Annotated in this window: 56 protein-coding genes, 1 tRNA gene, 1 rRNA gene, 1 pseudogene and 1 riboswitch (2 of these 60 running past the window's edge); of the genes and pseudogenes, 58 read left to right on the top strand and 1 reads right to left on the bottom strand. The window is 56.4% G+C overall.

The genetic code is table 11. The features are described from left to right. From holB to rsmI, 5 genes are all read left to right on the top strand, one after another. On the top strand, positions 1–839 hold the 3' portion of the coding sequence (holB, locus tag ACP26L_RS34270; RefSeq protein WP_426450031.1) for a DNA polymerase III subunit delta'. The gene continues 139 nt to the left of window position 1, outside the view; only the last 839 of its 978 coding nucleotides appear in the window; the start codon falls outside the window, past its left edge; it ends in the stop codon at positions 837–839. Positions 840–841: 2 nt separating this feature from the next. Beyond that, positions 842–1,645, top strand: a complete 804-nt coding sequence (locus tag ACP26L_RS34265) for a PSP1 domain-containing protein (RefSeq protein WP_426450030.1) — start codon at positions 842–844, stop codon at positions 1,643–1,645. A 44-nt stretch (positions 1,646–1,689) separates the two neighbouring features. Further along, entirely contained in the window at positions 1,690–2,049 is a 360-nt protein-coding gene (yabA, locus tag ACP26L_RS34260) for a DNA replication initiation control protein YabA (protein WP_426450029.1), read from the top strand. A 91-nt stretch (positions 2,050–2,140) separates the two neighbouring features. Next, positions 2,141–2,947: a tRNA1(Val) (adenine(37)-N6)-methyltransferase gene (locus tag ACP26L_RS34255; protein WP_426450027.1), complete on the top strand. Its 807-nt coding sequence runs from the start codon at positions 2,141–2,143 to the stop codon at positions 2,945–2,947. An 18-nt stretch (positions 2,948–2,965) separates the two neighbouring features. Then, a complete protein-coding gene (gene rsmI / locus ACP26L_RS34250) occupies positions 2,966–3,847 on the top strand; it encodes a 16S rRNA (cytidine(1402)-2'-O)-methyltransferase (RefSeq protein ID WP_426450025.1) in 882 nt (293 codons plus the stop codon). A 436-nt stretch (positions 3,848–4,283) separates the two neighbouring features. Here rsmI and ACP26L_RS34245 read toward each other — a convergent pair whose 3' ends face one another. After that, entirely contained in the window at positions 4,284–4,538 is a 255-nt protein-coding gene (locus ACP26L_RS34245; RefSeq protein ID WP_013921256.1) for an AbrB/MazE/SpoVT family DNA-binding domain-containing protein, read from the bottom strand. Between the two features lie 399 nt (positions 4,539–4,937). On the opposite strand from ACP26L_RS34245, the gene ACP26L_RS34240 reads away from it, so the two are divergent. The 53 genes and pseudogenes from ACP26L_RS34240 to ACP26L_RS33980 all read left to right on the top strand — a co-directional run. Continuing rightward, positions 4,938–6,221 (top strand): HD domain-containing protein, encoded by a 1,284-nt coding sequence (locus ACP26L_RS34240; RefSeq protein WP_426450024.1) that lies wholly within the window; start codon positions 4,938–4,940, stop codon positions 6,219–6,221. Positions 6,222–6,296: 75 nt separating this feature from the next. Then, positions 6,297–7,064 (top strand): TatD family hydrolase, encoded by a 768-nt coding sequence (locus ACP26L_RS34235; RefSeq protein ID WP_426450023.1) that lies wholly within the window; start codon positions 6,297–6,299, stop codon positions 7,062–7,064. A gap of 224 nt (positions 7,065–7,288) precedes the next feature. Continuing rightward, positions 7,289–7,511: riboswitch (cyclic di-AMP (ydaO/yuaA leader) on the top strand. Positions 7,512–7,877: 366 nt separating this feature from the next. Then, a complete protein-coding gene (locus ACP26L_RS34230; RefSeq protein WP_426450021.1) occupies positions 7,878–9,017 on the top strand; it encodes a ubiquitin-like domain-containing protein in 1,140 nt (379 codons plus the stop codon). A 100-nt stretch (positions 9,018–9,117) separates the two neighbouring features. Further along, positions 9,118–9,675: a ribonuclease M5 gene (rnmV, locus tag ACP26L_RS34225; RefSeq protein WP_426450019.1), complete on the top strand. Its 558-nt coding sequence runs from the start codon at positions 9,118–9,120 to the stop codon at positions 9,673–9,675. Next, positions 9,668–10,579, top strand: coding sequence for a 16S rRNA (adenine(1518)-N(6)/adenine(1519)-N(6))-dimethyltransferase RsmA (rsmA, locus tag ACP26L_RS34220; RefSeq protein WP_426450017.1), 912 nt, complete (start codon positions 9,668–9,670; stop codon positions 10,577–10,579). Before rnmV ends, rsmA begins: the two co-directional genes overlap by 8 nt. Positions 10,580–10,687: 108 nt before the next feature. Further along, a complete protein-coding gene (yabG, locus tag ACP26L_RS34215) occupies positions 10,688–11,560 on the top strand; it encodes a sporulation peptidase YabG (RefSeq protein ID WP_426455212.1) in 873 nt (290 codons plus the stop codon). A gap of 157 nt (positions 11,561–11,717) precedes the next feature. Further along, positions 11,718–11,990 carry a biofilm formation stimulator Veg gene (gene veg / locus ACP26L_RS34210; protein WP_013921246.1) on the top strand — a complete coding sequence of 91 codons (273 nt, stop codon included), beginning with the start codon at positions 11,718–11,720 and terminating at the stop codon, positions 11,988–11,990. Between the two features lie 241 nt (positions 11,991–12,231). Further along, positions 12,232–12,408: pseudogene (locus tag ACP26L_RS34205) on the top strand (small, acid-soluble spore protein, alpha/beta type); the annotation flags it as partial. A gap of 362 nt (positions 12,409–12,770) precedes the next feature. Then, positions 12,771–13,625: a 4-(cytidine 5'-diphospho)-2-C-methyl-D-erythritol kinase gene (ispE, locus tag ACP26L_RS34200; RefSeq protein WP_426455211.1), complete on the top strand. Its 855-nt coding sequence runs from the start codon at positions 12,771–12,773 to the stop codon at positions 13,623–13,625. Between the two features lie 145 nt (positions 13,626–13,770). Next, the gene (gene purR / locus ACP26L_RS34195) at positions 13,771–14,610 is read left to right on the top strand and encodes a pur operon repressor (protein ID WP_426450016.1); all 840 of its coding nucleotides are present in this window, start codon (positions 13,771–13,773) and stop codon (positions 14,608–14,610) included. Between the two features lies 1 nt (position 14,611). Further along, the gene (locus tag ACP26L_RS34190) at positions 14,612–15,004 is read left to right on the top strand and encodes a RidA family protein (protein ID WP_426450015.1); all 393 of its coding nucleotides are present in this window, start codon (positions 14,612–14,614) and stop codon (positions 15,002–15,004) included. 122 nt (positions 15,005–15,126) lie between these two features. Next, positions 15,127–15,414 (top strand): septation regulator SpoVG, encoded by a 288-nt coding sequence (gene spoVG, locus ACP26L_RS34185; protein WP_014653027.1) that lies wholly within the window; start codon positions 15,127–15,129, stop codon positions 15,412–15,414. A 206-nt stretch (positions 15,415–15,620) separates the two neighbouring features. After that, complete coding sequence (glmU, locus tag ACP26L_RS34180; protein WP_426455209.1) at positions 15,621–17,015, top strand: bifunctional UDP-N-acetylglucosamine diphosphorylase/glucosamine-1-phosphate N-acetyltransferase GlmU; 1,395 nt, start codon at positions 15,621–15,623, stop codon at positions 17,013–17,015. A gap of 132 nt (positions 17,016–17,147) precedes the next feature. Beyond that, positions 17,148–17,801 carry a 50S ribosomal protein L25 gene (locus ACP26L_RS34175; RefSeq protein WP_426450014.1) on the top strand — a complete coding sequence of 218 codons (654 nt, stop codon included), beginning with the start codon at positions 17,148–17,150 and terminating at the stop codon, positions 17,799–17,801. Positions 17,802–18,058: 257 nt separating this feature from the next. Beyond that, positions 18,059–18,619 carry an aminoacyl-tRNA hydrolase gene (gene pth, locus ACP26L_RS34170; RefSeq protein ID WP_426450013.1) on the top strand — a complete coding sequence of 187 codons (561 nt, stop codon included), beginning with the start codon at positions 18,059–18,061 and terminating at the stop codon, positions 18,617–18,619. Positions 18,620–18,728: 109 nt separating this feature from the next. Further along, positions 18,729–18,959, top strand: coding sequence for an anti-sigma-F factor Fin (locus ACP26L_RS34165; RefSeq protein ID WP_426450012.1), 231 nt, complete (start codon positions 18,729–18,731; stop codon positions 18,957–18,959). Between the two features lie 173 nt (positions 18,960–19,132). Beyond that, positions 19,133–22,657, top strand: a complete 3,525-nt coding sequence (mfd, locus tag ACP26L_RS34160) for a transcription-repair coupling factor (RefSeq protein ID WP_426450010.1) — start codon at positions 19,133–19,135, stop codon at positions 22,655–22,657. Continuing rightward, entirely contained in the window at positions 22,644–23,780 is a 1,137-nt protein-coding gene (locus tag ACP26L_RS34155) for a foldase protein PrsA (protein ID WP_426450009.1), read from the top strand. Before mfd ends, ACP26L_RS34155 begins: the two co-directional genes overlap by 14 nt. A gap of 251 nt (positions 23,781–24,031) precedes the next feature. Continuing rightward, positions 24,032–24,574, top strand: coding sequence for a stage V sporulation protein T (gene spoVT, locus ACP26L_RS34150; protein ID WP_426450008.1), 543 nt, complete (start codon positions 24,032–24,034; stop codon positions 24,572–24,574). Between the two features lie 181 nt (positions 24,575–24,755). Further along, positions 24,756–26,480, top strand: coding sequence for a putative polysaccharide biosynthesis protein (locus ACP26L_RS34145; protein ID WP_426450006.1), 1,725 nt, complete (start codon positions 24,756–24,758; stop codon positions 26,478–26,480). Between the two features lie 88 nt (positions 26,481–26,568). Then, positions 26,569–28,089, top strand: coding sequence for a nucleoside triphosphate pyrophosphohydrolase (mazG, locus tag ACP26L_RS34140; RefSeq protein ID WP_426450005.1), 1,521 nt, complete (start codon positions 26,569–26,571; stop codon positions 28,087–28,089). Between the two features lie 67 nt (positions 28,090–28,156). After that, the gene (locus ACP26L_RS34135) at positions 28,157–28,429 is read left to right on the top strand and encodes an HU family DNA-binding protein (protein ID WP_426450003.1); all 273 of its coding nucleotides are present in this window, start codon (positions 28,157–28,159) and stop codon (positions 28,427–28,429) included. A gap of 3 nt (positions 28,430–28,432) precedes the next feature. After that, positions 28,433–28,711: an RNA-binding S4 domain-containing protein gene (locus ACP26L_RS34130; protein WP_269869815.1), complete on the top strand. Its 279-nt coding sequence runs from the start codon at positions 28,433–28,435 to the stop codon at positions 28,709–28,711. 354 nt (positions 28,712–29,065) lie between these two features. After that, positions 29,066–29,350, top strand: coding sequence for a sporulation protein YabP (yabP, locus tag ACP26L_RS34125; protein WP_013921225.1), 285 nt, complete (start codon positions 29,066–29,068; stop codon positions 29,348–29,350). Continuing rightward, positions 29,347–29,925 carry a spore cortex biosynthesis protein YabQ gene (gene yabQ, locus ACP26L_RS34120; protein WP_426450001.1) on the top strand — a complete coding sequence of 193 codons (579 nt, stop codon included), beginning with the start codon at positions 29,347–29,349 and terminating at the stop codon, positions 29,923–29,925. Before yabP ends, yabQ begins: the two co-directional genes overlap by 4 nt. Before the next feature lie 25 nt (positions 29,926–29,950). Then, positions 29,951–30,283, top strand: coding sequence for an FtsB family cell division protein (locus ACP26L_RS34115; RefSeq protein ID WP_426450000.1), 333 nt, complete (start codon positions 29,951–29,953; stop codon positions 30,281–30,283). A gap of 114 nt (positions 30,284–30,397) precedes the next feature. Continuing rightward, the gene (locus tag ACP26L_RS34110) at positions 30,398–30,901 is read left to right on the top strand and encodes a S1 domain-containing RNA-binding protein (protein WP_013921222.1); all 504 of its coding nucleotides are present in this window, start codon (positions 30,398–30,400) and stop codon (positions 30,899–30,901) included. Positions 30,902–31,143: 242 nt separating this feature from the next. Next, positions 31,144–31,217: transfer RNA gene (locus tag ACP26L_RS34105), tRNA-Met, on the top strand. A 402-nt stretch (positions 31,218–31,619) separates the two neighbouring features. After that, complete coding sequence (gene spoIIE, locus ACP26L_RS34100; RefSeq protein ID WP_426449998.1) at positions 31,620–34,115, top strand: stage II sporulation protein E; 2,496 nt, start codon at positions 31,620–31,622, stop codon at positions 34,113–34,115. A gap of 29 nt (positions 34,116–34,144) precedes the next feature. Further along, on the top strand, positions 34,145–35,104 hold the full coding sequence (locus tag ACP26L_RS34095) for a hypothetical protein (protein ID WP_426449997.1): 960 nt from the start codon (positions 34,145–34,147) through the stop codon (positions 35,102–35,104). Positions 35,105–35,389: 285 nt separating this feature from the next. After that, a complete protein-coding gene (locus ACP26L_RS34090) occupies positions 35,390–36,169 on the top strand; it encodes a hypothetical protein (protein ID WP_426449995.1) in 780 nt (259 codons plus the stop codon). Beyond that, on the top strand, positions 36,159–37,064 hold the full coding sequence (locus ACP26L_RS34085) for a protein kinase domain-containing protein (RefSeq protein ID WP_426455207.1): 906 nt from the start codon (positions 36,159–36,161) through the stop codon (positions 37,062–37,064). The genes ACP26L_RS34090 and ACP26L_RS34085 overlap by 11 nt, the downstream gene beginning before the upstream one ends. A gap of 60 nt (positions 37,065–37,124) precedes the next feature. Then, positions 37,125–38,546 carry a tRNA lysidine(34) synthetase TilS gene (gene tilS, locus ACP26L_RS34080; RefSeq protein ID WP_426449994.1) on the top strand — a complete coding sequence of 474 codons (1,422 nt, stop codon included), beginning with the start codon at positions 37,125–37,127 and terminating at the stop codon, positions 38,544–38,546. Between the two features lie 24 nt (positions 38,547–38,570). Next, a complete protein-coding gene (hpt, locus tag ACP26L_RS34075; protein WP_426449992.1) occupies positions 38,571–39,110 on the top strand; it encodes a hypoxanthine phosphoribosyltransferase in 540 nt (179 codons plus the stop codon). A gap of 78 nt (positions 39,111–39,188) precedes the next feature. After that, positions 39,189–41,150, top strand: coding sequence for an ATP-dependent zinc metalloprotease FtsH (gene ftsH, locus ACP26L_RS34070; RefSeq protein ID WP_426449991.1), 1,962 nt, complete (start codon positions 39,189–39,191; stop codon positions 41,148–41,150). 325 nt (positions 41,151–41,475) lie between these two features. Continuing rightward, positions 41,476–42,414 (top strand): quinolinate synthase NadA, encoded by a 939-nt coding sequence (nadA, locus tag ACP26L_RS34065; RefSeq protein ID WP_426449990.1) that lies wholly within the window; start codon positions 41,476–41,478, stop codon positions 42,412–42,414. 99 nt (positions 42,415–42,513) lie between these two features. Next, entirely contained in the window at positions 42,514–44,127 is a 1,614-nt protein-coding gene (nadB, locus tag ACP26L_RS34060) for an L-aspartate oxidase (RefSeq protein ID WP_426449989.1), read from the top strand. Beyond that, positions 44,120–44,989, top strand: a complete 870-nt coding sequence (gene nadC, locus ACP26L_RS34055) for a carboxylating nicotinate-nucleotide diphosphorylase (RefSeq protein WP_426449988.1) — start codon at positions 44,120–44,122, stop codon at positions 44,987–44,989. Before nadB ends, nadC begins: the two co-directional genes overlap by 8 nt. Further along, the gene (locus ACP26L_RS34050) at positions 44,986–45,753 is read left to right on the top strand and encodes a type III pantothenate kinase (protein WP_426449987.1); all 768 of its coding nucleotides are present in this window, start codon (positions 44,986–44,988) and stop codon (positions 45,751–45,753) included. Before nadC ends, ACP26L_RS34050 begins: the two co-directional genes overlap by 4 nt. Positions 45,754–45,799: 46 nt before the next feature. Further along, the gene (gene hslO / locus ACP26L_RS34045) at positions 45,800–46,672 is read left to right on the top strand and encodes an Hsp33 family molecular chaperone HslO (RefSeq protein WP_426449986.1); all 873 of its coding nucleotides are present in this window, start codon (positions 45,800–45,802) and stop codon (positions 46,670–46,672) included. 110 nt (positions 46,673–46,782) lie between these two features. Next, a complete protein-coding gene (locus ACP26L_RS34040; protein WP_426449985.1) occupies positions 46,783–47,694 on the top strand; it encodes a peptidyl-prolyl cis-trans isomerase in 912 nt (303 codons plus the stop codon). Positions 47,695–47,815: 121 nt separating this feature from the next. Beyond that, positions 47,816–48,757: a cysteine synthase A gene (cysK, locus tag ACP26L_RS34035; protein WP_426449983.1), complete on the top strand. Its 942-nt coding sequence runs from the start codon at positions 47,816–47,818 to the stop codon at positions 48,755–48,757. 112 nt (positions 48,758–48,869) lie between these two features. Then, on the top strand, positions 48,870–50,426 hold the full coding sequence (locus ACP26L_RS34030) for an anthranilate synthase component I family protein (RefSeq protein WP_426449982.1): 1,557 nt from the start codon (positions 48,870–48,872) through the stop codon (positions 50,424–50,426). A gap of 3 nt (positions 50,427–50,429) precedes the next feature. After that, on the top strand, positions 50,430–51,011 hold the full coding sequence (gene pabA / locus ACP26L_RS34025) for an aminodeoxychorismate/anthranilate synthase component II (protein ID WP_426449981.1): 582 nt from the start codon (positions 50,430–50,432) through the stop codon (positions 51,009–51,011). Then, complete coding sequence (locus tag ACP26L_RS34020; protein WP_426449980.1) at positions 51,008–51,910, top strand: aminotransferase class IV; 903 nt, start codon at positions 51,008–51,010, stop codon at positions 51,908–51,910. The genes pabA and ACP26L_RS34020 overlap by 4 nt, the downstream gene beginning before the upstream one ends. Before the next feature lie 9 nt (positions 51,911–51,919). After that, positions 51,920–52,768, top strand: a complete 849-nt coding sequence (gene folP / locus ACP26L_RS34015) for a dihydropteroate synthase (protein WP_426449979.1) — start codon at positions 51,920–51,922, stop codon at positions 52,766–52,768. Between the two features lie 37 nt (positions 52,769–52,805). Beyond that, on the top strand, positions 52,806–53,168 hold the full coding sequence (gene folB, locus ACP26L_RS34010) for a dihydroneopterin aldolase (protein WP_426449978.1): 363 nt from the start codon (positions 52,806–52,808) through the stop codon (positions 53,166–53,168). Continuing rightward, complete coding sequence (folK, locus tag ACP26L_RS34005; RefSeq protein WP_426449976.1) at positions 53,169–53,702, top strand: 2-amino-4-hydroxy-6-hydroxymethyldihydropteridine diphosphokinase; 534 nt, start codon at positions 53,169–53,171, stop codon at positions 53,700–53,702. Then, positions 53,684–53,914, top strand: a complete 231-nt coding sequence (locus ACP26L_RS34000; RefSeq protein ID WP_426449974.1) for a helix-turn-helix domain-containing protein — start codon at positions 53,684–53,686, stop codon at positions 53,912–53,914. Before folK ends, ACP26L_RS34000 begins: the two co-directional genes overlap by 19 nt. A gap of 35 nt (positions 53,915–53,949) precedes the next feature. Beyond that, the gene (gene dusB, locus ACP26L_RS33995; RefSeq protein WP_426449973.1) at positions 53,950–54,942 is read left to right on the top strand and encodes a tRNA dihydrouridine synthase DusB; all 993 of its coding nucleotides are present in this window, start codon (positions 53,950–53,952) and stop codon (positions 54,940–54,942) included. Between the two features lie 199 nt (positions 54,943–55,141). Next, positions 55,142–55,618, top strand: a complete 477-nt coding sequence (greA, locus tag ACP26L_RS33990) for a transcription elongation factor GreA (protein ID WP_013921199.1) — start codon at positions 55,142–55,144, stop codon at positions 55,616–55,618. Between the two features lie 75 nt (positions 55,619–55,693). Continuing rightward, positions 55,694–57,190 (top strand): lysine--tRNA ligase, encoded by a 1,497-nt coding sequence (gene lysS / locus ACP26L_RS33985; protein WP_426449972.1) that lies wholly within the window; start codon positions 55,694–55,696, stop codon positions 57,188–57,190. A 367-nt stretch (positions 57,191–57,557) separates the two neighbouring features. After that, positions 57,558–57,671, top strand: a 16S ribosomal RNA gene (locus ACP26L_RS33980); it runs 1,423 nt beyond the window's last position.

Here is a 57,671-nt window from a genome sequence, read left to right as displayed (position 1 = left end):
CTCAGGCGATCTACTGCAAAGTGCTGCCGGACGACGCCTGTGGCGAATGCCTCGACTGCCGGAAGGTGGAGCACGGGAACCATCCGGATCTTCACTGGATTATCCCCGAGGGAAGCTCGATCAAGATTGAGCAGATCCGGGACCTGCAGAAGCAGTTCGCCTACCGGGCATCGGCATCAGGAACCAAGATGTATGTGCTGGAACAAGCCGACAAGATGACCGTACAGGCGTCGAACTCGCTTCTGAAGTTTCTTGAGGAGCCTACGTCTCAAGTGGTCGCGGTTCTTATCACCGATAACGGACAAGCCCTGCTTCCGACGATCCGTTCCCGTTCGCAGTGGATTTCGTTCCTGCCTATGGGGAGAGGACAGATGAAGGAGAAGCTTCTGGCGGAAGGTCACTCTCCGGTGTTGGTTCAAATCGCGGTGCATATGGCCGCCGGAACCGAGGCTGCAAGAGCACTCATTCAAACAAATGGGTTTGCAGAACTGCGAAACCTAGTGATACAATTAGCTAAAGAAAGCTTGACCCGTCTGCCTTCCGCTTTGTTAACCGCTCAGCAGAAGCTGGCGAAGGGAGAGTTTTCCGAACAGCTTCCGCAGTTTATGGACATGCTCATCCTATGGCTGAAGGACATGGTACAGCTGTGTCTGGGCGGCAGGGATGATATCATATACACGGACGGTATGGATTGGATGACGCAGCAGGCGCTGTCGTATCCGATAGATCATTGGATCGCTTGTCTTGAACAGGCGATAGAGACGCAAAAGCGTCTGCGGTTTCATGCCAATCCCCAGTTAGCGCTTGAAAATATACTACTGCGTCTCAAGGGGGTGTAGGTTTGTTTTCTGTAGTGGGTGTCCGCTTTAAGAAAGCGGGCAAGATTTATTACTTCGATCCGAGTGAGCTTCCGGTCGAGCAGGACAGCGCGGTTATCGTCGAAACCGCAAGAGGCGTCGAATACGGCAAAGTCGTCATCGGACGGCGGACTGTCGGCGAATCGGACGTTGTGCTGCCGCTGAAGAAGGTCATTCGAGTAGCGGATCAGCAGGATGCACAGCTTGTAGAGGATAACAAGCAGGCGGCTAAGAATGCGTTTGCGATTTGTCAGGATAAGATTAAGGATCATCAGCTTCGCATGAAGCTCGTTGACGTTGAGTATACATTTGACCGCAACAAAATCATTTTTTATTTTACGGCGGAAGGCCGGGTCGATTTTCGCGAGCTTGTCAAGGACCTGGCGAGCATCTTCCGGACAAGGATCGAGCTTCGGCAGATCGGGGTCCGGGATGAAGCCAAGATGCTTGGCGGGATCGGACCTTGCGGACGGATTCTGTGCTGTTCGTCCTTCCTCGGGGATTTTGAGCCCGTATCCATCAAGATGGCGAAGGATCAGAACCTGTCGCTCAACCCGACTAAGATCTCCGGTCTCTGCGGCCGGTTGATGTGCTGTTTGAAATATGAGCATGATAACTACGAAAGTGCCAAGGACGATCTACCGCGCGTCGGCAGTGAGGTCGTGACTTCGTTCGGCAACGGGCGGCTGATCTCCCTCAATGTGTCGGACCGTACGGCCAAAGTGCAGGTGTTCGATTTGAAGAAAGTGATGGATCTTCCTTTGGACGATGTGGTGGAGCAGCACTAAAGGAACGGGGCTTGATGCTTCTGCGGCTTGAGGTGATGGAAAGCGTGGATAAACGAGATATCTTTGTTCAGATTGAGCAGATGGAAGAACAGATGGGAACGCTCTATGTGGAGCTCGGCCAGATCAAGCAGCAGATTATCGAGCTGATTGAAGAGAACAAGCGGCTCAGCATCGAGAACGGACAGCTGCGTAAACTGCTCAAGAAAGATGCGGAGCCGCTGCATCCGGTTCTTCAGCCCGTGGGCAGCGGCAGTATAACGCTTCCCGGCAAAGAGCCGACAGGGGAAGGCTATGACAACCTGGCGCGGATCTATCATGAAGGCTTTCATATCTGCAACGTATATTACGGACATCTGCGCACGGAAGGCGACTGCCTGTTCTGTATGTCATTCTTGAATAAATAAAGGAAGGCCGTAGGGAGGGAAACTTCTCTACGGTTTTTTTGGAATAGAACCGAAGCAAAGAAACCCAGAGATAAAGAAAGAGGGAAGACCCTTGAACGACGCTTCACTACATGCTGTACCCCTCCATGAGCAGGAGAGGATTGACGATCTGCTGACACATGACCTTCGAATTATCCAAAGTGATGAAGTCTTCAGCTTCTCGCTGGATGCGGTGCTTCTGGCCCGCTTCTGCTCTGCTCCCGTACGCGGGCTCGTGGCAGATCTGTGCTCGGGTAACGGAGTCATCCCGCTGCTGCTGACCACGCGGACGAAGGCTCACATCACGGGTATCGAAATTCAGGAACGATTGGCCGACATGGCTCAAAGAAATGTGAAGCTCAATGGGCTGGGGGAACGGATCACCATGCTCCGGGGGGATCTTCGCGAACCGCAGAGCCTGCTTCCCGGCGGGCAGTTCGATCTTGTGACGGTAAACCCGCCATACCTGCCGATTCCGAACGGTGAACAAAATATCAACGAGCATGTAGCGGCTGCAAGACATGAGGTCCACTGTACGCTGGAGGATGTGGTCCGTGCAGGAGCCCGGCTGCTGAAGAGCGGGGGGAAGCTCAGTATGGTACACCGGCCGAGCCGGCTGGTTGACATTTGCACGCTGATGAGGCAGTATCGGGTGGAACCCAAACGAATTCGTTTCGTTCATCCCCGGGCTGAGGCGGAGTCCAACATGGTGCTAATCGAGGGGATGCGGGACGGCAAGCCGGAAGTACGAATGCTGCCTCCGCTTATCGTTTATAAAAGCAGTACCGAGTATACGGAAGAACTCATGGACGTCTATTATGCACGACGTGATGCCCTGGCCGATGTCACAAGGACAAGAGCGGAAGAGCCTCTATTATAATAGAAGGAACCGGTGAAGATGAACATCCAAAAAAGCTATGGAGACCCTGGGAGCAGCAGGGGAAAGCTGTATCTGGTCGGTACGCCGATCGGAAACCTCGAGGATATGACCTACCGGGCGGTAAGGATCCTGGGTGAGGTGCAGTGGATCGCAGCAGAAGATACCCGGCAGACCCGCAAGCTGCTGACCCACTTCGAGATCAGCACGAGGCTCGTCTCCTATCACGAGCATAACAAGCAGGCCAGCGGACCGGAGCTGATCCGGCTCATACAGGGTGGGGATTCCATCGCGCTGGTCAGCGATGCAGGCCTGCCGGCGATCTGCGATCCGGGAGCGGATCTGGTCCGGCTGGCCATTGAGGCCGGCATCGACGTCGTGCCGGTTCCCGGGGCGAACGCGGCGCTGTCCGCGCTCATCATGTCGGGCCTGCCTACGGATCGCTTCCTCTTCGGCGGCTTTCTGCCGAGAGACCGCAAGCCGCTGGAGCGGGAGCTTGGAGCACTGAAGGGCGAACCGGCCACCTTCATCTGCTATGAATCCCCGCATCGCGTGATCAAGACCCTAACCGCTATGGCCGAGGTGCTGGGCGAAGAGCGGCAGATCGCTCTGGTGCGCGAGCTGACCAAGCGCTACGAGGAAGCCGTGCGCGGTACCCTGCGCGAGTGCCTGGACTATCTGGAGGAGCATCCGCCACAGGGAGAGTACGTGTTGGTGCTGCACGGCGCCTCGGCTTCCGAAACAGCGGCGCTGGAAGGAGCCTGGTGGGCGGATCTGGCGCCCGCGGACCATGTGGCCCGCTATGAAGCGGAAGGATTCGATCATAAAGAGGCCCTTCGCCGTGCGGCGCAGGACCGGGGGGTTCCCAAACGGGAGCTGTACAATCTGCTGCATCAAGGCTAGTCCTTCCCGATTGTTCGGCTCAACGAACGATCGGGTCTTTTTTGTTCGGTATAGAAAATGGGCGGCATGCCAATAAAAGCAGCCAAGTGTGGTAAGATAGGGTACATAGGGGCAATCCATACAGAGTATGCAAGAGAATAAGGACATAAGACCGCAGCGAACATTTGTTCTTTGGCGAAGGATACGGCAGGAACAGCATGCTGCCTAACGGCCGGAAAGCGGAAGGGCTTGCTGTCGGCCGGAGCAAAACCGATGAATATGACCTGAGAGCTGGCGGGGCTGCTTATGTTGAGAGAGAATGTGCGGAAAGTGAAGGAAGCTGGGGGTGGGACAAAAAAAGTTCCCCGAATCCAAGGGATCGGGGAATAGAGGAGATATAAAAAAGGTTAGAATTACCAGAAGTGAGTGCTGCTGATTTCATTATAACCTATTTTCTTTATTTTGTCACAGGTATTGGCATCTCCGAGATGCATTCGTGGCAAACAATTTTCCCTTTAAAATAAGATACATTCTCAGCATTACCGCAGAAGATACATGCGGGCTCGTATTTTTTGAGCATGATGCGCTCGCCGTCCACGTAAATTTCCAGAGCGTCTTTCTCTCCGATGCCAAGCGTTCTGCGGAGTTCGATTGGAATGACCACGCGACCCAGTTCATCTACTTTTCTAACGATACCAGTGGATTTCATCATATAAAAGGCCCCTCTCAAGAAGTATAAAAAGTATGGATCAGCGGGATGAAAATTAATCGCCATGTTTCGACATAATCTTTATCCTTATGATACCAACCATTCCCAAAATAGTCAACTAGAAAATGCAAGAATATACTGTTATATTCTGGGATAATAGCCTTTGAAATGTTGGTTAATCAGTTAAAAAATTCCTATAAAAGCGTCGTTTAATCCCCTTTCTGAGCGAGAGCCCCGAAAGGGGAGGAAGGGATTTCTGGAGCATGAAAAAACTGGATAATAGAATAATCCGGAGAAGAATGGCTATATGTGACACTGTTCGACAATATTGTGACCGTTTGGGTGGGTAGCTGTCGAAATCATTCAAGAAAATTTTTAATCCGCGTTCCCAGGAGGAAGCATATGGTCAATCCCTTACAAGAAGAGAAGGTATTCAAAGATCCGGTTCACAAATATATCTATGTTCAAGATCAGACGATCTGGGATCTCATCAACACCCGCGAATTTCAGCGGCTGAGACGAGTCCGGCAGCTCGGGACCTGCTTCCTTACCTTCCATGGCGCGGAGCACAGCCGGTTCTCCCATTCGCTCGGCGTATATGAAGTTACACGCAAGATCATCTCGCAGTTCGAACGCAACCAATATGAGGACTGGCCGCGCCATGAGCGTCTTCTCTGCCTATGTGCGGCCCTGCTGCATGATGTCGGCCACGGTCCATTCTCCCATTCCATCGAAAAGACCTTCGGCACCCATCATGAAGCGTGGTCCTGCCGGATCGTACTGGGGGATACGGAAGTCAATCAGGTGCTGCGCCAGGTCGCTCCCGATTTTCCGCAGAAGGTTGCTGATGTCATAGCCAAAACCTATAACAGGGAGATCGTCGTCAGTCTGGTTTCTTCACAGCTGGATGCCGACCGGATGGATTATCTGCTCCGCGATGCCTATTACACCGGGGTGAATTACGGCACCTTCGATCTGGAGCGTATTCTTCGCGTCATGCGTCCTTACCAAGGCCATATTGTGGTGAAGGAGAGCGGGATGCATGCCGTGGAAGATTACCTCATGTCACGATATCAGATGTACTGGCAGGTCTACTTCCATCCGGTAACCCGCAGTGCAGAGATTGTGCTTCATAAGATCTTCCAAAGGGCCAAGCAGCTGTATGAGGAGCAGTACCGATTCCGGTTCCTGCTGCCTCCGCTATTAGGGCTGTTCGAACAGAAGCTCACCGTAGAGGAGTACCATCTGCTCGATGAAGCGTTCATGCAGACCGTCTTCATGCAGTGGACCTACGAAGAAGACGCGATCCTGTCTGATCTTTGCTCCCGATTCCTGGAACGCCGCCTGTTCAAATACGTGACTTTGGACCGGATCGATACGGGACTGCTCGACAAACTGCGCGGCGAGATGAAACGCGTCGGGATCGATCCGGCTTATTATGTGGAGATCGATTTCCCTTCCGATTTGTCCTATGATATCTACCGGCCGGGCGAGGAGGATGAGAAGCTGCCTATCCTGCTCCTGGACCCGAAGGAAACCCTGACCGAAATCTCGCGTAAATCGGAGATCGTACGTTCGATCAGCGGCATACACATGGGAAAATACCATCTGTATTACCCGGCGGAATTTACTTTGAACCATGGGGCCGAGCTCGACGCGGACCTGCGTCGGCTGCTTCAGCTGTAATTGGCGCATACTGACTTGTCAGGGCGCGTACCCTGACGCTTATCCTTATAGTAGGAAGACACGGAGGATGATATCATGCTGATTGACACACATGCCCATTTGAATGCGGAAGCTTTCGATGAAGATCGACAGGAAGTGATTGAGCGCGCAAGAGCCAGCGGAATCCGTCGAATCGTCAATGTCGGATTTAACCGCGAGACGATCCCAAGCTCGATTGCGCTGGCTGAGCAGTATGACTGGATCTATTCCACGGTAGGCTGGCACCCGGTGGATGCCAAAGACATGACGCCGCAGGACCTCGAGTGGATCGAGTCACTCTGCGGACATCCGAAGGTGGTCGCCATCGGGGAGATCGGGCTTGACTATCATTGGGACACGTCCCCTAAGGATGTCCAGGACCGGGTGTTCCGCGAACAGATCCGCCTCGCACGCAAAGTGGGCCTGCCGATCGTCATCCATAACCGTGACGCGCATCATGATGTGGTGCAGACCCTCCGGGAAGAGAAGGCCTCCGAGGTGGGCGGCGTCATGCACTGCTTCTCCGGCAGCTGGGAGACGGCCAAGATGTGCCTGGATATGAATTTCTATATTTCCTTCGGGGGCCCGGTGACCTTTAAGAACGCCAGACAGCCCAAAGAGGTGCTGGAGAAGGTCCCGCTTGATCGTCTTCTGATCGAAACGGACGCGCCTTATCTGGCTCCTCATCCGTACCGCGGGAAGCGCAATGAGTCCTCGTATGTTCGTCTGGTGGCCGAGACGGCGGCTGAGATTAAAGGGATTTCTCTCGAAGAATTAGCGGAGATTACGAGCCGGAATGCGTCCGTTCTTTTCGGTTTCAAGTAGGTTTTTAGCCTGAAGGGGACAGCCCATTTTTATTCACAAACGAGATAATCGGAGAAATAATGGGGTAATCGTGCGTCAGACGAAGAGAAAGAGGGATTTGGATTCCGGTTTGAATGAAAAAAGTAAAAATCGGCCGGAAACCGTCCTTTTTTTCAAAGTTTGGCTACTTTACAACTTCCTGCTTCCCATCGTAAACTCAATATTAACTTCATACGATTACCAAATTTCCAACATCGCTGAGTTTCCGAAAGGGAAACGGGGGAACCGCACCCACAGTTGTCTGGCCGAACCGTTCAGGCACCGGGGTGTTTTTTAAGGGGTGAATCCTTGGCCGCAATGCTACACAAAAGCGCAGAAGCCTGCGCCTTGCTACATTGTGTCTCAGGTAGGGCTGCTCTCAAGCCCGAATCCGTCAGCTAACCTCGTAAGCGCCATGAGAGAGGTAACACATTGTCGTGAGCTATTATTTCATTTTACCCAAAATGAAAAGTCACGGGAAGGTTCCTCTTCTCCGCTGACTTTTTTTGTGTGGCCAAAAAAGGGGAGCCCTGAAGCTCTGCCTGCGGCCCGCCAAAAAAAGCGGGGCGGAACCGTCCGTAGGGACGGCGCCTGTATCCGGGGTTCTCCCGTAAGGAGACTAGGATTCGTAGCCAAAACCATAACCTTGAAGGAGGTGGACGTTCAGAGCAAGTCCGGTTCTGATGGCTGAAACAGCAAACGTTGGTAATGGGGTTTAACAAATTTACCATAGTCGCGTCAGATGGAAATCATGCATAACACTCGGGTGGCGAGGCTTTAAGGAGGACCGAACAAGTGGGCGTTGTGAATCACGAACAAACCCATGTAAGACGATCATCCAGCATGTCCTTCGCATTGCGATGGAAGCATGAAAACTTGCGTATGATATCGATCATTGCACTCATTTCATTCGCTATGACTTTCATGTTCTTATTGATGTTGTACGGTACGTCGACCAAACGCGTATCGCTTGTTGTAGACGGCGTCGAACAGACGTTCCAGACCCGGCAGGGTATTCTACAGCGCATACTGGATGAGCAAGGCATCGCTGTCGGCGAATATGACCGATTGTCACATTCGCTTGGCGCAAAGGTAAAGTCAGGAGATCGGATCACGATTGAGAAGGCGAAACCGGTGCAGTTGACAGCAGACGGAGAGACATCAACCGTTTATACCACAGGGAAGACGGTGAAGGGCGCACTGGCGGATTTACATATAGAGCTGGGCGAACTAGACAAGGTAACTCCCGCGCTGGATGCGGAGATCATAGATGGTACGGGGATCCAGGTGGTCCGCGTGAAGAAAGAAGTCGAAGAAGTCAAAGAACCGATCGCGTTTGAGACTGTGAAACAAAACGAACCGCAGCTGCTGAAAGGCAAAGAGCAAGTGATTCAGGAGGGGCAGGAAGGTGTCCTGCTCAAGAAGACGGAGAAAGTATTCGAAGACGGCAAGCTCGTGAATGAGCAGGTCGTAGACCAGCAGGTGCAGACACAAAGTGTACAAAAGATCGTTGCCGTCGGGACGAAGAATCCGGTTGTGGTCTTATCTTCAACAACTCCCAACATGGATGAAGTCACCAAGAACGGTATTACATTCGGATATAAGCAGGTTCTTAACAATGTCAAAATGACCGCTTATACGGCTGGCGTTGCTTCTACGGGAAAAAGCAGCAGTCATCCGGCGTACGGTCTGACATCTTCGGGTACGAGAGTAACGGAAGGTCGCACCATTGCAGTGGATCCCAAAGTCATTCCAATCGGCTGGTGGGTATATATCGAGGGGCTCGGTTTCCGCCGGGCGGAAGACACCGGTAGCGCGGTGAAGGGCAACCACATCGACGTTTATTTCGAGAGCAGCGATTATGCAATCCGCTTCGGTTCCAAACGCGGTTACACGGTATACGTCATCGGTCCGAAAAAGCCAACGGCCGATTAAGGGCATGCAATGTGGGTAGACTCATTATATAGAACGGATAAAGAAGAGGCGTGTTCCTCTTCTTTTTCTCTTTTCTGGCGAAAGAAGGACCGATTGGGTTATGATTAAGGAAATCATCGTAGTGGAAGGCAAGGACGACACCGTAGCGATCAAGCGGGCGGTGGAGGCGGAGACGATCGAGACCGGCGGCTCCGCCATCAATAAGGATACGATCCGGCGCATCCGTCTTGCTCAGGAGCGGCGGGGCGTGATTGTGTTCACGGATCCGGATCACGCGGGAGAGCGGATCCGCAAGATCATCACCCGGGAGGTCCCGGGGTGCAAGCATGCGTTCCTGACGCAGGAGGCGGCGACAAGCAGGGGAGACATCGGCGTGGAGAATGCTTCTCCCGAGGCGATTCGCCAGGCGCTGGCCGCTGTACGCACGGACGGTGGAGCCTCGGAATCCGAGGTCACGATGGAGGATCTGATGGAAGCGGGTCTGATCGTGCACCCGCAGGCTGCTGCGCGCAGGCTGGTCATGGGCAACCGCCTTGGCATCGGCTACTGCAACGGCAAGCAGTTCTACAACCGCTGCCGGATGTTCCGGATATCCCGGGAAGAATTTGATGAAGCCCGGCGCGAGCTGGACGCACTGGAGGGACAAGCTCATGAATGACCAACAGATAACAGTGCCCGCAGGGGCTGAAGATATTGCATCGCCGAAGAGGACCAACGATCTGCTCAAGCGCCATGGCTTCAAGCTGAAGAAGAGCCTGGGGCAGAACTTTCTTATCGACACGAATGTCCTGAACAAGATTGTGGGGGCCGCCGAGCTCGATAAGACCAAGGGGGCTCTCGAGATCGGGCCGGGGATCGGCGCCCTTACACAGCAGCTGGCCAAAGCTGCCGGCCGGGTAACCGCTGTGGAGATCGACCAGCGGCTGCTGCCGCTGCTGAAGGAGACGCTGGCTCCTTACCCGCATGCTTCCGTAATCCACGGGGACGTGCTGCAGGTTTCCTTAAGCGACCTGTTCAAGGAACACTTCTCGGAATGCTCGGGTGTCAGCGTCGTGGCCAATCTGCCGTATTATGTGACCACCCCGATCATCATGAAGCTGCTTGAGGAGAAGCTGCCGCTGGAGAACATCGTGGTCATGATCCAGAAGGAAGTGGCCGAGCGGATGGCTGCCGGGCCGGGAGGGAAGGAGTACGGCTCCCTCAGCATTGCCGTGCAGTACTACTGTGAGCCGGAGATCGTGGCTATTGTGCCGCATACGGTGTTCATTCCGCAGCCGAACGTGGATTCCGCCGTTATTAAGCTGAAGGTCCGCCAGCAGCCCCCGGTGGACGTCGAAGATGAGGATTTCTTCTTCGACGTCATTCAAGCGAGCTTCGTGCAGCGGCGCAAGACGATCTATAATAACCTCTCCGCGAAGTATTTCACGAAAGAGACCAAGGGAGAGCTGGAAGGCCTCCTGCGGGAAGCTGGGATCGAACCTTCCCGCCGGGGCGAGACGCTGTCTATGCAGGAGTACGCCGTACTGTCGAGCCACCTCAGAGCGTATCTGCAGAAGTCTTAAGACCCAACTCCCTTGACTTATCCTGCACCCGCCTCCGGGTGATCCGTGCCGACCTGCACCAAATGCCCATTGCCGCCATAGGATAGACGAGGAGGCGATGCAGCCATGATGAGACAGGGAGACCTGGTCACACGCAGATCCTACGGCGGGGACATTGTGTTCAAAATTCATGAGATCAGGCAGCAGGTAGCCGTACTGCGCGGAGTGGAGATGAGGCTGCTGGCCGATGCGCCGCTGCAGGATTTGGAGGCGGCCCCGCAGTTCGACCCTTTTCAATATACGATCCCGGACCATCCCAAATGGATGGAAGCCATGCGGCGCACGCAGGCGACCCAGGCTTCTGCCGCTGCGCCTGGAGGCCCCTGGCCTGCCCAAGCTCCCGCTGCACCTTCAGCGGCCTATTTCGAGCTGCCCGGCAAGGTGCTTCACCTCGACGGTGATCCGAATTATCTGCGCAAATGCATGACATTGTACGGCGAACTGCGGGTACCGGCCGAAGGCTACTATGTAGCGGAGGCCAATATGGCCGATGCGCTGTACCGTCTGCTTCCGCAGGTGCAGCCCGATATCGTGGTCGTCACAGGACACGACGGCATTCTGAAACAGCGCTCGCCAGGCGATATCTCGCAGCTGTCCTCGTACAAGAACTCGCATAATTTCGTCAAAGCGGTACGGGCCGCGCGGCAGTATGAGAAGAGCCGGGATGCCCTGACGATCATTGCCGGCGCCTGCCAATCCCACTTTGAAGCGCTTCTGCAGGCCGGAGCCAATTTTGCCTCCTCGCCGGGCCGGGTGCTCATTCATGCGCTGGACCCGCTTTGCGTCGCGGCCAAGGTGGCCTTCACGCCGATCCGGGAGACGGTGAATATTGTCGATGTCATTGGGCTGACCCACAGTGGGCTGGAGGGGCTGGGCGGCATTGAATCCCGCGGCAGCTACCGAAGAGGTGTGCCCCGGATTCCCTATCTGACTCAAAAATAAGCGCCGAAAGGTGCTTTTTTTCTTTGGATAAAATTTTGGATAAAAAGGAAATTAACCGTTGACAACTGTTTTGGATGGCTGATATAATATTCGCCTTAAATTGACATACTACTACAGTTGCGTTATAATCGATCAAGGAAAGAGGTGGTAGTAGTCAATGGCTAAAAATTCGCTGTTGGATATCAAACGCAGTTTGGAACCTCATGTCGGACAAAAGATTATGTTAAGAGCGAATGGCGGTCGCCGTAAGACAATCGAAAGATCCGGTGTATTGGAGGAAACCTACCCTTCCGTATTTATTGTGAAGCTGGATCAAGAGCAGAACGCCTTCAAGCGAGTCTCCTACAGCTATGCGGACATATTGACGGAATCCGTTGAAGTGACGGTACATAGCGATGATGGCGAAGTGCGAATTACGATAGAACAGTAACCTATTACATACGCGGCTGTCCGGGGTTGAAGCGGGCGGCCGTTTTTATTGCCGTCTCTCATGATGCGAAGCGGGTATTTCTTTGTCGAATGCCGGCTTGCACACAGCTTCGGAGTCTACTATATATTGGACGGCGTACACAAGTTAAAGGTTGCATGATCGGGTGCATCATCCCTGAGCGGAAGGCGCATACTATCGCATACTACACCACGACACGTTACATCCAGAGGAGGCAGCGAGAATGGGGCGCAGAAACCGCAGAGGCGTGATGTCGGAAGAGTTCAAGTATGAGCTGGCAAAGGATCTCGGGTTCTATGAGACGGTAGAACGCGAGGGCTGGGGCGGGATCCGGACCAAGGATGCGGGGAATATGGTCAAACGGGCCATTCAGATTGCGGAGCATACACTGGTAAGGCAGCAGGCGCAGCAGCAGGGGGCGACGACAGCGCAGACGGGCTTCCAGGGTCCGAGCGTGCAGGCCGCTTCATATGCCCCTATCCCCGTTCCCCGGTCTGTGGTGCCGCAGGGTGGGGCAAGCCAGCAGGGGTATGTCCCTAACCCCGGCATGAACGTTCCGCCGGCTTACATGATCCCACAGGTGCAGGCACCGGCCGGTTCGTACATGTACGGCCAGAGGCAATAGGTAGCCGGTGAAGGCTGAAGCTGCGTGGAGGCGGCTTCGGCTTTTTTTTGTCGGGCTTTTGGTATAGTATTAGAAGGAATGGCTGAAGAGCCTATTATTCGGATGTAGACAGGGATAAAGAAGGTGCCCCCATGACGATGAAAGTATTCGAGAAAGCCCCGGCAAAAATCAATTTGTCGCTGGATGTGTTATATAAACGGGATGACGGCTACCACGAGGTGGAAATGGTCATGACGATGGTCGATCTGGCGGACCGGATCGAGATGCAGGAACTGCCGCGAGATACGATCATCATCTCCTCCCAGGCGGGTTATATTCCGCTCGATGAGAAGAATCTGGCCTTTCAGGCGGCCCGGCTGATCAAGGACCGTTATGATGTGAAGCAGGGCGTGTATATTCATCTCGACAAGAAAATACCCGTAGCGGCGGGCCTGGCGGGAGGCAGCAGCGATGCGGCGGCTGCACTGCGCGGTCTCAACCGGCTGTGGAAGCTCGGCATCCCCACGGAGGAGCTGCAGCGGCTCGGTGCGGAGCTCGGCTCGGACGTGCCGTTCTGCGTGACGGGCGGTACGGCGGTGGCCCGCGGCCGGGGAGAGAAGCTCGAGCACATCGAGGCGCCGCCTCAGTGCTGGGTCGTTCTGGCCAAGCCGCCGATCAATGTGTCGACTTCGGAGATCTACGGCAAGCTGAACGCGGCCGGAATCCGGAAGCATCCGTCGACGGCGGCGGTGCTGGAGGCCATCCGGACGAAGCGCTTCGATGCGCTCTGCGGCAGCCTGGGCAACGTGCTGGAGGAAGTGACGCTCGATCTGTATCCTGAGGTAAGACAGCTGAAGGAAGTCATGATGCGGCTGGGTGCAGACGGCGTGCTCATGTCGGGGAGCGGGCCAACTGTCTTCGGCCTGGTGTCCAGGGAGTCCAAGGTAGCAAGAATCTATAACGGATTGCGCGGGTTCTGCAAGGATGTATATGCCGTCCGACTGTTAACGTAAAACTATCGAATTGGTGTTAGGTTTGTGTTATTATAATTTTCATGAACTTGCTTGAATAAATACGTATAAAAATGTTATATTCTCATTATATTATTCGGATTTGTCAAGTCGATTGAGGATCCGTCGTGTAGAGGGGGTGCGCCGATTGAAAAAATTAAAACGAAGTGCAAGATTGGTGGAGATGACCCAATACTTGCTGATTCGCCCCCATACCCTGATTCCTTTGACCACCTTTGCCGACCGGTATAATTCGGCCAAATCGTCTATTAGCGAAGACTTGGCGATCATCAAAGAAGTGTTTGAAGAAGAGGGCCTTGGGGATTTGCAGACCCTTGCTGGCGCAGCAGGAGGAGTCAAGTTCATACCCCGGGTATCGAAGTCGCATTCGCTGCAGTTCATCAGCGGCATCTGCCGCCAGCTTGAACAGCCGGAGCGCATCCTGCCCGGAGGCTATCTGTACATGTCGGATATTATGGGGCAGCCCATGATCCTGAACGAAGTCGGCAAGATGTTCGCATCCGTCTTCGCGGGCAAGGATATCGACGTGGTCATGACCGTCGAAACGAAGGGGATTCCACTGGCTTACGCCACGGCAACCTACCTGAATCTGCCTGTCGTCATTGTACGCCGGGACAACAAGGTGACCGAAGGCTCGGCCGTAAGCATCAACTACGTATCAGGCTCCAACAAGCGGATCCAGACGATGTCGCTTTCCCGGCGCGCCCTGAAGGAAGAGTCGAAGGTGCTGATCATCGACGACTTCATGCGGGTGGGCGGTACGATTCACGGCATGATGGACCTGCTCCAGGAGTTCAAGGCCACCGTGAAGGGCGTCGGCGTCTTCGTCGAATCCGGCGAGGTGGAGGAGCATCTAGTGGAAGATTACATATCCCTTGCAAAGCTGTCCGCCGTGGATCCCAAAACCCGTGCGATCACAGCGGAGCCGGGCAATTATTTCTATGAAGGCGACTCGGAGGAGGAATAGTATGACGACGAAGCTTCAGACGATTGCGACGGAAGGGGCCCCGGCTGCGATCGGGCCGTATTCCCAGGCTGTACGTTTTGGCAATCTGCTCTTTACATCCGGCCAGATTCCGCTCGGTCTGGACGGTCAGGTGGTGGAAGGCGGCGTGGAGGAACAGACGCATCAGGTGTTCCGCAACCTTCAAGCTGTCCTGGAGGCGGCAGGCACGGATTTCTCGCAGGTGGCGAAGGCAACCGTTTTCATCAAGGACATGAACCAGTTCGCTGCGATCAACGCCATCTATGCTTCTTACTTCGGGGACCACAAACCGGCGCGTTCCACAGTCGAAGTCGCCCGCTTGCCCAAGGATGTTCTTGTCGAAATCGAGCTTATCGCCGCGCTAAATGTCGAATAACGGCGAAAACCTTAAATAATAATTAAATATCGGAAAAATTTCCGAAGATAAGAAGGAATTTGACCTAAAATGTGGAATTTATAGCCTAAGTCCCCAAGATGGAAAAAGGTGGTGAACTAGAGGTGCAAATTACTGACGTCAGACTTCGTCGGGTGAACTCCGAGGGCAGAATGAAAGCCATTGCTTCCATTACCATCGATAACGAATTTGTAGTGCATGACATTCGTGTGATTGACGGTAACAACGGCATGTTTGTTGCCATGCCTAGCAAGCGTACGCCGGATGGCGAGTTTAGAGATATCGCCCATCCTATTTCCTCTTCCACTCGCGAGAAGATCCAAGCTGCAGTATTAGCGGAATATGAACGTGCCGCTACGGAAGAAGAAGTGATCGTAGAAGAAGGTGCCTAAACTTCGGATCGGGAGAGAGCCACGCGGCTCTCTTTTCTTTTACCCCGAAGTAGGCTATAGTAAAAGCAGAGGGTCCCGCGGGTCCAGCCGTTTGCTGCCGCGGGACTTATTTGAGTTGTGGAGAACCGGGCCGAAGCGGCCGCGCACTACATAAGATAAGGTAAGGAAAAATAGGGATGTAAGGGGATGGACGAGAGTTGAACATCATGGGAATCGTGCTCGCAGCCGGGCAGGGCAAACGGATGAAGTCGAAGCTTTATAAGGTGCTGCACCCGGTGTGCGGCAAGCCGATGGTCGGGCATGTCGTATCCACGCTGGAGAAGCTCGGAACGAGCCGTACGGTGGTGATTGTCGGCCATGGAGCGGAAGCGGTCCAGGGATATCTCGGCGAACGGGCCGAATATGCGCTTCAGGCGCAGCAGCTCGGTACTGGGCATGCCGTTCTGCAGGCGAAGGAGCTGCTCGGTGCGGAGGAAGGCACGACCCTGGTGATCTGCGGGGACACTCCGCTGATCTCGGAAGAGACGCTGCAGGGCATGTTCCGGCTCCATGAGGAGAAGGGAGCGGCCGCCACGATCCTGACGGCGGTGGTGGAGGAGCCGAAGGGCTATGGCCGGATTCTGCGCGACGAGCGGGGCTTCGTTTCCGGCATCGTCGAGGAGAAGGACTGCAGCGAGGCCCAGCGCCTGGTGCAGGAAGTGAACACGGGAACGTACTGCTTCGACAACCGCAAGCTGTTCGAAGCGCTCTCCGCCGTAACGAACGAGAACGCGCAGGGCGAGTACTACCTGACGGACGTAATCGGCATTCTGGCCGGACAAGGCGAGATCGTCGAGGGCTACGCGATGAAGGAAGTGGTCGAATCGATCGGTGTCAATGACCGTCTCGCACTCTCCCAGGCGGAAGCGGCGATGCGCGAGCGGATCAACCGCGGACACATGCTGAACGGAGTTACGTTCGTCGATGCGGCCAGCACGTATATCGAAGCGGATGTGACGATCGGCGCGGATACGGTGATTCTGCCGGGGACCACGATCCGCGGACGGACGACGATCGGGGAGGACTGTATCCTCGGCCCGCAGGCGGATATCCAGGACAGCACGATCGGCAGCGGCGTAGAGATCAAGCATTCCGTGCTGCTCGAAGCGGTGGTCGGTGCAGGCACTACCGTAGGACCGTTTGCTTATCTGCGTCCGGGCGCCGATCTTGGGGAGAATGTGAAGATCGGCGACTTCGTCGAGATCAAGAACGCCAAGCTGGCGGACGACGTCAAGGTCTCGCACCTCAGCTACATCGGGGATGCAGTCATCGGCCGCAACGTCAACTTCGGCTGCGGGGCCATTACCGTGAACTACGACGGCTTCAACAAGCAGCTGACTGAAGTGGAAGAGGATGCGTTCGTCGGCAGCAACGTCAACCTGATCGCGCCGGTAAAGATCGGCAAGGGGGCTTATGTGGTTGCGGGATCGACGATCACCTCGAACGTGGAAGCCGGGGACCTGGCGATTGCCCGGGAGCGGCAGGTGAATAAGCCGGGCTATGCCGATAAGCTTCGCGCCCGTTTCGCTGCCAAGAAGGCACAGTCAAAAAAGTCGGAGTAAGGTCGGAGTAAACCTGCGAACAGCCGCATGGAGCTTCGGAGGCGCGGCTTTTAAGCCAAGCGATGTTTTGAACCTCCTTCATATGGGTAAAGTAGTAGAAGCTTGTTTTACCCAAATGAAGGAGGTTTTTCTATGCCAACCACGTTGAAAGCGGAAGTTCGCACGACAACCACCAAGGGGGAACGAAACCAGCTGCGTGCGCAGGGTATGGTACCGGGTGTCGTTTATGGAAAAAAGGTGTCCCAGACCTCCATTGCCATTGACCAAAAAGAGCTGGTACAGCTTTTGAAATCGAATCCGCATGCCATTATCGATATGGAAGTACCCCAGTTCGGCAAGCAGCCTGTCATGATTAATGAAGTGCAGCGGGACAAGCTGAGCCGTCAGGTGCTTCACGTCGATTTTCATCAGATCAATATGGACGAGCCGGTCAATACGACGGTACGAATCGAATTTATCGGCGAACCGCTGGGCGTCAGCGAAGGGGGCATCCTGCAGATTCAGCGCCACGAACTTGAGATCCGCTGCCTGCCGCGTGATATTCCGGCCAGTATCGAGATCGATATCAGCTCGCTGAACGTAGGCGAGAACAAGATCGTCTCCGAGCTGCAGCTGCCGGCGAATATTGAGCTGAAGACGGATGAGAACGACGTCATCGCTACGATCCTGACGCCGCAGAAGGAAGAGGAGGAGACGGTGGAAGCCGAGGAAGCCGTGGCCGAGGCCGCTCAGGAGGAGCCTGCAGCGGAAGAGGCATCGGAGGAGAAGGCGGAAGCGAACGCTTAAATCCCCGGCGCTAACCCGAGCAGCCGTTTATACAGCAGGGCGTACCGGCCGAGGGCCGGTGCGCTTTTTGCTTCCAATGAGAATCTATCCGAACTACTTGTGCGTTCTTCGAAAAAGATCGCATTATGGTGAATCGCCTGCGGAGGATAAGCCTTTTGGCATGAATTTCCCCGGCTCGGTTGGCGCAGGACCGTTTTTGGAGTATGATGAATCCAAAGGAAAAAGGCACCACGAGCAGGTGAAGGGAGAAGTTGGCGTTGAAGTGGTTTGTAGGCCTCGGCAATCCGGGGCGGCAGTATGAAGCGACCCGGCACAATATCGGGTGGATGGCGCTGGACCGGTTCGCGGACAAGCACGGCATCCAGATCTCACAGAACAAATGCAAGGGACTGCTCGGGGAAGGGCATGTGGCGGGACAGAAGGTATACCTGCTCAAGCCGCAGACTTTCATGAATCTATCCGGGGAGTCCATTCGGGCGTTCATGGATTTCTACAAAGCGCCTCTCGAAGATCTTGTCGTGATCTATGACGACATGGATACGCCGTTCGGCTCGATCCGGCTGCGCTATCAGGGCAGTGCGGGCGGACATAACGGCATCAAATCGACGATCCAGCATCTCGGAACCCAGTCGTTCCAGCGGATCCGCATGGGGATATCCCGTCCGCTGCCGGGCCGCAATATTGCCGATTACGTGCTCAGTACGTTCTCTAAAGAAGAGGTGCAGGGCATCCCGCCTGTGCTGGACCGTACCTGTGAAGCGATGGAGCATCTGCTTCAGCATCCGTTCGAGAAGACGATGGCGGTCTTCAACGCCTAAGCAGAAGCGAGCGGTACTTGATGCTGTTCCGGCATGATTTCCCCCCACTTTGGCCATACTATGGAAAAGTGCGCTCCGGCTGGTCCGGAGTTCGGAGGAGGAATCGAGTATGGCCGTCAAATACACATGCCGCCACTGCCAGACGTTAATCGGGGAGATCGACCAGGGGGGCGTAAGCGAGTATCAGCTGGGCTTCCATTTCTTGACCCCTGAAGAACGGAGAGATATAATATCGTATAACCCGAACGGGGATGTATCCGTGAAGGTTGTATGTGATTACTGCAGGGAAGCGCTGGAAGCCAATCCGGAGCTGTCGCTCCTCGGCAGTCCTCTGCAATAAGAGGCAGTTCATCGGTAATCGGCTATCCGGCTTATGGTAGAATGACCGGCCTAAAGCGTCATGCGCTGTAGGCCTTTTTAGTGATTTGGGGAAGCGGCGCGCTTGTCTTCAGCCGAAGAAGCGGCGCGATCCGCCAGAACCCGGGTGTATGTGGTTGAGAGGGGTGTCCTGTTTTGCAGGCTTTGATTCAGGCTTTCTCCGCGGATAACGATTTCAAGAGCATCGTGTCCGGCATTCGATCGGGGATGAGAGAGCAGTTGATCGCCGGTTTAACCGGCTCATCACGGCAGGTGATGCTGGCTTCGCTTTTTGAGGAGCTGCAGCAGCCTCTATTTGTCGTGACGCATAATATGTTTGCCGCACAAAAGATGTTCGAGGATCTGGCGGAGCTGCTGCCGCCGGAGAAGGTGCTGCTGTTCCCGGCCCAGGAGCTGCTGGCGGCCGAAGCGGCCATCGCCAGTCCCGAGATGCTGGCGCAGCGGATCGATGCGCTGGCCCGGCTGGCAGCGGGCTTCCGCGGCCTTGTTGTCGTGCCTTATGCGGGCATGCGCAGACTGCTGCCGGACCAGGCATCCATTGCCGCCGCGCAGATGACCGTGAGCGTAGGAGAGACACTCGAGCTGGATAAGCTCGTTGTCCGTTTGGTGGAGCTCGGCTACGAACGGGTGGAGCGCGTAGAGCGCAAAGGTGAAATGAGCGTACGGGGCGGGATTCTCGATCTGTTCCCGCTGACCTCCCCGCATCCGTTCCGGATCGAGCTCTTCGATGTGGAAGTCGATTCGATCCGTTCGTTCGATGCCAGCGACCAGCGTTCGATCGATAAGGTGCAGACGCTGTTGATTCCTCCGTGCCGGGAGATCGTAGTGGATCGCAAGCGGTTACAATCGGCCGCCCAGCAGGTGCATGAGCTGCTGCAGGAGCAGATCGATAAGATGACCGACCGGGCGGCCAAAGACAAGCTGCTGGAAGGCATCGGTCATGAGATCGAGCTGCTGAGGGAAGGGCATTCGTTCCAGGGCATGTTCAAGTATGTATCGCTTCTGTTCCCGGACCGGCAGACGCTGCTGGACTATATGCCGGAGGACACGATCCTGATCGTGGACGAACCGGCCCGTCTTCTGGAGACGGCCAAGCAGCTGGAGAAGGACGAAGCGGAGTGGATGACCAATTCGCTGCAGGAGGGCAAGAGCCTGCCGTCCCTTGTCCTGTCGAAGCCTTATGAGACGCTGCTGCACCGCAAGCCGTATCCTACGATTTATATGTCGCTCTTCCTTCGCCAGGTGCCGCAGACCATTCCACAGAACATTGTCAACTTCATGTGCCGCGTCATGCAGAGCTTCCACGGTCAGATGAACCTGCTCAAGAGTGAGATGGAGCGGTGGAAGAAGGCCGGAGCTCATGTCATTATGCTGGCCAGCGGGGCGGAGCGTGTCGAGCGGATGAAGCGCGTGCTGGACGATTATGGAATCGAAGCGCCGCAGATTGAAAGCGGCTCGCTTCAAACCGGATTCGAGCTGCCGGGCATCCATCTGGTGGTGATCACCGAAGGCGAGATGTTCACCCAGAAGCAGCGCAAAGCGCGCAAGGTGGACAAGAAGATCGAGAACGCCGAGCGGATCAAGAACTACCAGGAGCTGAAGGTAGGCGACTATGTCGTTCACGTCAATCACGGGATCGGCAAGTTCGTCGGCATCGGAACCCTCGAGGTAGGCGGCATTCATAAAGATTATCTTCACATCATGTACGCCGGCGGCGACAAGCTGTCGGTACCGATTGATCAGATCGACCAGGTCCAGAAGTACGTCGGCGCGGAAGAGGGCAAGGAGCCCAAGATCTACAAGCTGGGCGGTACGGACTGGAACCGGGTCAAGAGCAAGGCGAGGGCTTCCGTTCAGGATATCGCCGACGACCTCATCAAGCTCTATGCGGAGCGGCAGGCTACGGTGGGATATGCCTTCAACAATGACAGCAACTATCAGCAGGAGTTCGAGGGGATGTTCCCTTACGAGGAGACAACCGACCAGTTGCGGGCGATCGAAGAGATCAAGCAAGATATGGAGAAGCCGCGTCCGATGGACCGTCTGCTCTGCGGCGACGTGGGTTACGGGAAGACGGAAGTGGCCATCCGCGCCGCGTTCAAGGCGGCGATCGACGGCAAGCAGGTGGCGGTGCTCGTGCCGACAACGATCCTGGCGCAGCAGCACTATGAGACGTTCCGCGAGCGCTTCTCCGGCTATCCGTTCAATATCCAGGTGCTGAGCCGCTTCCGCTCCAAGAAAGAGCAGACGGATACGATGAAGGGCGTCAAGGCGGGTACGGTCGACGTGGTCATCGGTACCCACCGGCTGCTCTCCAAGGATGTGCAGTTCAAGGATTTGGGACTGCTCATCGTCGATGAAGAACAGCGCTTCGGGGTATCCCATAAGGAGAAGCTGAAGCGCCTGAAGACGAACGTGGACGTGCTGACCTTGACAGCGACGCCGATTCCAAGAACGCTGCATATGTCGATGCTCGGCGTAAGGGATCTCTCCGTTATCGAGACGCCGCCGGAGAACCGGTTCCCGGTTCAGACCTATGTCGTGGAATACAGCACGAATTTGGTCCGGGAGGCTATCGAGCGGGAGCTGGCCCGGGAAGGGCAGGTATACTACCTGTACAACCGGGTGCAGGGCATTACCCAGATGGCCGAGCAGATCACGGCGCTGGTGCCGGAAGCAAGGGTCACGGTGGCGCACGGCCAGATGTCCGAGCAGGAGCTCGAGAAGACGATTCTCGACTTCCTGGACGGCGAGTACGATGTCTTGGTGTCGACGAGCATTATCGAGACCGGGGTGGACATTCCGAACGTGAATACGCTGGTGGTCCACGATGCCGACAAGATGGGGCTTTCCCAGCTGTATCAGCTCAGAGGACGGGTCGGCCGCTCCAACCGGATCGCTTATGCTTACTTCACGTATCAGCGGGATAAAGTGCTGACCGAGGTGGCGGAGAAGCGGCTGCAGGCCATCAAAGAGTTTACAGAACTTGGATCAGGGTTTAAAATTGCCATGAGAGACTTGTCCATCCGCGGGGCGGGCAACCTGCTTGGGGCTGAGCAGAGCGGCTTTATTGCCTCCGTCGGATTCGACCTGTACTCCCAGATGCTTGGTGAAGAGATCAGCAAGCGCAAGAAGGAGATGGGCGGCGAGGCCGTGCCGGAGACGAAGGCATGGTCGACCCAGCTGGACATCCAGCTTGACGCTTACATCCCGGGCGATTACATCTATGACAGCGTGCAGAAGATCGAGATTTATAAGAAGGTAGCGGCGGTCCAGACGCTTGAAGAAGCGGCGGAGCTGCACGACGAGCTTGTTGACCGGTTCGGCGACCTGCCGGAAGCGGTGCATAACCTGCTGCTTGCGGCCAGGCTGAAGGTATACGGGGCACAGTATGCAATCGAGACCATTTCGCAGAAGGGGCTGGATTACGAACTGAAAATCCATCCCGATCAGAACGGCAACCTCGACGGACAGAAGCTGTTCGAATTGTCGGCTGAGTTCGAGAACCGGGTGAAGCTGATCGGCGGTCCGCAAATCATCGTTGAACTGAAGGGCAAGGGTTTGACCCCGGAACAATCCATCGAAACCCTCGAGAGGTTCCTGGTACAGTACAAGCGTGCGCTCAAATCGAAGGGAGAACTGCAAGATGTTGCAAAATAAGAAAAAGCCTCTGCGTCAAGGAATGATGGCTCTGATGGCTCTGGTACTCGTAGCGGGGCTGTCTGTGGGCTGTGGCAAAAAGAAAGACGAAGAGGCGGCGCCGGCACCGGCTCCTGCAGGAACGGAAGCTCCTGCGGCTTCGACCGGCAATCCTTCGGATGTCCTTGTCACCTACAAGGACGGCGGCAAAGTCACGCGCGAAGAGTTCGACAAATTTGTCGGCATCAACCTGTTCTTCAACAAGCAGTATGAGCAGTTCAAGAGTGACCCGGCCTTCCAGCAGGACATGATGAAGCAGCTCGTCACCTTCAAGATCCTGGCCTCCCGTGCGGATGAGAAAGCGAAGACCGATGCGGCGGCACAAAGCAAGACCCAGATGGAGCAGATCAAGGCATTCCTCGGGGCACAGGAAGGCGGCTTGGAGCAGCAGCTCAAGACGGCGAATGTAACCGAGAAGGAACTGGAAGACTTCGTCACGCGCAGCATTACGGCGATTGTGTCCGAAGAGAACAAGGTATCCGAGGCGGATCTCAAGACCGCGTACGACAATAACCTGAAGGCCGATGCGGCGGCTTATACGACGGCAACGGTCAGCCATATCCTGGTAGGGCTGAAAGATACGGCAACGCAGAAGGACCGCACCGATGAGGAAGCGCTGAAGCGTGCTCAGGAGGTCAAAGGAAAGCTGGATGCAGGCGGGGATTTTGCCGCGCTGGCCAAAGAATATTCCGATGACCCGGGCTCCAAAGATGCCGGCGGTAAGTATGAGAATGCGGAAGTGTCCCAATGGGTTCCTGAGTTCAAGCAGGCGGCTGTCGACCTGCCGCTCAACAAGATCAGCGATCCGGTGAAAACGAACTACGGCTACCATGTCATGAAGGTGGAGTCCCGTGCAACGAAAACGTTCGAAGATGTGAAGCCTCAGCTGAAATCCTCCGCTGCGGAAGCGAAGGTCTATGAGTTCGTGGAGAAGGAGCTGCCTACGCTCATCGAGACGAATAACCTGCCGAAGCCGGAAGAAAAGCCGGCGACGCAAGCTCCGGCAACGGACGCACCGGCGGCCGACGCGCCGAAGACGGATGCACCGGCGGCGGATGCGCCGAAAACCGAAGGAACGAAGTAACAATTACCAAGGTCCCCGTAAGGGGGCCTTGTTTTGTTTTCTTTTTTTTGGACATAATGTAAACAGCGGTTTACCAGGGTACATAGCCCTCCGGCAGTTTTGGCGCCCCCGAAAAGAGACCGATGCATAAGCCTTTGGAAACCGAAGAATACTATGGTTAGTCTAGTCGAGTTCCCTCCATGAGCATACAGGCATAAAGGGTAATCCAGTTCCTATCCCATTCCTCAAGGAAAGCGAGGCATCTAGAACATATGAAAGCAACTGGAATTGTTCGTCGCATTGACGATCTTGGCAGGGTCGTAATCCCCAAGGAGATTCGCCGTACCCTCCGGATCCGCGAAGGGGACCCGCTTGAAATTTTCGTGGACCGCGATGGAGAGGTCATTCTGAAGAAATACTCTCCCATCGGTGAACTCGGTGATTTCGCCAAAGAATATGCTGAATCTCTCTATGAAAGCACGAACCATATCACGATGATCTCCGACCGGGATACCGTTATCGCTGTGGCTGGCGGTTCCAAGAAGGATTATCTGGAGAAGAGCGTAGGGCCGCTGATAGAGCAGTGCATGGAGAACCGGAAGGCCACGATGGAAAGCAATCAGGGCACTTATGAAATGCTGAAGGATATCACTGAAGCTTACAGCTCTTATGTCATCGCTCCGATCGTCGCGGGCGGCGACCCGATCGGTTCCGTTATCCTGATCAATAAGGATGAGAGCGTGAAGATGGGCCAGATGGAACTCAAGATGGCCGAGACGGCTGCCGGCTTCCTGGCCAAGCAAATGGAGCAGTAGATTTGAATTCTCGAATTATAGGACGAGCACGGCTTCCTGATGATTCCCCTTGCAGCCGTAAGGGACATCAGGAAGTTTTTTGTGTTCCCAGGCGCCTGTTTTTGGCATGAGGGGCCAAATAAGGTATAATGATGCCGATGCTGGGGTGAACGCCCAGAAGGAAAAGGGGAACGGCTAAGGCATGAATGGGCAAACGGAGCGGATACCGGAGGAGCGTCGGGAGGATGACGGGAAACCGGTGCAGGCATGGGAGCCGGCCGGCGGCGGTCCTCCAGCGGCAGAATCAACCTGGAAGACCCGAAGCGGGATGCTGCAGGGGGCCGCTCTGCTGGGTATCGCCGCCATCGTCTCCAAGCTGATCGGTACGCTGCAGAAGATTCCGCTGCAGAATCTGGCCGGCGATACGGTTTTCGGTATTTATAATGCAGTCTATCCTTTGTATACCCTGATTTTGTTTCTGGCGACAGCGGGTTTTCCTCTGGTCGTCTCCAAGTTCGTCTCGGAGTGCGCGGCCCAGAAAAGGGACGGGGAAGCGCTACGGGTGCTGCGGACCGCTTCCGGTGTACTGACAGGCACGGGACTGATATGCTTCACTCTGCTCTACCTGGGGGCGGAGCAGCTCGGAAGCTGGATGGGAGCGGCTCAGACCGCACCCGCTATCCGCAGCGTATCGTTCGCCCTGCTGCTCGTACCGGTGCTGTCCGCTCTTCGCGGCTACTTCCAAGGGTATGGGGACATGGCGCCGACGGCATGGTCTCAGGTAGGGGAGCAGACGGTAAGGGTGCTGACGATGTTCGCCCTGCTGATGACATTCTTGTGGATCGGTGCCGCACCCGAGACGATCGCGGCAGGAGCCACCCTCGGCTCGGCTGCCGGAGCGGCGGCAGGTCTGCTGATGATGCTGTTCCACTGGCGAAGAAGCCGAAGCGGACGTGTGGCCGGCAGGCTGCCATGGGCATGGAAAGCGGATCTGGACTTGGCCAGGCGGATTGCGCTGTACGCCATTCCGTTGTGTCTTGGCTCTATCGCGATGCCCATCCTGACCCTGGTCGACTCGTTTACGGTTCCCCGGCTGCTGCTCGGGGCCGGTTATGATGAGCCGGGTGCACTCTATCAGTTCGGGCTGTATAACCACGGGCTGCCCCTTGTGCAGCTCGTGGCCATGATCGCCTCCTCGATGACAGCGGCTCTGGTGCCGGCCATAGCGGAGGCGGCGGGCAGCAGTGACCGGGCTCAGCTGAGGCAGCGGGCAGGCACCGCGCTGCGGCTGGCCTGGATGATCGGGCTGCCGGCCGCAGCCGGGCTGGCCCTGCTCGCGGGTCCGCTCAATCTCATGTTCTACAAGAGCACGGAGGGGACTCCGGCCATGGCCGTCCTCTCGCTGACCGCGCTGTTCTCCGTGCTGAATATCGCCGGCAGCAGTGTGCTTCAGGGCCTCGGCGCCGTCCGCGCGCCGGCGCTCTACCTGCTGCTCGCCGCCGGCGTCAAGCTCGCCGCCAACGCGCTGCTCGTCCCGCGCCTGGGCATCGACGGCGCCGCCTGGGCGGCTGTGGCCGCCTACGCGCTCGCCGGCGGCCTCGCGCTCGCGCACGCGCTGCGCGCCGCCGGCGTCCCGGCCGCGGGCGGCCGCGGGGCCATGAAGGCGGTGCTCGCCACCGCCTTCATGGCTGCCGGCCTGCTGGCCGTGACGCACGGCGCGGCGCCGCTGCTCACGCAGCCGGCCGGCGCGCCCGCCCCGCGGGCGGCGGCCACGGCCGTGGCGCTCGGCGGCGTCGCCGCGGGCGCGCTCGTGTACGCGCTCGCGGCGCTGCGGCTCGGCGCGGTGACCGCCGCCGAGCTGGAGGCGGCGCCTTCGCTGGCGCAGAAGCCGCTGCGGTGGCTGCGCCGGCTGCGGCTGCTCCGCTAGCGGCTGCCCGGCTCCGGCGCGGGCGTGTTGATCTTTGATGTAAGGGCACAGCTGCCCATCCACTATCCTTGAAGGAGGCGCTTCTGACATGTCCATGTCCCCGCAAGCGCAGCTAACGGTCGTCGGCCTGGGAACCGGCGACGAGAATCAATTGACCCTCGGCGTATGGCGCAAGCTCGAGGCGGCCAGCGGCCGCGGTGACGCGATCTTCCTGCGCACCAAAGAGCATCCGATGGTGTCCATGCTCGACCACCATAACATCCGGTACGAAACCTTCGACCGGGTATATGAGGAGCATCAGGGGTTCGAGGGCGTCTACGAGCAGATCGCCTCCGAGCTGATCGAGCGGGCGCTTACGGCCAGCGGCGAAGTGCTGTATGCGGTGCCCGGCCACCCGATGGTGGCGGAGAAGACGGTGCAGCTGCTCCGCGAGCGCTGTTCCGCCGAGGGGGTTATGCTGGGCCTGATGGGCGGCGAGAGCTTCCTCGACCAGGCCTTCCTGCGCCTGGGCTTCGACCCGATCGAAGGCTTCCAGCTGCTCGACGCCACATCGCTCCGCGGCAGCACCCTGAACCCGCAGCTGCACACGCTTGTCGGACAAGTATACGATGAGTTTACGGCCTCCGATGTGAAGCTCACCTTGATGGAGCTCTACCCGGACGATTATCCGGTGACCGTCGGTCACTCGCTGGGCGTGGCCGGGGAAGAGCGGGTATACGAGGTGCCTCTCTACGAGCTGGACCGGGTGGAGGGCTATGGGAATCTGTCACTGGTGTGGGTTCCCCGGACGGACCGGGAGGATGTGCGGAGCCGGACGTTCGCCCGCCTTCAAGAGATCGTGGAGATTCTGCGCAGTCCGGAAGGCTGCCCATGGGACCGCGAGCAGACGCATCAGTCGATCCGCAAGAACCTGATCGAAGAAGCGTACGAAGTCATCGAGACGATCGACGAAGACGATCCCGAGCATATGTGCGAGGAGCTCGGCGACCTGCTGCTGCAGATCATGCTGCACTCCCAGATGGAGGCAGAGACAGGGGCCTTCACCGTCTTCGATGTCATCCGGGAGCTGAACGAGAAGCTGGTCCGTCGTCATCCGCACGTCTTCGGAACCGTTGGGGCGGAGGATGCGGACGAAGCCTTGGTGAACTGGGAAGCGGTGAAGGCGGAAGAGAAGCGCAGCAAGGGCATTGATCCGGGGGCTCAGCCGCTGCTTGCTGGTGTTCCGCGCGACCTGCCGGGCCTCATGAAGGCGTTACAGCTGCAGAAGAAGGCGGCCAAAGTAGGCTTTGACTGGAATACCCTGGAAGAAGTGATGCCGATCGTCGAGTCCGAGCTGGATGAAGTGAAGGAAGCGATCGAGAAATTCGGCCCTGCGGAGCAGAAAGAAGAGCTCGGCGACCTGCTGTTCGCGATCGTCAACCTGGCCCGCTTCCTCAAGGTAGAGCCGGAAGAGGCAATGGCGGCCGCCAACCGCAAATTTTTTGAGCGTTTCGGGTATATTGAATCCCAACTGCGTTTAAAGGGCGTATCCTTTGACCAAACTGATTTGCAAGAGATGGAAAACCTGTGGCAGGAAGCAAAAAAAGTTCTGAAAAGAGAAGGCCTATAGCAGGATTTTCCTGATAAACAAAGAATACTTTAGCTTAGCTTCACTTTTACGAGGAGGAAATTTACCAATGAACAAAACAGACTTGATCAATAACATCGCAGAGAAAAGCGGCCTGACCAAAAAGGACGTGGAATCCGTACTGAACAGCTTCCTTGGTGAAATCTCTGAAGCTTTGTCGCGCGACGACAAAGTCCAGTTAATCGGCTTCGGCACTTTCGAAACCCGCACGCGCTCCGGCCGCACAGGCCGCAACCCGCAAACGGGCGAAGAGATCTCCATTCCGGAATCCAAAGTTCCTGCATTCAAAGCAGGCAACAAGCTTAAAGAAGCGGTGAAGTAAATTATGCGCCTGGACAAGTTCCTTAAGCTCTCCCGTCTCATCAAACGGCGTACGGTAGCCAAGGACGTGTCCGAGCAGGGACGGGTATGGGTGAACGGCCGCGAGGCCAAACCGAGTTCCACGGTCAAGGTGGGGGACGAGCTCAAGATTCAGTTCGGCCAGAAGCTGGTGACCGTGCGCGTGGAGCTGCTGAGCGAATCGACCCGCAAGGAAGATGCCGCGAAGATGTACACGCTGCTCGGCGAAGAACCGATCAAACGGGAATCGGACAGCATTCTGTAACCGATTCCTCCATAAAAAGAAGCAGAGAGACGTCGTTCTCCTGCTTCTTTTTTTATTGTCTGCCCTTGTCCTTCCTTCGGAGTCCGGGAGTTCTAAACCCCGGACGACCCCCATACTTTATAGTAAACAAGCTTGGTATGGTTGGTTTTTCGAACGAGCCCTTGTGTCGGAGTTCAGTGTTATGGCCGGAGAGTTCACGCGCCGCCTTTGAACCCGGGTTCCCCCTACCTTATCTAATCAAAGGAGCCCGGGTTCAACAGCGGCCGCAGGCCATGGGCACTGTAACGCAGACCGCACGCAGCATCGTTCGAACGCTCAACCCATCGCCAAGCGCCAAAGAGGAGGAGTCGGCCCATGGTCGAACAGCCGGGAAAAGTGAAGCGCCAAGAGATCCGGATGCTGAACCGCAAGCTGCTGGAGGTGTCCGGCGTGATGAACGTCGAGAGCTTCGACAGCGAGGAGTTTCTGCTGGAGACCGAATGCGGTTTCCTGATGATCAAGGGGCAGAACCTGCACATCAAGAACCTGAGCCTCGAGCAGGGGCTTGTCGCGATTGAAGGATACGTGAATGAGCTGGCCTATGTCGATACAAACTCCCAAGGAAAGTCCAAGGGATTCCTGGGCAAGCTGTTCAAGTGACGCTGAGCGTACAGTTTTTAACGATGGGCATGATGTATGCGGGAGGTCTCGCGCTGGGAGGGCTGTATGACCTCTACCGGGTGCTTTCGGGCCAGCTGAAGGTACCCTCATGGCTGCGGGCGGCGCTCGATCTCCTCTACTGGTTCGTCGGGACACTCGTCGTATTTACACTGCTCTACAGGAGCAATTGGGGCGAGGTCAGGCCCTTTATTTTTCTTGGGCTGGCCATCGGCATTCTTTTTTATTTTCTGGTGTTTAGCCGGCCGGTCATCCGGGTAATCGTATTTACAATCCGTGCTGTCGTCACGGCCGCACGCATCGGCAGGAGGATGATCGACCTTTTCATTATCAGGCCCGCCATCGGACTTTACAGGCTGGTGCTGATCATTTTGGGATTTTTACTGGCGACCGCTATATTCATGTACAAAATTGTGTTACAATTGCTCTATCCTGCATGGAGACTGCTGTTGTGGCTGTTTCGGCCGCTCGGCAGGTGGATGCGGTTGCATCTCGTTCCCGCAGGGATGAAGACAATCGGTCAAAAGCTGAAGGCGCTGTTCCGGAAGCTGTTTTGATCGTACTGGGAGGATTTAGACGTAGATGCAGGCAAACTCACAAGGAGCTAAGGACACGCAGCCGCAGAACAAGGGCACATTTCGCCGGCGCCGACTCGTCATGCTGATGCTGGCCTGCTTTATGAGTTGGGCCGGTGTCACGCTGTGGAATCAAATCGGTAAAATCAGCGAACGCAAAGATAAAGTCGCCGCCTTGGAACAGAAAGAGGCCGAGGTGACGCAGATCAACGAAGAGACTCAGCGCGAGATCGCCAGGTTGAACGATCCCGAGTACGTATCGCAAAAAATCCGTAAAGACTTGCACTACATCAAGAAGGGGGAAAGATTGTTCTTCACCCCCGTCGCGCCTAAGCAGTAACTGGGCCGGGTGAGGGCGAATCCTTCGGTTGACCGTGTGTTCGCCGTACGTTATAATCGGCATAGTTTCGATGATTCGCTTTTTTAACTATTTAAGGGAGGATCAGTTTACTTTATGGCAATTGAAGTGGGCAGCAAGCTGCAAGGAAAAGTGACAGGCATTACTCACTTTGGGGCGTTCGTTGAGCTACCCGAGGGAGGCACCGGCCTTGTACACATCTCGGAGATTGCGGACAACTACGTCAAGGACGTCAACGATCATCTGAAGCTAAGCGATATCGTCACCGTGAAAGTGATTAATGTCGACAAAGACGGCAAAATCGGACTTTCCATCAAGCAAGCGGTGGATCGGCCGGCAGATGCTGCTCCTCCAACAAGGCCCGCTCGTTTCGACAGACCTCCTGGCGGCGGCGACCGCGGCGGATTTGGTGGTCGTGGTGGCGGCGGCGGCTTCGGCGGCCGTGGAGATCGCGGAGGCCGTGGCGGCAAACCGCCCGCTGGCAAGCCATCCTTTGAAGATAAAATGGCGCGCTTCCTGAAAGACAGTGAAGACCGCATCTCTTCCCTCAAGAAAAACACCGAGGGCAAGCGGGGCGGACGCGGCGCGCGTCGTGACTAATAAATAAAAAGTACCGCAGGAGCCTTCGGAGGCATCTGCGGTTTTTTGATGAAAATCGGAATGGGACGTGACTGCATGAACTTGGATCGATCGGATTCAACGTGGCCATCTATAGAGAGAGCCGGAGCTGCTTGTATCCTGGGCCCAGGACGAGATAGGAGATACCAAGGTTTGTCTTTACATAAACGGGATAACTTTGCTTGACAAGCCCTTGCCTCATGAGATATACTCATTTTTGTTGTGGCGGCATAGCTCAGCTGGCTAGAGCGTACGGTTCATACCCGTAAGGTCGGGGGTTCGATCCCCTCTGCCGCTATAGTGGGGCAATACAGAAGAAATCCGGTTCCTGAATTCTCGGGAACCGGATTTTTTGTTTTTGGGCGCGAAAGGCAGGTCAGACGGAAAAGGGGGTTCCAAAACATTCCATAAGACACTTCTTTTGTCGGAAGGGTGAAAACGCGGCGGGGAATCGACACCTTGTAACGCATTCCCGCCTTTTCTTTCGGGGAACAGGACGCGAACGAGTTGTGACGGACATCGGCACCCCGAATTGTGTTAGCGCTTACATTAAAGATGAATGCTGCCTTGACCCTTAATTCGCGGGAAGCTTCTTTTTGTCGGAAAAAACTTTCGCATCGCTCCTTCATTATGACAAACTTTCTTCTTGCGTGATTATATACTGGGCTCATTAATAGCATATGGGTGGTGTTCAGGAATTATGCAGAAACGGCAAATGTTCAGCGGTCTGAATCACGTATGGTCGGGATGGACGCACCGGGCAAAGCAAGGAGCCCTTGGCGCGATAGCCCAGAACCGTCTTGTGCAATCGCTTGTAGCGAGACGCTGGTCGATCTTGCTCCTGATGATGGCATTCCTGCTAGGCAGGGCCATGATCCTGGATCAGCTGGCACCGTTTGCCGTCGCGTACTTCGCGGTGATGTATTTTTTGCGAAGGGAGCTGTTATTCTGGACAGGCGTATTCGTAGCCGCAGGGAGCCTGTTTTCGGCCGATCCGATGCACACTGGCTACATCGTAGCGGAGATGATCGTCTTCGTACTGATCCAGAAGGGCGTGGAACGATTCGAACGCTCGGACATCTCGTACGCGCCGCTGATTGTCTTCACCTCCACTTTTTTCGTGCAGCTGTTCTCCCATCTGGCAGCGGTGCAGCTCAGCTGGTATACACTGACGATGAGCGGAGTGGGGGCGCTGCTCAGCCTTATCCTGACGCACATTTTTCTCCAGGCGATACCGGTGTTTACCCTATCGCGCAAAAATTACAATCTCAAACACGAGGAAGTTATATGTCTCATTATTCTGCTGGCATCTGTCATGACGGGGACCGTGGGTTGGCTGATCGGTCCGGTTACGCTCGAGCATGTGCTCTCCCGCTACTTGATCCTGCTGTTTGCGCTTGTCGGGGGAGCCCCCCTTGGCGCTTCGGTCGGGGTGATTTCGGGCCTCATTCTCAGTCTTGCCAATGCAAGCGCAATCTATCAGATGAGTCTCTTGGCCTTCGCCGGCATGCTCGCCGGGCTGCTGCGTGAAGGCAGCCGGATGGCCGTGGCGCTTGGCATGCTGCTCGGATCCTCGATCCTGTCGGTTTATCTCGGCAATCAGGCCGAGGTGCTGAATTCGACGTGGGAGTCCGTGGCCGCCGTAGCCCTGTTCCTGATGACACCGAGGAGCGTTACGCAGATGCTCGCCAAGTATGTGCCGGGCACCCAGGAGAATCTCAAGTCACAGCAGGATTATGCCCGCCGGGTGCGGGATGTGACGGCGAACCGGGTGGAGCAGTTCTCCGAGGTGTTCAAGCAGCTCTCCCGCAGCTTCAAGCAGATTACGGCGGACTCTGCGCCGCTTCGGCGGGAGGAGGAGGTCGGCCACTTCATGAATTCCGTCGCGGAGAAGTCGTGCGGAAGTTGTTGGAAGCGCAAGCAATGTTGGGACGATAAGTTCTACCAGACCTACAAATATATGACCGACATGATGACCGAGGTGGAACTGCGGGAAGACATGAGCCGCAAGGATATCCAGCCGGAGTGGAAAAAGCACTGCGTGAAGCCCGATCAAGTGCTTGAAGTGATGAAGCAGCAGTATGCCTTGTATAAGCACGATCAGCATTGGAAGAAACAAATTCTCGACTCCCGCCAGCTGGTTGCCGAGCAGCTCTCCGGCGTATCGCAGGTCATGGAGGACCTGGCGAAGGAGATCAAGCGGGAAGGGCAGGAGCTCTTCATGCAGGAAGAGCAGATCCGGAGCGCCCTCGAGGAACTGGGCTTGTCCATCCACAGCATCGATGTCATCTCCTTGGACGAAGGGAACGTGGAGATTGAGATCGTTCATCAATATACAAAGGGCTTCGACGAGTGCCGCAAAATCATCGCCCCGCTCCTCTCCGAGATTGTCGGCGAACACATCGCGGTGAAATCCGAGGAGTCGCTGGAGCGCAAGGAAGGCTACAGCACGGTGGTTTTCGCTTCGGCGAAGGAATACGAGGTGGAAACGGGAATCGCAGGCGCAGCCAAGGGGGGCGACTTGCTGTCGGGAGACAGCTTCAGCACCATTGAGCTTGGCAACGGCAAGTTTGCCGTAGCGCTCAGCGACGGCATGGGCAACGGCGAGAGGGCTCGCGCGGAGAGCAGTACGGCGCTGTCCATCCTGCAGCAGCTGCTGCAGTCGGGGATGGACGAGAAGCTGGCGATCAAGTCGGTCAACTCCGTGCTCATGCTCCGCTCGTCGGATGAAGTCTATGCCACAGTGGATGTGGCGCTGATCGATCAGTACACCGCACAGACGACGTTCCTCAAGATCGGCTCGACGCCGAGCTTCATTAAAAGAGGCAGCGAGGTGTTCCCTGTGACGGCGAACAACCTGCCGGTCGGCATACTCGCCGACATCGACGTCGATCTCGTCAGCGTGCAGCTCGAACACGGGGATACGCTCATCATGATGACCGACGGCATCTATGACGCCCCGGGCCATGCCGTGAACAAGGAAATGTGGATGAAGCGGATGATCACGGAGATTGAGGCGGGGTCGCCTCAGGATTTTGCCGACATCCTGCTGGAGCGGGTCGTACGTTACCATCATGGTGAGATCTATGACGATATGACGGTGGTTGTAGCACGGGTTGACAAATTTCAGCCGGAATGGGCTACCTTCTCGTGGCCGGGAATGGAGCGCATCGAACGGCCTAGGACGGTGAGCTGATGATGACAATGGTAAAGGAGATGGGAACCATGGTAGTCGCAAAAGCTGTAAAGGTCGTGCTGGACGTGAAGGTCACCGAGGATCTGGACGTGACGGAGGTCATGAAGATCGTCAAAGTCCTGGAAGCGCTGAATATTGTAAAATCGGTGGAAGCGGTGGAAGTGGAGGAAACGGGCCGGCCGGGCGTGTCCATGCAGACTGCCCAGCTCGTGCAAGCCGAAGCGATGGGCGGGCAAGCGGAGGCAGCCGCAGCGGCGGTCGGCGCACCGGAGAACATAGCGGAGCTGACGGAAGGAACCGTGCGTAAGGAAAGGAAGCGGAAGAAGAGCAGGAAAGCGAGGAAGGACGAACGCCTGGCGGCTGTTATGGAGCGGGGGAAGGAAGCGGGCGTCATCCCGCAGGCAGCGGCTCTTCAAGAAGAGCAGCCTGTTCGGCCGGCGGAAGAGAAGCAGACCGGGAAGGCAGCACGGGATCAGGAGGCCATCCTGACAGTCCAATCCGCCGAGTCTAAGAAGAAGCGGGCTCTCCCGGCAGAGCAGCCTGCGAATCTTGTTCGACAGGAGGCGATCCAGACGGTGAAGCCGATTCAGAATGCCAAGAGGAGTCATGCCGTCCAAGCTAAGGATCCCCGGGGGGCCCTGCCGGTCAGCACCCTCCTGAGCGTGAAAATCATCCAGGATCTGCAGAGCCTTAAGGGGAGGGAGCGGACGGAGGGGCTTCTCGGCATCCAGGCTCAGGATCGTCCGCGAACCCATCAGCTAAGTCTTGCAGCTAAGGGCATCCAGGAACTCTTGGACGGCCGGAGGATGCCGGAGGCACGGGCACAGATGCTTGGTCCTGTAATGGATACCGCCAAGAGTAGGCGGGGGACCGCGGCCGCCCAGGAACGGGAAGGAACGAGCAAGAGAATCCGGGAATTCCTTGCTGGAGCGAAGGGGATGGAGGCGTTGAGGGCACCGCCGCAGGCGGCGGCCGTTCCGCTCTTCTAGAATTACCCTGCCGAAGATCGTTGATGGAAGGAGGAGCATACATCCGGTGATCCGGTCCCCGAAGAGAGAAGGCGAGGGGTAAGGGGCTCGTGGATACCGGTGAGCAGGGTGCCCGGCACACCCTTGGCGCCTGATCGGCACAGGTGCTGTACATACGCAGGGAGCAGGTACCGTCTTCGCTGGCGCATGCGAGGGCGGTATTTTGTGCTGTCCGGCTCATTCCTCGTTTAGAATTCTCCCAGCTGGCAAAGCTGGAGCTAGAGAGTTTACAAGGGGGTAGACAGCATGAAACAAATCATCCTCGTTACCGACGGATGTTCGAATGTGGGGATGTCGCCGGTGGTGGCCGCGGCCAGAGCGAAGGCGGAAGACATTATCGTCCACGTGATCGGCATCGTCGATTCGGGCGATATCGGTATGCTTGGCGCGGAAGAGATCAGGGAGACAGCGGAGGCGGGGGGCGGCATGAGCCGGATCGTGCAATCTTCCCAGCTGGCCCAGACCGTGCAGATGATCACGCGCAAATCCGTGGTTTCGACGATTCAGCAGGTCGTAGGACAGGAGCTGCGCGGTATTCTGGGTCATTCGCAGCTGGACCGGCTCCCCCCGCATCAGCGTTCGGAGGTAGTGCGGGTGATTGACGATCTGACGGAGACGGCCAGCCTGCAGATTGCGCTGCTGATCGATGCAAGCTCTTCGATGAAGCCGAAGCTCCAGGCGGTCAAAGATGCGATCCAGGATCTGCAGCTCAGCCTGCAGTCCAGGCAGGGAGCCAGCCTGCTGTCCGTGTTTCACTTCCCCGGGGGACTTGCAGCTGAAGAGCGGGCGGCCCATTGTGATATCGAATGGACGAGCGATCTTGCAAATTTGAAGGGGTTGTTCTATAAATTAAACATGAGGGGAACGACCCCGACGGGTCCGGCTCTCATGGAGGTCATAGACTATATGGCCGAATCCGGAGGGGAAACCGCGGCCGGAGGCTCCCGGAGGACGGAAGGGGCGCTTCTGCCGGACCGGACGGGAACGGCACGCAAAGAAGGGATCTGGAGTGACTATGTCGTCTGAATTGTCCCTGCCCGAAGGCACGGCCATCCAGGGCAAATGGAATCGCGGACAGTACCGGATCGAGCGGCTGCTCGGGGTGGGGAGCAACGGCAAGGTGTACCTTGTCCGCCAGGGCCGCAAGCGCTACGCGCTAAAGCTTGGCTTCGATGCGATTGACCATCAATCCGAGGTGAATGCCCTGAAGGCCTTGTCGCGTTCGTCCGCCGCCTTTGGGAGCCTGCTGCACGATGTCGATGATTTGGCTTATGGGGAAGCGAGCTATCCGTTTGCCGTACTCCGGTATATCGAAGGCAAGCCGCTGACGGATTTTATCCGTGACCGCGGTGCGGATTGGCTCTATGTCACGGGCCTTCATCTGCTGCGAAGCTTAACGGAGCTGCATGCCTGCGGCTTCGTTTTCGGCGATCTCAAGGCGGAGAATGTCATCGTCTCCTCCTACGGGGAGGTCGGGCTCATCGATTACGGCGGCGTCACGGCGGTGGGCCGGTCGGTGAAGCAGTTCACGGAGCAGTATGACCGCGGCTATTGGAACGCGGGCTCCCGCACCGCGGACGAGGCTTACGACCTGTTCTCCTTCGCGGTGCTGATGATTGCTTCCGCGCTGCCCGAGGCGAGATTCCGTCTGCTGGCCGGAGGGCTGCCGCAGAACCGCAGTGCGGAGGATCTGCTCGCTGCGATCCGGGGGAACACCGCCCTTGAACCGGTGTCGGGTGTACTGCGGGGTGCCCTGTCCGGCCGGTATGCGTCGTCCCGGCAGATGCTGGCCGACTGGAGGGCGCGCAGCAGGAGACCGCCCCGGCGCTCGGCCGAAGCGCTGCAATTCGGCTGGATTCCGTGGACGTTCGCCGTGTCCCTGATTTTGTTCGCCGCGACCGTTTACTTGGTCTTCCAGTAGTGTAATATACAGTAACGCCGGCAGGGCTGCCAGGCAGCTGATGGAGAGGATGCAATAAGCATGAGATCAGGGGCAGGTTGGCCCGCCCGGGTTGAGAAGTGGATCAACAATGAAGCGCTGCTTGCACCGGGGGACGGCGTAGTCGTGGCGGTATCGGGAGGACCCGATTCCGTAACGCTGCTCCATCTCCTCTTTGGGTTGTCCGCACGCTATGAATGGAGGCTGATCGTCGCGCACGTGAACCACGGATTCCGGAAAGCGGAGTCCGAGCAGGAAGCGGAGCTGGTGGCCCGGCATGCCGCACGGCTGGGGCTTGCGCTGCATACGGTCCGCCTTGATATGCCGGCTGTTCTGGCTGCAGACGGGGAGAACGCCCAGGCTGCGGCCAGGGAAAGAAGGTACGCGTTTCTCGCGGATGTCGCGAGGCGTACGGGGGCCAGGCGCATCGCCACCGCCCATCATGCCGACGATCAGGCCGAGACGGTGCTGATGAGAATTCTGCGGGGGACGGGCTTATCCGGGCTTGCCGGCATTCCGCTTCGAAGAACGCTGGCGGAAGGCGTGGAACTGATCAGGCCCCTTCTGCGTATATACAAATCAGAGATCGAATCCTACTGTGAAGCCGAGGGCCTGGAATACTGCACCGACAGCAGCAATCTGCAGGCCAAGTACACCCGCAATCAAGTCAGACTGGAGCTGATGCCCTACCTCAAGCAGTACAATGACAAGCTTCCTGAGGCGCTGGGCCGGCTCGCGGAGACGGCGGCTGCGGAGGACCGTTTTCTCGAGGAGCAGACGGAGCTCTTATTCGAGGGGAACATCGAGTGCCGGAACGGGGGTTATGTCTGGTCAGCCCGGTGGTTTGCGGGGGTACACATTGCTTTACAAAGGCGACTCATTAAACTAATATTAAGTTATCTTGCAGCGGATCGGAATTCCATGGATTTCCTTCACATTGAGAGTGTTCGCTTGGCCATACTGTCGGAAGAGCCTGTCAACTTCCGCCGTGAGGTCGTACAGGACATTATGCTTGCCAGGGAATATGATCGAATCGCGGTACATACTATGGTGTTACCCCCTCGCGCTTATGTCCATGAGCTGGGAGAGGGGCTGCAGTCCTTTACGATTCCCGAGACGGGGGTGCGGATCGAGCTGCAGCTGTTGGAGGGCGAGGACCCGGCAGCGGGAGAAGCCGCGACTTACACCGCCATTTTCGATGCGGAAGAACTCTTCCTTCCATTAATAGTGCGCAGCAGGCTTCCGGGCGACCGGATGCGGCCGCTCGGACTAAACGGAACGAAAAAGGTAAAAGATATGTTCATCGACGCGAAGGTGCCGCCGTCCTTACGGGAGAGAATTCCACTGATTACGGATGCAAGAGGAAACATCATCTGGGTACCCGGAGTGAGAACGTCCGCCTTGGGCGCTGTCACAGGGAGTACCCGAAGCCGGCTGCGTCTGCGGCTGGTTGTGCCAAATTAACCCAACTAAGTAGGAGGATCTCTCTTGCAAAACGACGTACTAGAAGTGCTTTACTCCGAGCAGCAGATTCAGGACAAGGTCAAAGAGATGGGCGAGCTCATCACTCGCGATTTCGAAGGGAAGAACCCGCTTGTCATTTGTGTCTTGAAGGGCGCGTTCATCTTCATGGCCGACCTGGTGAAGCGGATCGACCTGCCGCTCGAGACGGATTTCATGGCCGTATCCTCGTATGGGGCATCGACCAAGTCCTCCGGGGTCGTCAAGATCATCAAGGACCTCGACATCTCCGTGGAAGGGCGCCATGTGCTTATCGTTGAAGATATCATTGACAGCGGTTTGACGCTCAGCTATCTCATCGATGTGCTGGAACGACGCAATGCGCTGTCCACCACCATCGCCGCCTTGTTTGACAAGCCGACGGGACGCAAGGTCGATCTCGACGCCGATTATAAAGGCTTTGTCATTCCCGACGCCTTTGTCGTAGGCTATGGTCTCGATTACGACGAGAAGTACCGCAACCTGCCTTTCGTAGGCATTTTGAAGCCCGAAGTGTACTCCCACTAACGCGAGCTTGGACAATTTGAGAACCCGAGACTTGCTGTGGTACAATATACAAAGCCGTTTGTTGAGAGGAGGTAGGGGATGAATCGCATCATTCGCAATACTGGTTTTTATCTGCTTATTTTCTTGGTCACCGTCGGAATCGTACACTTCATCAGCACACAGAATGAACAAAAAGACACGATCAGCTATGGTAAGCTCCGGCAGGCCTTGATAGAAAAGAATGTAGACCAGATTATCGTGAAGTATGACGCTCAAACGTATTTGGTTCGGGGGAAATATAAAACTCCGCCTTCAGCGGACAAGTTGAATTTCGAATCGCGGGCGCCGTATGAAGAAGAAATATTCCGTTTGATCGAGAACAGCGAGATCAACCCGGAGAACGTTTACATCGAGAAAATGGAAGGGGACAATGTTTGGATCAGCTTCCTTACCTCCATTATCCCGTTCGTGATCATCTTCATCCTTTTCTTCTTCCTGTTGAATCAGGCTCAAGGTGGCGGCGGCAAGGTGATGAACTTTGGCAAGAGCCGTGCCCGTCTGTATAACGAAGAGAAGAAAAGGGTTACCTTCGAAGACGTTGCAGGGGCTGATGAGGAAAAGCAGGAGCTGGTTGAGGTTGTCGAATTCCTGAAAGACCCGCGTAAATTCGCTGCGGTCGGCGCCCGGATCCCCAAAGGCGTACTGCTGAACGGACCTCCGGGAACAGGGAAGACGCTCTTGGCCCGCGCTGTAGCAGGCGAAGCTGGCGTGCCTTTCTTCTCCATCAGTGGTTCGGATTTCGTCGAGATGTTCGTCGGTGTCGGCGCCTCCCGTGTCCGTGATTTGTTTGAGAATGCGAAGAAGAACGCCCCTTGTATTATATTCATAGATGAGATCGATGCGGTCGGCCGTCAGCGCGGCGCCGGTCTCGGCGGCGGGCATGACGAGCGCGAACAGACGCTCAACCAATTGCTCGTCGAGATGGACGGCTTCGGTGCCAACGAGGGCATTATCATCGTGGCCGCAACGAACCGTCCGGATATTCTGGACCCTGCGCTCCTCCGTCCGGGACGCTTTGACCGTCAGATTACGGTCGACCGTCCGGATGTCAAAGGACGCGAAGCGGTACTGAAGGTTCATGCACGCAACAAGCCGCTGAACAAGGACGTGAAGCTCGACCAGCTGGCAAGATATACGACCGGTTTCACGGGAGCGGATCTCGAGAACCTGCTCAACGAAGCAGCGCTGATCGCCGCCCGCCGCAACCGCAAGGATATCTCCATGGAAGAGATCGACGAAGCGTTCGACCGCGTGATTGTCGGTACGCAGAAGAAATCCCGCATCATCTCCGAGAGAGAGAAGCGGATGGTGGCCTTCCATGAAGCGGGCCATACGATTGTAGGCGTGCACGTTGAGAACGCCGAGATGGTGCACAAGGTCACGATCATTCCGCGCGGCCGTGCCGGCGGGTATGTCATGATGCTTCCGAAGGAAGGCGAAGACCGGATGATGCAGACAAAGTCGGAGCTGCTCGACAAGGTCACCGGCCTCCTGGCCGGACGCGTGTCCGAGGAGCTGTTCATCGGCGAGATCGGGACGGGCGCCTACAGTGACTTCCAGCGGGCTACAGGCATTATCCGCCGGATGATCACGGAGTTCGGGATGAGCGAGAAGCTCGGACCGATGCAGTTCGGTACGACGCAGGGACAGGTCTTCCTGGGCCGGGATATCGGGCATGAGCAGAACTACAGTGACGCGATTGCTTACGAGATCGACCAAGAGATGCAGTCCATGATCCGTGCGTGCTACGACCGAGCCAAAGAGATTCTCTCCAAATACAGCGATCAGGTGAAGCTGATCGCCGAGACGCTCATCGAGAAGGAAACGCTCGAGAAGGAGCAGATCCAGGAGCTGATCGATACCGGGAAGCTGGGCCCCGTGGGCGGCGAGCTGGGCGTGAAGTCGGATGACCTGAAGATCAATATCCAGGGTCAGCCAGACAACGCCGGCAAGTCGGAGCTGGATCAGCTGTATGACAAGGAAGAGAAGAAAGAAGAATAGCAGGATGGGAAGACCGGTGCCTTCAGGGCGGCCGGTCTTCTTCTTTTGTAATCAGCTAGCTCCTCCCTGAGGGGCACGGAAGGTATTGCTTCGGATGCGGGACAGGTGCAGAGGAGAGCCTAACGGGTAGAACGAAAAGGGCTGTGACCGAGCAACTTTCCAGGAACATGGGCAAGAGGGACGCCTGCCTCTTAAAGGGGAGGGAATCCTTGGTTTTTGTGGGTATTTGAGCATTGACAGGTGGGGAAGGGTTGTGTAAATTAGGTGTAAATCTTTATATACCTTGTGAATCATTTCACGCGCTTGAAGAAAAGGAAGGTGCGTCATGGAAGCATTAGCGTTGGAGCGCAAAGCAGAACAGCAGCGGGAGCTCAAAGAGCGGATCGCCCAGCTGAAGAAAGAACGGAACGCCATCATTCTCGCACATTATTATCAGCGGGACGAGATTCAGGAAGTTGCCGATTTTCGCGGGGATTCCTTCCTGCTCGCACAGAAAGCCGCTTCGACCGATGCCGAGGTTATCGTTTTCTGCGGAGTTCATTTCATGGGGGAGAGCGCCAAGATTCTTGCACCGAACAAGACCGTGCTTATTCCGGATGAGAGAGCCGGGTGCCCGATGGCCGACATGGTTAACGTCGATGGGCTACGGGCATTAAAGAGACAGCATCCGAATGCGAAAGTCGTGGCGTACATCAATACTTCCGCCGAAGTAAAGTCCGAGACCGACATCTGCTGTACATCGGCCAATGCTATCAAGGTCATCAATTCGGTCGATTCAGACGAAGTGATCTGGGTGCCGGATAAGAACCTTGGTGACTATGTATCTAAGTTTACCGACAAGAAGATGATCATCTGGGAAGGGTACTGCAATACCCACGACATGCTGACGGTAAAGGACGTCGAGGAGATGAAGCATCTGCATCCGAACGCCCAGTTCGTCGTTCATCCGGAATGCCGTCCAGAGGTTGTCAAGATGGGTGACTTTGTAGGAAGTACAACCGCCATCATCAAATATTGTAAAGAATCCGACTGCCAGGAATTTATCGTAGGCACGGAAGATGGAACCGGGTATCAGCTTCGGTTGGATAGCCCTAACAAGACGTTCCACTTTGCTACGAAGTTCCTTGTATGCCCGAACATGAAAGTCAACAATCTCAAAAAAGTAGTGAAGTGCCTGGAGACCAATCAGCCGCAGATTTATGTGCCGCCGCACGTGGCTGATCAAGCCAGAGCATCCTTGGAGCGCATGCTGCAGGTTAAGTAGCATGCGCTGCTTTTTCTAACCGCAGGATCCTTTATAGGGTGATATCAGGAGATCGAGAAGATAAGCAGGAGTTCGAATAGACAGGTGGGAGCCAAGCTCATGATACCTCGTTATTTGGTGAATTTCGACGTGCGGGACCTTCCGCATGTACATACGGACGTAATTGTGATCGGCGCAGGTATCGCCGGTCTTTTTACCGCGCTGAAGGCGGCTGAGACCAAGAGGGTGCTCATGGTCACGAAGAAATCGCTGCTCGACAGCAATACGCGGTATGCGCAGGGCGGCATTGCTGCCGTGATTTCCGATGAAGATTCGCCGGCCTACCACCGCCAGGACACGCTGATTGCCGGTGCGGGGCTGTGCTCTTCGGCAGCTGTTGACGTATTGGTGCATGAAGGACCCAGCGGAGTCACGGACCTGATCCGGATGGGCACCGAATTCGATATGGAGGACGGCCGCTATGCGCTAACCCAGGAGGGAGCGCACAGCCAGCGGCGCATTCTGCACGCGCAGGGCGATGCTACCGGTGCGGAGATTGTCCGTGCGCTCTCCGAGAAGGCTAAGCAGGACTCGAACATCGAGGTCTGGGACGACCATTTTGTCATCGATCTGATTACAGAAGGCAATGAATGCTTCGGGGCCCTGGTTCAGAAGCCGGACGGCCAGCGCATCTTTGTCCGCGCGAACGCTACAGTGCTATGCACGGGTGGTGCGGGACAGCTGTACCGATACACAACGAATCCTGATATCGCCACGGGGGATGGGATTGCCATCGCATACCGCGCGGGGGCGCATATCCGTGACGTGGAATTCGTTCAGTTTCACCCGACGGCACTTTGCTACCCGGGTGCTCCGCGCTTCCTGATCTCGGAGGCGGTCCGCGGTGAAGGGGCGGTGCTCCGCAATATTAACGGGGAGCGCTTCATGGAGCGGTATCATCCCCAATTGGAGCTGGCACCACGGGATATCGTAGCCCGAGCGATTGTCAGCGAGATGGAGGCGACCAAGTCGACGTTCGTCTATATCGACTTCACCCATGAATCGGAGGAGACCGTCAAGCACCGGTTCCCTACGATTTATGAAGTCTGCCTCAGCCACGGTCTGGATTTGGCCTCGGACTGGATTCCGGTTGCTCCGGCGGCTCACTATATGATGGGCGGGGTGGAGACGGATCTGTATGGGGAAACCAGCGTCAAACGGCTTTTTGCCTGCGGTGAAGTTTCCTCAACCGGCGTTCATGGCGCGAACCGGCTGGCGAGCAACTCGCTATCCGAGGCCATTGTGTTCGGCCGGCGGATCGTAGAGCGTATCTTGGACATGCCGCGCACGCAAGAGCTCCCGGAGGTGAAGGAAACGGAACGCGCAGCGGGGAATCCGATTCAGCCGGTCGTGGAGAAGAAGCTGAAGCTGCAGAAGCTGATGGTCCGTTATGCGGGACTCAAACGCAGCGCACAGGGCCTCCAGAAGGGCTATGATGAACTGAAGAGGCACGTTTCGTTTTTCGACAGCTGCCTCTCCAAGCGCCAGGAGTTCGAGTTTGCGAACCTGCTTATCTGCTCTCTGCTTACGACGGAGGCCGCTCTGATTAGAGAAGAAAGCCGCGGGGGACACTACCGGGAAGATTTCCCGGAACGCGATGATCTTGTATGGCGCAAGCACACGGTATTCAACCGGGTGAACGGCATAACGGAAGGACGGAATGACGATGTATGAGCTGACAGGTTCCGAGCTGGAGAAGAGCCTCCGGCTTTGGCTCCAGGAGGACATTGGGATGGGGGACGTCACTACGATGACCACCATTCCGGCCGATTCAACAGCCAAGGGAATAATCCATGTCAAAGATACCGGGATCGTGGCAGGTCTTCCGGTGGCGCAGGCGGTTTTTGCCTTGGTTGATCCATCGCTCCGCTTTGAGACCAAAGCGGTGGAAGGCCAGCAGGCGGAATACGGCACGGTACTGGCTGAGGTGACCGGCAGCACCCGCAGTATCCTGCTCGGAGAGCGTCTGGCTCTTAATCTGCTGCAGCGGATGTCCGGCATTGCAACGCGGACTCGCCAGTATGTAGACAGGCTGGAGGGACTTCCTACCCGGCTGGTGGATACCCGCAAGACTACCCCGGGCCACCGGATGCTGGAGAAATATGCGGTACGGGTCGGCGGCGGACACAACCATCGTTTCGGTCTTTATGATGCCGTGATGATCAAGGACAATCATATCAAAGGGTCGGGCGGCATTGCCAAGGCCATCGCCGCAGCGCGCGCCCAGATTCCACATACGATGAAGATTGAAGTGGAAGTCGAGAATTTCGAGCAGCTGGAAGAGGCGCTCTCAGCCCGGCCGGATATCGTTATGCTGGACAACATGAGTACGGAGCAGATGAAGCAGGCAGTCCAGCGAATGAAACAGGAGGCGCCGCATATCATGGTAGAAGCCTCCGGCAGCGTAACGCTGGATACGGTGCGCAGCATTGCCGAGACGGGGGTCGATGTCATCTCCGTGGGTCGGCTCACTTATTCCGTACAGGCGCTCGACATCTCTCTGGATCTCAACGAGCAGAAGGAGGCGCGTCCATGATACTTGTGGTCGATGTGGGGAATACGAATATTGTACTGGGTATTTACGAAGGGAAGCAGCTGCGCCATGACTGGCGGATTTCCACGAACCGGTCGGCGACGGCCGATGAATACGGCATCATTCTGTACAATCTGTTTCAGCATGCGGGTATCTCTCTTCAGCAGATCGAAGGAGTGATCATCTCTTCGGTTGTGCCGCCGCTGATGTTTGTGCTGGAGCAATTATGTTTAAAATACGTAAAGAAAACCCCGCTGATTGTCGGTCCTGGGATCAAGACCGGGCTCAACATCCGCTATGAGAACCCGCGCGAGGTGGGCGCGGACCGGATTGTGAATGCCGTAGCAGCCATCGAGCTGTACGGTGCCCCCTGTATCGTGGTGGACTTCGGTACGGCCACGACCTTCGATTATATCGACGAACAAGGGCAGTACGTGGGCGGCGCCGTGGCGCCGGGCATCGGGATTTCGACCGAAGCGCTCTACCAGCGGGCGGCGAAGCTCCCCCGCATCGAGCTTGTCAAGCCGAAAAGTGTGGTCGGCCGCAATACAATCGCCTCCATGCAGGCTGGGATCATTTATGGCTTTGCCGGGCAGGTGGACGGCATTGTCGACCGGATCCGGCAGGAGTTCAGCGTGGAACCGAGCGTAATTGCAACAGGGGGATTGGCGGAGCTGATCTCAGGAGAATCACGGACGATCCAGACGGTGAACCCGCTCCTTACCCTGCAGGGACTGCAGATCATTTACGAACGCAACCGTAACTAAATTCGGCGCGCTAGCGTCAAGACTGAACGATAAAGGAGTCCTCCCTATGCAGGATTATTTAATTAGAGCGACGGCATACGACGGGAAGGTACGGGCTTTCGCTGTACATACGCGCGGCATTGTGGAAGAGCTCCGGCAGAGGCATCAGATGACGCCGACGACGACGGCCGCGCTTGGACGCACCGTGTCGGCGGCCCTGATGATGGGCGCGATGCTCAAGGGCGAAGAGAAGCTGACGGTTCAGATCAAAGGCGGCGGACCCATCGGGCAGATCGTCGTGGACGCCAACGCTCACGGTGAAGTGCGCGGTTACGTCGACAACCCGGATGTGGACCTGCCCCTCAACGAGATCGGCAAGCTGGATGTCAGAGGGGCCGTGGGTACGGACGGGTTCCTCTATGTCATCAAGGACTTGGGGCTCAAGGAGCCTTACCGCGGCAGCGTGCCGATCGTCTCCGGGGAGCTTGGCGAGGACTTTACCTATTATTTCGCCAAGAGTGAGCAGACGAATTCGGCAGTTGCCTTGGGCGTGCTTGTGGATGTCGATTACACCGTCAAGACAGCCGGCGGGTTCATCATCCAGCTCCTTCCGGGGCTGTCCGATGAGGAGATCATCCAGATCGAGAAGGAACTGAACGCGCTGCCACCGATTACCAAAGCTTTGGACCGGGGCGATACGCTGGAGCAGATTCTGACGACGCTGCTGCCGGGCGCTTCGATTCTTGAGCGCAGGGATGACATCCGGTTTCAGTGCAAGTGTTCCCGGGAGCGGGTGGAACAGACCCTGATCTCCCTGGGCCGCAGCGAGCTTCAGACCATTCTGGACGAAGACGGGCAGGCGGAGGTCTCCTGCCATTTCTGCAACGAGAAGTATGCTTTTACCGGGGAAGACCTTAAGGGACTGATCGCATCACTGTAACAACCGGGAAGCGGACGAACAAGCAGGGCGGCGGAAACGGGCCGTCCGAACATAGATGCGTGATCATACGGGGAGAAAAGGGCATGCGAAACCTGAAAGTGTTGTGGGCTATGATCGCTGTGTTGCTGATCGCCGTTGTTATCCTCTCCTCTGTATTGACGGCCCATTATGTAGGCTTACTCCATTCCAATCCGAATCCGAAACAACCGAAGCAGGCCGATTCTACGCGAACCGTCGCTACCATCGGGGAACATGTTATCACACAGCAGGACTTGGAAGATCAGCTTCTCCATAAGTATGGCCGGGAGATGCTGGAGCGTATGATCGACCAGTACGTCGTCCGCAGGGAAGCGGAGGCACAGGGGGTTCTAGTAAGCGATAGCGAAGTGCAGCAGGAAATTTTGCGGATGCAGCAGGGTTACGATAGCGAGAATGCGTTTTGGGAGTCGATGAAGGAGCAGCTTGGACTGACGCAGGAAGAGCTGACGGCAGACATAGAGAATAGATTGCTTGCGGAGAAAATGGCGATCCGCGGCATCCAGGTGAGTGACGCCGAGGTGGATGCCTACTTGCAGGCGCATGAGGATGAATTCCGTCCGCGTATCATGCTGAAGCTGCAGCAGATTGTCTCTGCGAGCAGGGAGCAGGCTCAGAAGGCGGCGGCGGAGCTGGCCAAAGGGGCGGACTTCGGCCAGGTGGCACGGGACCGGTCGCTGGACGACGCCACGCGGGACAGTGGAGGCGATCTCGGCTGGGTGGAAGAAGGGGATCCCTTCGTTCCCTCGGCGGTGATGAAGGCGGCGAAGCAGCTCAAGAAGGGCGAGGTCTCGAAACCCGTCGAGTGGGAAGGGCAATACGTGCTCGTGAAGGTGCAGGACCGCAAAGAGCAGGCGAAGGGAACGCCGCAGGAGATTCGTGAGCAGGTACGCAAGGACATCGCATTGAGCCAAGCTCCGCCGATCAAACAAACCGTCGGGCGACTGAGGGAAAAGTGGAAGGTTCAGGTGCCGGACGGTTTTTGAGGACATGCCGGCTTTGCATATTGACAAGGTTCTCTCCGGTTTGATAAGATGGCATTATTATACCTAGCAATTTACTCGGATATTTTAGAGGACTTTTTGTGATCTTGAGGAGGAGAACCGAATGGCCAGACTAGTTCAAAACATCACGCAACTGATTGGGGATACGCCGCTTGTGAAGCTGAACCGGGTCGTACCGGAAGGCAGCGCGGAAGTATACGTGAAGCTGGAGTTCCAGAACCCCGGCGCCAGCGTGAAAGACCGGATTGCGATCTCCATGATCAACGTGGCGGAGCAGGAAGGTATCATCAAACCGGGCGACACAATCGTTGAACCGACCAGCGGCAACACGGGAATCGGTCTGGCTATGGTGGCTGCTGCCAAAGGTTACAAAGCGATTCTCGTAATGCCGGAGACCATGTCCATGGAACGCCGGAACCTGCTGCGTGCTTACGGTGCCCAGCTGGTGCTGACGCCGGGTGCTGAAGGCATGAAAGGCGCGATCAAACGTGCCGAGGATATTCTTGCCGAGAACCCAGGCTACTTTATGCCGCAGCAGTTCAAAAACCAGGCTAACGTGAAAGTCCACCTGGAGACGACAGGTCCGGAGATCGTGGAAGCGATCAAAGAACATGACGGCCAGCTGGATGCATTCATCGCCGGGATCGGAACAGGCGGAACGATCACGGGTGCCGGTACGGTGCTCAAGGAGAACTTCCCTGGCATCAAGGTGTATGCGGTTGAGCCTTCCGCTTCGCCGGTTCTCTCCGGCGGCAAGCCGGGTCCTCACAAGATTCAAGGGATCGGCGCAGGCTTCATCCCGGATATTCTCGACACCAAGGTGTACGACGGGATTATTGCGGTAGACAACGAGGATGCATTCGAAACTTCCCGCCGTGTCGCGAAGGAAGAGGGCATTCTGGGCGGGATCTCTTCCGGTGCGGCGATTTTCGCAGCGCTGAAGGTGGCCAAAGAGCTTGGCGCCGGCAAGCGTGTTGTTGCCGTAATCCCAAGTAACGGCGAGCGTTACCTGTCTACGCCGCTCTATCAATTCGAAGATCAATAATTTTTTAAGGAAGGACCTGCTCGACTTCGGTTGGGCAGGCCTTTTTTTCATGGCGGTTTTCAAGTATACTTAACCCAACATCTTGGTAACGTGGAAACGGAGGCGCAGCGGAATGATTCTCACATCCTTGGAGCAGTGGCAGCAGTGGGCAGGAGCCTACACCGTGCTTCCTTACATCCGCAAACATGCACTCAAAGAAACCCGCCCGGCGGCATGGCTGCAGGTCTGGGAGCAGGCTGCGCCCGGCTCCTTCGTGCTGGAGAGCGGCAAGGGAGGCCGCTATACGTTCCTGGGCCTGCAGCCCCGCTCTGAAATTCGCGGCACCGGACTCGATATGGTGATATCGGGACCGGATGGCGTGGTGGAGCGGGGGAGCCATCCACCGCTCGAAGCGGTCAAGCGCTGGATGGCGCCTTATACCGCTCCCTATGTGGAGGGGGCGCCGAAGTGGACCGGCGGCTGTGTCGGCTATTGGGGATACGATGTGATCCGTACGATTGAGCGTCTGCCCGTACAGGCGTCGGCCGATCTGCCCCTGCCGGACTACGCCTTCGTGCGGGTGGACGAGCTGTGGGTCATCGATCACGAGCTGGGCGAACTGTATTGTTCGGTCTCCGTGTATGCCTCGGCATGGGACTCATCCGATCGGGTCCTTCTGCAGCAGAGGTATGACGAAGCGGCTGCAGCGGCCGGGCGGATGTACGAGCTGTGGAACGGGCTCATGGCCTCCAATGAGGATCAGGCGCTGGCCGGCGAGCTGCAGGAAAAGAAGGAGCGGATGAGCCGCGATCTTCTGCAGATCGATGTGGATGCGATACCCGGCATCCAGGCCGATTTTCCGCGTGAAGCTTATGAGGAGGCTGTCCGCCGGATTCGGGATTACATTGGGGCTGGCGATGTGTTCCAGGTGAACTTGTCCGTGCGCCAGCATAAGAAGCTCGAGTCAACGCCGGAAGAGATCTACGAGTGGCTTCGCCTGGTCAATCCATCACCCTATATGGGCATGCTCCGCTTCGCTGACTTTCAGCTTGTCTCAGGTTCCCCGGAGCTGCTGGTTCAGCTCGAGAGGGGAACGGTACGCACGAGACCGATTGCGGGAACGCGTCCCCGGGGAGCTAGCCCCGAAGAAGACCGGCGCCTCGCCGATGAGCTGATTCATCACGAGAAGGAACGGGCCGAGCATATCATGCTCGTGGATCTGGAGCGTAATGACTTGGGGAGAATCTCGAAGTATGGGTCGGTCCGGGTCTCGGATTTTATGGTCATCGAGTACTATTCCCATGTGATGCATATTGTCTCTGAGGTCGAAGGGGAGCTGGCTCCGGGCAAGGATGCGTTTGACGTCATTGGGGCGGCCTTCCCGGGGGGAACCATTACGGGGGCTCCGAAGATCCGCACGATGGAGATTATCGAGGAACTCGAGCCGGTACGCCGGGGGCCTTATACGGGGTCCATTGGTTGGATTGACTATAACGGCGATTTGGAATTTAATATTATTATACGAACCTTGGTTGTAGCGGAAGGTACCGGTTATGTGCAGGCGGGAGCAGGCATCGTGATCGATTCCATTCCGGAGAAAGAATACATCGAGTCCATCAACAAAGCCAAAGCGATGTGGAAAGCGATCCAATACAGTGAAGCGGAGCCGGCAGCCCGCAGGAGGGGTTAAGCGATGATTTTGGTAATCGACAATTACGACTCGTTTACGTATAACCTGGTGCAGTATTTGGGAGAGCTTGGGGAACAGGTGGAAGTCCGCCGCAATGATGAGATCGATCTCCCCGGGATCGAAGCGCTGAAGCCCGATCATCTGCTGATCTCGCCCGGTCCCTGCACGCCCAATGAGGCGGGGATTTCGCTCAGTCTGATCGAGCATTTCAAAGGGCGCATTCCGATTCTCGGTGTGTGCCTCGGACACCAGTCGATCGGACAAGTTTTCGGCGGCGATGTGGTGCGTGCCGAGAAGCTGATGCACGGCAAGACATCGGAGATTTTCCATGACGGCAAATCCGTGTTCGAAGGTCTGCCATCCCCGTTTATCGCTACAAGATATCACTCTCTGATCGTGAAGCGGGAGACGCTGCCAGACTGTCTGGAGATTACCGCCGAGACGGCTGAAGGAGAGATCATGGGCCTGAGGCATAAGGAGTATCCGATCGAAGGCGTCCAGTTCCATCCGGAGTCGATCATTACGGATCACGGTCATCAGATGCTGCGCAACTTCCTGAAGTCGTCTGCGGGAGAACGCGTGTGAAGATCGATCTGAACGGGCAGCTCATAGAAGAAGGACAGGCCGTGGTCTCTGTATACGACCACGGTTTTCTTTACGGCATGGGCCTGTTCGAGACCTTCCGCACCTACGGCGGCCGCCCTTTCCTGCTCGATTGGCATCTCGAGCGGCTCTCGGCCGGCTGCGCGGAGCTCGATATGGCCTTCGTGCCGGATCCTGAGGGACTGCGGCAGCGGATCGCCCGCATCCTCAAGGACAGCGGTCTGAACGATGCGTATTTCCGTTATACCGTTACGGCGGGCAGCGGCGCGCTGGGTCTTCCGGCCGAGCCGTACGAACAGCTGACCGAACTGCTGTACGCCAAGCCGCTCCCTCCCGCCGATCCGGAGGTGTACCGGACCGGTAGAGGACTTCAGCGGCTTGCCCTGCCCCGGAGTACGCCGGAAGGGCGGATTCGGCTGAAGTCGCTGCACTATATGAATAACATCCTTGCGAAGCAGGAGATGAGGAAGTATCCGTGGGCGCGGGGAGCGGAAGGGCTTTTCCTTGACGGACAGGGACGATTATGCGAAGGCATTGTCAGCAATGTCTTTTTTGTACGTCACGGGGTCATCCATACACCTGCGCCGGAGACGGGGCTGCTCAGCGGTATTACGCGCCGCTTCGTGATATCGCTTGCCGGGAAGCTGGAGATACCGGTCCATGAAGGCTTCTACGAGTGGGAAATGCTTCAGCAGGCGGAAGAGGTATTCCTTACGAATTCGATCCAGGAGATTGTCCCGGTCACCGTTCTATGGGACGGGCAGGGCAGGGAGGTCAGGATTGGCGGCGGCTGCATCGGGCCGGTGACGGAGAGGCTGCTGCTGGCATACCGCCAAGCGGCGGCAGATGAGGAAACGAAGCAGAAGGCTGGAGGAGTGTGACAGAGCATCATGGAGACTTCAGAGCGTGCGAGCAGCAGCGTTACGACTGTCCTGGAGCGGGAGTTCCCGGGTAGGGATAAGCGTACCCTGATTATGGGAATCCTGAATGTCACCCCGGATTCGTTCTCGGACGGGGGGCGGTATATCGATCCGGTGTCTGCCGTGGAACGGGCGAAGCAGATGCTGGATGAAGGAGCCGATATTCTGGATATCGGCGGAGAATCGACAAGACCCGGCTTCGCGCCGGTCCCGCTGGAAGAAGAGCTGAGGCGCGTGATCCCTGCCATTCGTGCGATTCGGGAAGCGGGCATTACGGCTCCGATCTCTATCGATACATACAAGGCGGAGACGGCCCGGCAGGCTCTAGAGGCCGGGGCCTCTTGGCTTAATGATATTTGGGGCCTCCAAAGAGATGAGGCTATGGCCCGGGTTGCCGCCGATTATGCGGCCCCCATAGTCCTTATGCATAATAGGACAGAGCCGGTGTATGCTAACTTTATCCTGGACGTAGTAGACGATCTGCAGCGGACCGTGGAACGTGCGCTGGCTGCAGGCATCGCGGAGGGGCAGATCATTCTCGATCCGGGGATCGGTTTTGCCAAGACGCACGAGCAGAATCTCCAGCTGATGAACCACCTGGACCGTATTGTCCGGCTCGGCTTTCCGGTGCTTCTCGGCACATCGCGCAAGCGGATGATCCACCAGACCCTGCAGCTTCCGCCGGACGATGTTGTTGAGGGCACGGCTGCCACGGTGGCGCTCGGGATTGCCCAAGGCTGCCGAATCATGAGGGTGCATGATGTGCGCCCCATGCGCCGGGTGGCGGATATGACCGATGCGATCATCAGGCAGAAATAGCCGGAGCAGATGAGCTTCCGGTGAAGGAGGAGTAGGGATGGACCGGATCGTGATGAAAGGCATGGCCTTTTACGGCTACCATGGCGTTTATCCGGAAGAAAACAAGCTCGGCGCGCGCTATCATGTGGATACCGAGCTGTATATGCCTCTGGATAAGCCGGGGCAATCGGATGCCTTGGAGGATACCGTCAATTATGCTGCCGTGCACGAGACCATCAAGGGGATCGTGGAGGGCGAGACCTTCAAATTAATCGAGGCGCTTGCTGAGCGTATTGCATCCGAGGTGCTTCGAACTTATACTAGTATAAATGAAATTACTGTGCGCGTGCAGAAACCGCACCCGCCGGCCCCCATCCACTTTGAGGGTGTTACCGTGGAGATTCACAGAAAGCGGGCATAGATGATGAACGAAGAGAAGGCGGATAAACATTCGCAGGAAGACCTGGCGGTGGCTTATATCGGCCTGGGCTCCAACCTGGGTGACCGGGAGCAGTATTTGAAGGAAGCGCTCCGTATGCTGGGTGAGCATCCGGAGATCCGCATACTCGGCTTGTCCTCCTTTTACGAGACGGTTCCGGTCGGTTATGTCGATCAGGACCCGTTCCTGAACATGGTGGCCGCGGTCGGAACAACCCTGTCGCCGGAGGATTTGCTTGCGCAGATGCTGGATGCCGAGCAGCAGCTGGGGCGCAAGCGGGAGGTGCGATGGGGGCCAAGAACCATCGATCTCGATCTCTTGCTCTACGGAAGCCGCACTCAAGAGGATCCCCGTCTGATTCTGCCTCATCCCCGCATGATGGAGCGTGCCTTTGTGCTCATTCCGCTCATTGAGGTAATGAAGGAGCAGAATCCGCAGCAGGCTGGGGAACTCCAAGATCAGCTTCGGCGGCTTTCAGGAAAGGAAGGCGTTACGTTATGGAAAAGAATGCAATAGCCCAGCGCATCCGCGCTTTTCGCAAATTGAAAGGCTTCACTCAGAACGAACTGGCGGACCGGCTGGACGTGTCCATTGCCATCCTCGGTTCGATCGAACGCGGCACCCGTAAACCCGACCCCAAGATTATACGCAAAATATCCGACGCGCTCGGCATCGAGCCGGAAGAACTGATGGCGGCGTCCGGAAGTTCGACCCGTCACAGCTCGTGAGCCGCGCCTTCGGCAACGAAAGAGTGGGAACACATATGCTTACTATAGGCGGGGTTACAGCCCCGAACAAAGTTGTCCTCGCACCGATGGCCGGTGTCTGTAATCCGGCGTTCCGTTTGATCGCCAAAGAATTCGGCTGCGGTCTGGTCTGTGCCGAGATGGTCAGCGACAAAGCGATACTTCACGGCAACCACCGTACCCTCGAGATGCTCTACGTGGATGAGCGGGAGAAGCCGCTGTCCCTGCAGATCTTCGGCGGGGATACGGAGACGCTGGTGGAGGCCGCCAAGTATGTCGACCAGCACACCAATGCGGATATCATCGATATCAACATGGGCTGTCCCGTACCCAAAATCACCAAGTGCGATGCGGGGGCCCGCTGGCTTCTCGATCCGGGCAAGATTGAGCAGATGGTCTCTACCGTCTCCAAAGCCGTATCCAAGCCGCTGACCGTCAAGATGCGGATCGGGTGGGATGACGATCATGTCTATGCCGTCCAGAACGCCAAAGCGGTGGAGAACGGCGGCGGAGCAGCCGTTTCCGTGCATGGCCGCACGCGGGTACAGATGTATACCGGCCACGCCAACTGGGACATCATTAAGGAAGTTAAAGAGTCCGTTTCCATTCCGGTTATCGGCAATGGCGACGTCTTTACACCGGAGGACGCCAAACGCATGCTGGATACGACCGGTGTCGATGGCGTTATGATCGGACGGGCAGCACTCGGGAACCCTTGGATGCTGTACCGCACCATCCAATATCTGACCAACGGAGAACTTCCTCCGGAGCCTGGTCCTCAGGAGAAGATCGAGATTGCCATTCTTCACCTGGACCGCCTGACGGCACTGAAGGGTGAGGCGGTGGCTGTGAAGGAGATGCGCAAGCATCTTGCGTGGTACCTCAAGGGGCTCCGCGGCGGGGCGCGCGTCAAGGATGCCATTATGGAACAAACCAAGCGCGATGCGATGATCGAGCTGTTGAACGACTATATTTCCAGCCTGGAAGAGCCTGAGATTCCGGTGCAGTAGAAGCATTTGGAAGCGAAATGGCTTACATTGACATTTGATGGGGCTTGCAATATAATCAGTCAATAGTCTTTGGCGAACTCGCTTTTTCCCGCAGGTCCATGCATGGATCTGCAGATCATTCATATACCTTATTAACAGTGAATTCATAACGGATGAGCTCGAATATGAAAATCTTTCACACGACGGGAGATATGTAGCAATGAGCGAAAAAGAAGTCATTCTCACGCAGGAAGGTTTGAAAAAGCTCGAAGAAGAGCTGGAGCATCTCAAATCGGTGAAACGCCGTGAAGTGGCGGAGCGGATCAAGATCGCCATCGGCTACGGAGATATCAGCGAGAACTCCGAGTACGAAGATGCGAAGAATGAGCAGGCCTTTGTGGAAGGACGGATCATCACGCTCGAGAAGATGCTGCGTAACGCCCGCATTATCAACAGCGATGAAGTCGATACCGATACCGTTGGCGTTGGGTCCATCGTGATTCTCAAGGACCTGGAGTTCGGCGATATCGTGGAATATTCGATTGTGGGTACAGCGGAGTCCGACCCGTTCCAGAATAAGATTTCCAATGAAAGCCCTGTGGGCAAGGCTATTCTCGGCAAGCGCAAAGGCTCCGTAGTGGATGTCAATGTTCCTGCCGGTGTGATCCAATACGAGATCCTCGAAATCAAGAAGTAACCATTTGGAAACAAAAAGCTTCCTCCGGAGGCTTTTTTGTACTATCAGAAGGAAGATAATCAAGGAGTTGTAAACATGAGTGTTGAATTGGAATTGAATGAACTGCTTCAAATTCGCCGCGGCAAGCTGGACGAGCTGAGGTCACTGGGGATCGATCCGTTCGGTCAAAAGTACGAGAGAACGCACCACGCCGCCGAGATTACCAAGGCCTATGAAGAGAAATCCAAAGAAGAGCTGGACGAGCTTAAGGCGGAGGTCAGCATTGCCGGCCGGATCATGCAGAAGCGGGAGATGGGTAAGGCCGGCTTTGCCCACCTGCAGGACATTACCGGGAAGATTCAAATCTATGTCCGTGCGGATGCCGTAGGCGAGACGCCTTACAAGGCCTATGACCTGCTCGACATCGGCGATATTATCGGGATTCAGGGTACGGTTTTCAAAACGAAGACGGGCGAGCTTTCCGTGAAGGCTTCATCTGTAGTCGTGCTGTCCAAGTCTTTGCTTCCTCTGCCTGAGAAGTATCATGGCTTGAAGGACGTTGAGCTTCGGTACCGTCAGAGGTACGTCGATCTGATTATGAATCAGGACGTTCAGCAGACGTTCATCGCACGTTCGAAGATCATCCAATCGATGCGCCGCTACCTGGATTCCCTTGGCTATCTTGAGGTGGAGACGCCGACGCTGCATTCGATTGCCGGGGGGGCCGCTGCGCGTCCGTTCATCACGCATCATAATGCGCTGGATATGCAGCTTTACATGCGGATTGCCATCGAGCTGCATCTGAAGCGGCTGATTGTCGGCGGCATGGAGAAAGTCTATGAGATCGGCCGTGTTTACCGTAACGAAGGGATTTCTACGCGCCACAACCCGGAATTTACGATGATTGAGCTGTATGAGGCGTATGCCGATTACAAGGATATCATGAAGCTGACGGAGGAAATGATCGCGCACATCGCCCAGGAAGTACTCGGTACGACGACGATTATGTACCAGGGCCGTGAAGTCAATCTGGCTCCGCAGTGGCGCCGGGTAACGATGGTTGACGCGATCAAAGAAGTCGTTGGCGTTGATTTCAGCGTACAGATGAGCGATGAAGAAGCGCACCGTCTGGCCAAGGAGCATAAGGTTCCAGTGGAGCCTACCATGACCTTCGGCCACATCGTGAACCAGTTCTTCGAGACGTTCGTTGAGGAGACCCTGATTCAGCCGACATTCATCACGGGTCATCCGGTGGCGATTTCTCCATTGGCCAAAAAGAGTGATGCCGATCCGCGTTTCACCGACCGCTTTGAGCTCTTTATCGTAGCGCGTGAGCATGCGAATGCCTTCACGGAGCTGAATGATCCGATCGACCAGCGCGAGCGTTTTGCTGCACAACTCGTGGAACGTGAGCAGGGCAACGACGAGGCACATGAGATGGATGAAGATTTCGTCCGTGCTCTGGAATACGGCATGCCGCCCACAGGTGGGCTTGGCATCGGCATCGACCGTCTGGTCATGCTGCTTACGGATGCCCCGTCGATTCGTGACGTACTGCTCTTCCCTCTGATGCGTGAGCGTCAGGGCGAATAGTTATAGTTTGTCTAAGCGCCTCGGTAAGGGGCGCTTTTTTCGTTTCGAAGTTGGAATGAGCCGGGGGCTTGCTTTTTAGCTTGCCGGCATGCTATATTACTTCTTGTCGCTTTTGAGCTGTACATGAAAGGACAAGCAGTGCGGGTTCAACCGGTTATCGGTGAGCCGGCTCACCCACAGAAATCATGGCTTGACTTTCGAACGCTTGATGTGATAGGATGTAAAAGTTGCTTCCGAGATACAAGAAAGTAGATCGGAACACTAAGAATTGAATTGCCCTTTGAAAACTGAACAACGAGTGAGTGTTAAATATAGAGACTCAGCGATGAGTTTCTGCCAAGCTTCAAAATGAGTCATCAGCTTTTCTTTAATGGAGAGTTTGATCCTGGCTCAGGACGAACGCTGGCGGCGTGCCTAATACATGCAAGTCGAGCGGAGCACTTCGGTGCTTAGCGGCGGACGGGTGAGTAACACGTAGGCA

This window comes from Paenibacillus sp. S-38 (assembly GCF_049942825.1).
In the GTDB taxonomy this organism is placed as follows: domain Bacteria; phylum Bacillota; class Bacilli; order Paenibacillales; family NBRC-103111; genus Paenibacillus_G.
The sequence above is the reverse complement of the archived record's forward strand: the minus strand, read 5'-3'. Positions and strand labels throughout refer to the sequence as shown.

Coding starts and splice junctions, on each gene's coding strand:
- rsmI (WP_426450025.1), top strand. CDS start 2,966: ATGAACATCCAAAAAAGCTATGGAGACCCTGGGAGCAGCAGGGGAAAG.
- ACP26L_RS34245 (WP_013921256.1), bottom strand. CDS start 4,538: ATGATGAAATCCACTGGTATCGTTAGAAAAGTAGATGAACTGGGTCGC.
- ACP26L_RS34240 (WP_426450024.1), top strand. CDS start 4,938: ATGGTCAATCCCTTACAAGAAGAGAAGGTATTCAAAGATCCGGTTCAC.
- ACP26L_RS34235 (WP_426450023.1), top strand. CDS start 6,297: ATGCTGATTGACACACATGCCCATTTGAATGCGGAAGCTTTCGATGAA.
- rnmV (WP_426450019.1), top strand. CDS start 9,118: ATGATTAAGGAAATCATCGTAGTGGAAGGCAAGGACGACACCGTAGCG.
- rsmA (WP_426450017.1), top strand. CDS start 9,668: ATGAATGACCAACAGATAACAGTGCCCGCAGGGGCTGAAGATATTGCA.
- yabG (WP_426455212.1), top strand. CDS start 10,688: ATGAGACAGGGAGACCTGGTCACACGCAGATCCTACGGCGGGGACATT.
- veg (WP_013921246.1), top strand. CDS start 11,718: ATGGCTAAAAATTCGCTGTTGGATATCAAACGCAGTTTGGAACCTCAT.
- ispE (WP_426455211.1), top strand. CDS start 12,771: ATGAAAGTATTCGAGAAAGCCCCGGCAAAAATCAATTTGTCGCTGGAT.
- ACP26L_RS34190 (WP_426450015.1), top strand. CDS start 14,612: ATGACGACGAAGCTTCAGACGATTGCGACGGAAGGGGCCCCGGCTGCG.
- glmU (WP_426455209.1), top strand. CDS start 15,621: ATGGGAATCGTGCTCGCAGCCGGGCAGGGCAAACGGATGAAGTCGAAG.
- ACP26L_RS34175 (WP_426450014.1), top strand. CDS start 17,148: ATGCCAACCACGTTGAAAGCGGAAGTTCGCACGACAACCACCAAGGGG.
- ACP26L_RS34165 (WP_426450012.1), top strand. CDS start 18,729: ATGGCCGTCAAATACACATGCCGCCACTGCCAGACGTTAATCGGGGAG.
- ACP26L_RS34155 (WP_426450009.1), top strand. CDS start 22,644: ATGTTGCAAAATAAGAAAAAGCCTCTGCGTCAAGGAATGATGGCTCTG.
- spoVT (WP_426450008.1), top strand. CDS start 24,032: ATGAAAGCAACTGGAATTGTTCGTCGCATTGACGATCTTGGCAGGGTC.
- ACP26L_RS34145 (WP_426450006.1), top strand. CDS start 24,756: ATGAATGGGCAAACGGAGCGGATACCGGAGGAGCGTCGGGAGGATGAC.
- mazG (WP_426450005.1), top strand. CDS start 26,569: ATGTCCATGTCCCCGCAAGCGCAGCTAACGGTCGTCGGCCTGGGAACC.
- ACP26L_RS34135 (WP_426450003.1), top strand. CDS start 28,157: ATGAACAAAACAGACTTGATCAATAACATCGCAGAGAAAAGCGGCCTG.
- ACP26L_RS34130 (WP_269869815.1), top strand. CDS start 28,433: ATGCGCCTGGACAAGTTCCTTAAGCTCTCCCGTCTCATCAAACGGCGT.
- yabP (WP_013921225.1), top strand. CDS start 29,066: ATGGTCGAACAGCCGGGAAAAGTGAAGCGCCAAGAGATCCGGATGCTG.
- ACP26L_RS34115 (WP_426450000.1), top strand. CDS start 29,951: ATGCAGGCAAACTCACAAGGAGCTAAGGACACGCAGCCGCAGAACAAG.
- ACP26L_RS34110 (WP_013921222.1), top strand. CDS start 30,398: ATGGCAATTGAAGTGGGCAGCAAGCTGCAAGGAAAAGTGACAGGCATT.
- spoIIE (WP_426449998.1), top strand. CDS start 31,620: ATGCAGAAACGGCAAATGTTCAGCGGTCTGAATCACGTATGGTCGGGA.
- ACP26L_RS34095 (WP_426449997.1), top strand. CDS start 34,145: ATGGTAGTCGCAAAAGCTGTAAAGGTCGTGCTGGACGTGAAGGTCACC.
- ACP26L_RS34090 (WP_426449995.1), top strand. CDS start 35,390: ATGAAACAAATCATCCTCGTTACCGACGGATGTTCGAATGTGGGGATG.
- ACP26L_RS34085 (WP_426455207.1), top strand. CDS start 36,159: ATGTCGTCTGAATTGTCCCTGCCCGAAGGCACGGCCATCCAGGGCAAA.
- tilS (WP_426449994.1), top strand. CDS start 37,125: ATGAGATCAGGGGCAGGTTGGCCCGCCCGGGTTGAGAAGTGGATCAAC.
- ftsH (WP_426449991.1), top strand. CDS start 39,189: ATGAATCGCATCATTCGCAATACTGGTTTTTATCTGCTTATTTTCTTG.
- nadA (WP_426449990.1), top strand. CDS start 41,476: ATGGAAGCATTAGCGTTGGAGCGCAAAGCAGAACAGCAGCGGGAGCTC.
- nadB (WP_426449989.1), top strand. CDS start 42,514: ATGATACCTCGTTATTTGGTGAATTTCGACGTGCGGGACCTTCCGCAT.
- nadC (WP_426449988.1), top strand. CDS start 44,120: ATGTATGAGCTGACAGGTTCCGAGCTGGAGAAGAGCCTCCGGCTTTGG.
- ACP26L_RS34050 (WP_426449987.1), top strand. CDS start 44,986: ATGATACTTGTGGTCGATGTGGGGAATACGAATATTGTACTGGGTATT.
- hslO (WP_426449986.1), top strand. CDS start 45,800: ATGCAGGATTATTTAATTAGAGCGACGGCATACGACGGGAAGGTACGG.
- ACP26L_RS34040 (WP_426449985.1), top strand. CDS start 46,783: ATGATCGCTGTGTTGCTGATCGCCGTTGTTATCCTCTCCTCTGTATTG.
- cysK (WP_426449983.1), top strand. CDS start 47,816: ATGGCCAGACTAGTTCAAAACATCACGCAACTGATTGGGGATACGCCG.
- ACP26L_RS34030 (WP_426449982.1), top strand. CDS start 48,870: ATGATTCTCACATCCTTGGAGCAGTGGCAGCAGTGGGCAGGAGCCTAC.
- pabA (WP_426449981.1), top strand. CDS start 50,430: ATGATTTTGGTAATCGACAATTACGACTCGTTTACGTATAACCTGGTG.
- folP (WP_426449979.1), top strand. CDS start 51,920: ATGGAGACTTCAGAGCGTGCGAGCAGCAGCGTTACGACTGTCCTGGAG.
- folB (WP_426449978.1), top strand. CDS start 52,806: ATGGACCGGATCGTGATGAAAGGCATGGCCTTTTACGGCTACCATGGC.
- folK (WP_426449976.1), top strand. CDS start 53,169: ATGATGAACGAAGAGAAGGCGGATAAACATTCGCAGGAAGACCTGGCG.
- ACP26L_RS34000 (WP_426449974.1), top strand. CDS start 53,684: ATGGAAAAGAATGCAATAGCCCAGCGCATCCGCGCTTTTCGCAAATTG.
- dusB (WP_426449973.1), top strand. CDS start 53,950: ATGCTTACTATAGGCGGGGTTACAGCCCCGAACAAAGTTGTCCTCGCA.
- greA (WP_013921199.1), top strand. CDS start 55,142: ATGAGCGAAAAAGAAGTCATTCTCACGCAGGAAGGTTTGAAAAAGCTC.
- lysS (WP_426449972.1), top strand. CDS start 55,694: ATGAGTGTTGAATTGGAATTGAATGAACTGCTTCAAATTCGCCGCGGC.